The following is a 57,671-nucleotide window of genomic DNA, read 5'->3' on the forward strand; positions in this document are numbered from 1 at the left end:
ATCTTGCCCGCGTCGCCCCTGCCGCTCGATGCGCGCACCCTGGCCGAAACGCGCGCTGGCGTACTGGCCGCAGAGGCCGCCGTCAGCGCCGCCGCTGCGGATGACGACATGGCGCGCCGCGATCAGGCGCGCGCCCAGACCCTTTATGACAAAGGCTATGTCAGTCCCGCCGCGCTCGACGCCGCCAATATGCGTTTGGCCTCGGCCAGCGCCGCCTTGCAGGCGCGGCGCGCCGAACTGCGGCAGGCGCAAGCCGCAGCGGGCGGAGGTCTTAGCTCGGCGCAGGCGGCCATCGTCCTGCGCAGTCCGGTGGCGGGCCGCGTGCTGCAACTGCATCAGAAAAGCGAAGCCGTCCTGCTGGCGGGCGCGCCGGTGCTGGATGTCGGCGATCCGACCGATATGGAAATTGTCGCCGAGTTCCTGTCGCAGGACGCGATGCTGATGAAGCCGGGCGATCCGGCCTTTATCGAGGATTGGGGCGGCTCGGCGCCGATCCCCGCCACGGTGACGCGCATCGAACCGTCCGCCCATACCAAGATTTCCGCGCTCGGCGTCGAGGAGCAAAGGGTCAATGTGATCGCGCGGCTCCAAGATCCGGCGTCGGCGCCCGTGTTCGGCGACGGCTTTCGCGTCAATCTGCGCGTCATCGTGTCGCGCCAGACGGATGTGACGCGCGCGCCCGTGGACGCGCTGGTGCGCGACGGCGCCGGCTGGGCCGTGTTCCGAGTCATGCAGGGCAAGGCCCTGCTGACGCCGGTGCGCGTCGAGGAGGCTGGCGACGCCTATCGCCGGGTGATTTCCGGCCTCACACAGGGCGATGAAGTCGTGCTCTATCCCGGCGACGCGCTGAAATCCGGCGACAGGGTCACATCAAGGCGCGACGGTTGACGGCGGTCAAGGCGCGCGCTGGTCCAAGGCGCTAGGCTCAACATAGCAGAAGCGGAGGCCATTATGGATCGCGTCAAGGGCAAGGTGGCCATCGTCACGGGCGGCGCTAAGGGAATTGGCGCCGCCGCCGCATCAAGACTGGCCGCAGAAGGCGCCAGCGTGGCGATCACCGACATCAGCCGCGACGAGGAGCAGGTCGCCGAGGCCATTCGCAAGGCGGGCGGTCGCTGTCATCTGTGGCATATGGACACGACGAACGAGGACGAGGTGCGCGACACGATCGACGCCATAGCCGCCGCCTTCGGCCATATCGACGTGCTGGTCAACAATGCCGGCATAGCCGGGGTCAACAAGCCGACCGACCAGATCAGCGCCGCCGAATGGGACGAGGTGATGAACGTCAATGTCCGCGGCGTCTTCTTTTGCACCAAGCACGTCATCGCACATATGAAGCGCGCCGGCGGGGGCTCGATCATCAACCTGTCGTCGATCTACGGCCTGGTCGGGGCGGCGGACAATCCGCCCTATCACGCCTCCAAGGGCGCAGTGCGGCTGATGAGCAAGACCGACGCCATGCTGTATGCGCGCGACAGAATCCGGGTGAATTCAATCCATCCGGGCTATATCTGGACGCCGATGGTGCAGGCGGTCGCGCACGACAGCGGCCAGAGCGATGAGGCGTTTCGCGCCGAACTGGCGCACCTGCATCCGCTCGGCCATATCGGCGAGCCCGACGACATCGCCTGGGCGGTCGTCTATCTGGCCTCCGACGAAAGCCGCTTTATGACCGGCGCCGAACTGGTCGTCGACGGCGGCTACACCGCGCGCTAGCGCCTTGTCCGATCCGATGGGATCGGATCGGCGTTCTGAGCTTTACCTTTAGGAGCCTGCCATGCCGTCCGAAGCGCCGTCTCACCTCCCCTTGCCACATGAGCGTCGTCGTCGCTGGGTTCTGGTCGCCGACGCCGCCAGCGCTCAGATCTATCGTCTCACAACGGGCCTCGCCGTGCGCGGCTCGGCGAACCGGCCTGAGGCCGAAGCGGAATGGCGGCTGGAGCCGCTGCCGGACCTGAACCTGACGCCTGAGACGATTGAGGCGTATGAGATGGGCGCGGCCACCGCCATGACCTTTGGCGCGAAGGGGCGCGCGCGTCATGCCACGGAGCCGCGCCCCAACCTGCGTCGCCGCCTCAAGGCCGATCTGGCGCGCGCGGTCGCGGAACGGCTGAACGAAGCCTGTCTGAAGGACCGGTTTGACGACCTGATCGTGGTCGCGCCGCCCGCCTGGCTTGGCGATCTGCGCGCCGGTCTGAGCGACCCGGCCCGCGGGCTGGTCCGGCTGGAGATAGGGCGCGACTACGCCGGTCTCGACCTGCCGGAGCTGACGCGTAAACTGCAGGCGCTTCTGCCCGATCTGGACGGACCGGGCGCGCCCTTTTGATTCAGCTAAATATCTCAGGGCAGGCGCGGCGCAGACTGGCGACAATATCCGTCACGCCGGAGCCTGTCGGCGCCGCTAGCTCGCACAGGATGCTGGCGCGCGTCGTCGCATTGAGATGCCGACGAAGGATGGCGCGGGCGGGCGGATTGGCCAGCACCACCCGATGGTCGAAACGGCCGCCAGCGCGCGCCGCGGTTAACATGCTTGCGATCAGCCGCGCCAGATGCTGTTCGATGATCTGCGCAGAAAGCTGAGCGCCCGGCTCGACGTTCAGCCGCATGCCCGCCTCCGGATCGAGACGCCACAGAGAGCTATCATTCGCCGCACCGTTGGCGGCGATGGACAGGCTCTGCGAGAAAACCGCCGCTTCAAAGGCGGTGACGCTGACGACCCATAGTCTTCGCTGCCAAATCCCCGATCGGCTCTCCGATCCGATGTCCAGTCGGCCATGCGCCTGACTGTGCGACGCATCTGCGTCATTTGCGGCGACGAGCGTGACGGGTGCGGCGTACGACATGATAAAATCCCCTGTGACCCTGCGCCGGACCAAAACCGGCGCCTTCGCCTCACTCTAGTCACAGGGGCCGCGGGCGGTTTGATAAGCGTCAATCCCGGCGTAATACCGTGTTTCCTTACAGGTTTTGACGCCGGTCAAGGACGCGCGGACGACGATCCGTCATGCTGCCGCCATGCCTGATCGCGCTCATTCATCTCCTGATGCTTCGCTTCCTGACCCGGCTGCGGATGCAGCGCCCCATCGTAAGGATGCGCGCCGCTCACCCGCCGTCGCCTTGTCCCGCGATTTAGCCGTCGGCGACATGATCGGGCATGAAATCGACGCCATGTTCACGACGCAGGGCGCGTCGGGCGAGACCGTCCACCAGCTTCGCGTCGCCATCAAAACGATCCGCGCCCTGTTACGGTTGGCGAGGCCGAAACTGACGCGGCGGGACTATCGCAACGCCGATCGCGTCTTCAGGGATCTGGCGGGCCGGTTGCGCAACGATCGCGAGGCGGATGTGCGGCTAGAGACGCTTGACGATCTGGCGCAGCGCAAGGGGACGGGTCTGTCGCCGGACGATGTGGCCGAAACGCGCCGCAGTCTGCTCGCAGCAGCGGCTCAGGACGGCGACGAAGGGCGTCAGCAGCGGTTGGCGCGGCTGCGCAACGATCTCAACGCGCAGCGCGCCCACATGCCGTTGCGGAACCTGAGTCTGAACCGGAATGAGGTCATCAAGGGCCTGCGCCGCGCCTATCGCCGCAGTCGGCGCGCCTATCGCACGGCGCTCGCCCAGCCCTCCGGTCGCAATCTGCACGCCTGGCGCAAGACCTGCAAGGCGCTCATCTATCAGCTCGCCGCGACGCGGGACGAGACGGCGGCGAAGACTTTTGCAGCGGACCTGGCGGCGTTGGGACATCGTCTGGGGCGCATACACGATCTGTCGCGTTTAGCCAGGCATCTGCGCGCTGAACCCGGCGTCGGCGCGGCGGCGCGGGTCGCCTCCTTAGCCAGACGGTTCGTTAAGAAGCAGACGAAAAAAGCGTTGGCGGCGGGCAAGGCGTTGTTTGCGCGTCGCGCGCGCGTCTGGCTGCCCGCATCATGAATGCGCCGCCGCTCTTTCCGAGATCGCCGCGTCAGGGGCGCGCCGACGCCATACGCGCTCTGGGCGAACAGGCCGATCAGATGTTTCAGGGAGGGTTGTCGCGCCTGACCCTCGGGCTGACCCCGGCGGGCCTGACCGAAACCTATATCGCCTGGCTGGCCCATCTGGCCCTGTGCCCCGGACGTCTCGCCGAACTGGCCGCTTTTGGCTGGCTGCACGGGCATGACGATTTCAGCGCGCGCGAGCACGCCCGCGACTCGCGATTTCGATCACCGCTGTGGCGCGGCGCGCCGTGGGGATATTATGTCCACGCCTTCCGCATGGCGGAGGCGTTCTGGGACAGGGCGACGCTCGATATTCCCGGCCTGACGCCGACCCATGAGCGCGGGATCAACTTCACGGCTCATCAGATTCTCAACGCCATCTCGCCAGCGAATTTCTTTGTCAGCAATCCCGAAATCCAGGCCGCCGCCTTGCGCTCGTGCGGGCGTTCGCTGATTCAGGGCGCCCAGCACGCCTATGAAGACTGGCGAAGCCAGATGAACGGCGAGCCGCGCGCCGGACTGGACGCCTTTAAACCGGGCGAGCGCGTCGCCCTGACGCCGGGCAAGGTGGTGCTGCGCAATGATCTGATCGAACTGATTCAGTACGATCCGCAGACGCCGCAGGTTCATAAGGAGCCAATCCTGATCCTGCCCGCCTGGATCATGAAATATTATATTCTCGATTTATCGCCCGATAATTCGCTGGTCGCCTGGCTGGTGCGACAGGGGCATACCGTGTTCATGGCCTCATGGAAGAATCCTGACAGCGCCGACCGCGACAAGGGCATGGACGACTATGTGCGTGAAGGCGCCCTGGCCGCGCTCAACGCCGTGAGCGCCATCCGGCCCAAGGCGAACATCCATCTGGTCGGCTACTGCCTTGGCGGCACGCTGGCCCTGGTCACGGCGGCCTGGCTGGCCCAACATGGCGACGAGCGCCTGCGCAGCCTGTCCCTGTTCGCGGCGCAGGGCGATTTCACCGAGGCGGGCGAGATCATGGTCTTCGTCACCGACAGCGAGGTCGCCTATCTGAAGAATATGATGCGCGCTCAGGGCTATCTCGACACCCGCCAGATGTCCGGCGCCTTTCAGATGCTGCGCTCCAACGACAGCATCTGGTCGCATCTGGTGCGCGACTACTGGGAGGGCGAGCGCGCCGAGATTTTCGACCTCCTGGCCTGGAACGCCGACACCACGCGTCTGCCCTACAGGATGCACAGCGAGTATCTCGAAAAGCTCATTCTCGAAAACCAGTTCGCCAACGGTCATTACCGCGTGCTGGGCACGCCCGTGGCCGCCGAGACGATACGCCAGCCTGTCTTCGCCGTCGGCACGGAAAGCGACCACGTCGCGCCGTGGACCTCGGTGTACAAGATTCACCTGATGGTGTCGGGCAATGTCACCTTCGTCCTGACCAATGGCGGCCATAATGCCGGTATTGTCAGCGAGCCGGGTCACCCCAACCGTCACTACGGGCTCGACAGCCGACGCTCCGGCGCGCCGTATCTGAACGCGCGCGACTGGCAGGCTCAGGCGAGCCTGCACGACGGCTCGTGGTGGCGGGCCTGGGGTCTGTGGCTGCGCCGCGTCGGCGGCAAGGAAATGGTCGCCGCCCCGGCCCGCGCAGGTAACGCCGCCTTCCCGCCGCTGGACGACGCGCCGGGCCGCTACGTTCTCCAGCGCTGATTTTTGCGTTGCGTCAATGCCGGAGGCCGGACGGACGCTTAGACTCTTTGCATGCCCCACATCGTCAATCGGCCAAGGAGTTCATACGATGGATACCGACACCCCCAAGGCGGCCCGCGCAGGCGCCGCGCTTATCGCTGAGAACAAGGCGAAGCTTCAGGATGCGCTCAGCGACACAACGCACCTGTTGAGCGGCGCCAATGAAAGCGTCAACCACATTACCGGCGAGGCGATGAGCTGCCTGTCGGACAATCTGAACGCCGCGATGGAATCGGCCAATCAGGCGTCGCGCTCGGTCAGCGAAATCAGCAAATCCTATCTCGACTCGTTTAACGGCGTGATGAACTCGTGGAACGAGCTGGCGCGCGAGGGCGCGGCCTGTAAGACGCCGGAGGAACTGATCGCCCTGCAAAAAAAGGGCTTCGATCCGTTCAAGACCTTCGTTGAGGCGTCCTTCCGGTTTTATGGCGACCTGTTCTCCGCCTATGTCAGCGCCGTGCAACCCATGCTGACGCGGTCGGCGGAGTCGCCGCAACGTCTTCTCCGCGCCATGGCGGACTGAACAAGGAGGATAAGATGATGAACGATATCGATCTGCGCCAGAAAATTCTGGACGAACTTGAGTTCGATCCCCGTCTGGACGCCGCCGCCATCGGCGTCAGCGTGAAGGACGGCGTCGCGACCTTGAGCGGTCGCGTGGCGTCCTACGCCGAAAAGATCGCTGCGGAACAGGCGACGTTGCGCATCAAGGGCGTACGCGGCGTGGCTCAGGAAATTCACGTCGTCTTTCCCAGCGACAAGAAGACCGGCGACGACGATCTGGCCCGCCGCGCCATCCAGATCATTGACTGGGACGCCACCGTGCCGGACACGATCAAGGTCAAGGTGCAGGACGGCTGGGTCACGCTGAGCGGCCAGGTCAACTGGCAGTTCCAGCGTGTCAACGCCGAGAACGCCGTGCGCAAACTGTCCGGCGTCGCCGGCCTCACCAACCAGATTACGGTCCGTCCCAGCGTCAGCGCCGCGGACATCAAGACCCGCATCGAAGACGCGCTGAAACGCAACGCCGCGCTTGAGGCCGAGAACATCCGGGTCCAGGTCACCGGTGGTCAGGTGTCGCTGGAAGGGCGCGTCCACGCCTGGAGCGAGCGCTACGCCGCCGAACAGGCCGCGTGGTCCGCGCAAGGGGTAACCACGGTGAACGACCGTCTGGTCGTCGCCTGAACCAGGAAAGGAGACAGTCATGAAACCTGTCAAAATCAAAGAGATCATGACCGCGCACCCGACTCTGATCGCGCCGGACGCTTTGGTGGCGGACGCTGCGGGCAAGATGCAGTCGGTCGAGTGCGGCTGCCTGCCCGTTGGTAACGAGGGCGAGGCCATCGGCATGATCACCGATCGCGACATCACGCTGCGCGTCGTCGCCGAAGGCCGCGATCCGGCAAGAACCAAGGTCTCGGAGGTGATGAGCAAGGGGCTTTACACCATAGACGAGAATGACGACCTCGACGACGCCGCTTCGCAGATGCAGGCGCACGGCGTCGGACGGCTTATCGTCACCAGCCGCAAGAAGGTCGTCGGCATCGTCACCATGGCTGAAATCCTGCGCGCGGTCGCCGATAGCGAACGCAGCCCCAAAATCCTGCGCGAACTGGCCAAGACGCGCTTCCCCGCGCACGCCGCCCATTGACGGCTTCAGGATTGGATATCGTTATGAAAAAGCAACTTTGGCAGGACTGGACGATGACGGCGATCGGGATATGGCTGTTCCTGTCGCCATGGGCGCTCGCCATTGCGCGCGCCGATATTTTTCCTGTCGGCGCGGTTCTGTGGAACATGTTGGCGTCCGGCGTCGTGGTCGCCCTTCTGGGCGTCCTGGCTCTGATCGGCAGGGCGGTCTGGGAGGAATGGGTTGAAATGCTGGCGGGCGTCTGGCTGCTGGCTTCGCCGTGGGTGCTGGGGTTCGGCGACCAGGCGATCATGGCGTGGAACGCCGCCCTATGCGGCCTTGCCGTCATCGCGCTATCGGTGTGGAGCATCTCGCGGCGCCAAAGCGAAAGCCACGCCTGAAGCGCCATTTCTGATCTGGATCCCATTTCTGATCCAGATCAATGCGGGTCGGCGACAACGGCCTTAGGGTCAGCCGTCAGCGTTTTCACCTTCCCATAAACTGCCGGGTCCTCGGGCCCGGCTTTTTCTTTTTGGGCTTTCCGTGCGCTTGACCCACATCAAGAGCGCATGAAGGACGCGCGATAGAATAGCGCCGCGCGCGGTTTTGCGCCGCTTTTTTCAGGAGACAGTCATGCCCAATTCCATTAGCTCAGCTTCAAACGCCAATGTTCCGGTCCTGCGCGGCTGGAATCCGCTGCGCAACTTGCAAAGCGGGGTCAACCGCGTCTTCGAGGATTTCTTCGGCGATGTCAGCATGCCCGCCCTTTGGGGACGCACCGATGCGTTCAACGTCGCAGAACCGGCCATCGACATCGTACAGAACGATAAGGCCTATACGATCAACGCCGAGATTCCCGGTCTCAACGCCAAGGACGTCAAGGTGACGGTCGCCGACGGCTATCTGGTGCTCGCTGGCGAAAAAAGCGAGGAGAAAACCACCGAACGCGCGGACTATGTCTGCCAGGAACGCAGCTATGGCAGCTTCCAGCGCGTCGTCGGTCTGCCCGCCGACGCCGATCTCGACAGCGCCAGCGCGCAGATGCGCAACGGCGTCCTCAGCATCAGCGTCAAGCGCCGCGTCGGCGCCGCGGCCAATGAGCGCAGGCTCGACATCCGAGAAGTCGCTTAAGCCGCCCGCGCCGTTCTCAATAGCCTGCCCGTGGCCGTCCCTGACCGGGACGGCCTTTTGCCGCCGGAACGGGCCCTAAGCCTTTATTTTGTCGCTCTTTCCTATCCAAAAAATGGAACCACTTTTTGGGAAAGCGCTCTAAGTAAATATCCCTAGGATAGAACCGGATTCCTGACAGGGTCTGCTTGCGGCATTGGTTAACGCGTCAGGCGAATTCGCCCGGCATCCGCTCCCGAAAATATAAAACGCCGCCAGAACGGCCAGAACCCTTCCCAGAACAGGACGCCACACCTATGCAAGCTTACGAGATCATCCCCGCCCCGTCGCTTTCCCCTTTCGAACGCCCCGCCCTGACCGCCTGTGACGGCGCGCCATGCGACAAACCCGATGCCGGCGATCTGCGCCTTGCGCCGCGTCATCTTTCCGACCCGCGCCCGGTCGTTGACTGCGCCAGCGGCAAACTGGACTGGGACATTTTTTTACGCGAAGACAAAATAGGGCTGATCCGCCTCGATTTTCTGCCGCCGGAGTTCGATCAGGAGCTGTCCCGCCGCTGTCCCGCCGTGCGCGTGTGCATCGCGCCCCAGCATCGCGGCTTCGGTCTCGGCGCCGCCAGCCTCAACCTGTTCATCGGCCTGCTGCAAAGCTACGGCTTTCACCGCCCCTTGCTGGCGGCATTCCGCGAACACGACGAGGCGGCGGAAGCCATGCTGCTGAATGCGGGCTTCATCCCGACCGGTTGCCGTTCGCGCGACGCATCCGGCGCCGTCCAGCGTCATATGGTCGCCCTGCCGACGGACCGGTAGCCGATTTTCATCAATCTTTGCCCCTTGGCGAATATTGACAGCCTCGTCATTTCGATTAATCATGAAATGGGGACTGTTGAGTATATGCTGCGCCTGGTGTGACGCCTGCGGCGACGCCTCCCCGTATTTGGGAGGGCGTATGACAAACTATCCCACCGACCGTAACGCGGCGCGTCTTGCGCCCGGGCTGCCCGAACTGGACGACAGTCTTTACGAAATTCTCGACGCCAGCATCGAGATCACCCAGGCGGATTTTGGCAATATCCAGATCGTCAATGCGAGCGGCGATGCGCTGCTTCTGGCGGCGCAGCGCGGCTTTGCCCAGGCGTTCGTCGAGCATTTCGCTGTTGTTCCCTTGAATGACGCCTCATCCGTCTGCGGGCGCGCCGCGCAGAGCCATCAACGGCTGAAGGTGGTTGACGTCGAAGCGGACGAGAGGTTTGCGCCGCATCGTAAGATCGCGCGCGACGCATCCATTCGCGCCTTTCAATCCACGCCTCTGCTCAGCCGGAACGGCCAGTTGCTCGGCATGCTGTCAACGCATTTCCGCCTGCCGCGCCTGCCCGATGAACAGCACCTTCATATGCTCGACCTCTACGCCGCTCAGGCGGCGCATGTGCTTGAATTGATGCGCGCGCGCGATCCGGTTTCAGCGCCCGCCGCCGCCTCGCCCAATCCTTTGTCGTTGCGTCTGTTGAAGGATCTGCCGTTTTTCGCCGAGCTGACGGATGAGGAGCGCGACGAGCTGTCCAGGGTCGCGCAACTGCGTCATTACCGCTCCGGCGACGCCATTTATCGCGCAGGCGATGTCATGACTCATTATTTCTGGGTCTGCGTCGGGGCGGTGCAGAAGTCGCGACTGACGCCGGAAGGGCGCGAATTCACAGCCGCCATCCGCATCGCCGGCGATATTCTGCTGGAGCATGACGCGTCGCGAACGCCCCGCGTGCGCACCCTGAACGCCAGAGCGGTCGGCGCCACCACGCTGCTGGCTGTGCCCGCCGCCTGGATCGAACAGCGCTTCAGCCAGTGGGATCATTTGTCGAACAAGGTGCTGGAGCTGCTCACCCGCCGCGTTCAGGACGCCCGCATCGAGGTCGAGCACCAGGCAAGCTTCAACGCCACCCAGATCGCCGCCTGTTTTCTGCAACAGCTCTGCGTCTCGCACCGTCTCGATCCGGCGGGATTCCCCCTGCCCTATTCCAAGCAGTTGATCGCCTCGCGGCTCGGCATGGAGCAGGAGAGCCTGTCGCGCATTTTTCCGCGCCTGCGTGACCACGGCGTAAGGATCGAAGGCCGCAAAGCCGTCTTCACCGATCTGGAGGCGGCCCAGGCCTATGCCTGCGACGCCTGCACGGTGTCTGAGGACTGCGCAGTCCGCCGCACGATGCAGCGGCTTGTGGCGCCGCAGGACGCGGCGCGCAAGGCCTGATCCGCCTTTTGACGGCAATCAACGCCCCGCTCCGCTGACCCCGCATAATGACGGCATGTATTTTCATGACCGACACGATGCGGGCCGACAATTGGCCAAAGCCCTGACGCGGTATCGCGACCAGCCCGACGGCCTCGTCCTGGGTCTGCCGCGCGGCGGCGCTCTGGTCGCCTATGAGGTCGCGCGCGCCCTTCGTCTGCCGATGGACCTGATGATCGTGCGCAAGCTGGGCGCGCCGGGCCACGCCGAACTGGCCATCGGCGCTATCGGCGAAGGCGGGCAAAGTATTCTCAATCAGGACGTCATTAAAAGCCTTGGCGTGACGGAAGCGGCCCTACGCCAGATCGTAGCTGCGGAAACCACCGAAATTGCGCGGCGCGTTCAGCTTTATCGGCAGGGCGCGCCGAGGCCGTCCCTGACCGGCAGGACGGTCATCCTGGTCGATGATGGCTGCGCCACCGGCGCCGATATGCGTGCGGCGGTGCTGGCGGCGGCGGCGCACAAACCCAAACGATTGGTGGTCGCCGTCCCCGTCGTCTCCGGTCCGGCGCACAACCTGCTGGTCCAGTCGGCGCCGTTCGCCGCCTATGAGGTGGTCAGCCTCGCTGCGCCGTCCCCCTTTTACAGCGTCGGCCAGTATTACGGCGATTTCCATCAATGCAGCGACCAGGAGGTGCTCGACCTGATGATCGAGGCGCGTAAGGAGCAACATCATGACTGAGACAGCCGAATCCCGCCTGCTGCGCGATCTGCGTCAGGCGATCCAGCCTCTGGACCCTGGCGGCGCCGCGCAGATCGCGCAGCGCATGGCTAAATCCCACATCGTGATGATCGGCGAAGCGACGCATGGCACGGACGAGTTTTACCGGCTGCGCGCCGAGATCACCAAATGCCTGATCCGCGATCATGGCTTCGCCGCCGTTACTGTCGAAGGCGACTGGCCGGACTGTTATCGCGTCAACCGCTATGTGCGCGGCGCAGCCGATATCAGCCGGGCCCTGGGCGCCCTGTCGGACTTCCAGCGCTTTCCGGCCTGGATGTGGCGCAATCCGATCGTCGCCGACTTCATCGACTGGCTACGCGCGCATAACGCCGCCATAGCCGCGCCGCAAGACAAGGCCGGCTTTTATGGACTGGACCTCTACAGCCTCTACGCCTCGATTGAGGGCGTGATCGCCTATCTCGACGCCGTCGACCCTGCGAACGCGGCGCGCGCCCGACGCTACTATGCCTGCTTCGATCACGGTCACAGACTGGCCCAGACGCCGCAGGCCTATGGTCAGCGCGTTCTGTCGGGCGTAAGTCCCGACTGTGAACGCCAGGCGATCGAGCAGCTTGCCGCCTTGCGGCGCAATGCGGCGCTTTATATGCGCCGCGACGGTTTCGCCGCAGGCGAAGCCTATTTCTGCGCCGACCGCAACGCCGAGGTGGCGCTCCGCGCCGAACAGTATTATCGCGCCATGTTTCAGAGCCGCGCGATCTCCTGGAACCTGCGCGACAAGCACATGGCGGACACCCTGTTCGCGCTCAGCGATTATCTCGGCGGCTGGCGCAGGGAGAAGGCGAAGATCGTCGTCTGGGCGCACAATTCGCACATCGGCGATGCGCGCGCCACCGAGATGAGCCAGCTCGGCGAATGGAATCTCGGCCAACTCGTCCGCGAGGCGCGCGGCGACGACGCCTTCCTGCTCGGCATGTCGACCTATGCCGGCGAGGTCACCGCCGCCTCGGCCTGGGACGGCGAGGCCGAACGCAAGCGGTTGCGTCCGGCCCTGCCCGGCAGTTACGAACACCTGTTTCATCTGCTGGGCCAGCCGGACTTCTTCCTGCCGCTTCGCGGCGACGGTCCGCTGCAACATGCGCTCGGCATTCCGCGCCTGCAACGCGCGGTCGGCGTCGTCTACCTGCCGGAGTCCGAACGCACCAGCCACTATGTCCTGTCGCGACTGCCGCGCCAGTTCGACGCCATCGCGCATATCGACGAAACCAGCGCCCTGGCGCCGCTGGAGCCGCGTCGCCGCGCCCCTGTCCGTGATCTCATGGACGCCTATCCGTCGGGGATATGAGCCATGTCCACTCCGGCGCCGCGCTCCAGCTCTGTCCGACCGGTCATTTTCCCGGTGTTTATTCCGGTCGATGGCGTCGAGCTGGAGGGCGATTTTTATCTTCCCGGTCAGGCCAAGGGCGTCGTCATCTTCGCCCATGGCAGTGGGTCGAGCCGATACAGCCCGCGCAACCGTGTCGTCGCCGACATCCTGCACGACCAGGGCGTCGGCACGCTTTTGATGGACCTACTGACCCTCGCCGAGGAAGCCAGCGACCGCGAAACCGGGCGCTATCGCTTCGATATCCCCCAACTGGCCCGGCGCCTGACGGCGATCCGCGACTGGGTGGCGCGCAGCTATGGCGATTTAAATCTCGGCTATTTCGGCGCCAGCACCGGCGGCGCGGCGGCTTTGATCGCCGCCGCCGCCCAGCCGGACCGCATCGCCGCTGTCGTATCGCGCGGCGGGCGGCCCGACCTCGCCAGCGCATTCTTGCCAAAGGTCAAGGCGCCGAGCCTCCTGATCGTCGGAGAGAAGGACACGCTGGTGCTGGCCTGGAACCGTCAGGCCCTGCAACAGCTCAACGCCGCGTCGCAACTGCGCATTGTGCGGGGCGCGACCCATCTGTTTGAGGAGCCGGGGGCGCTGCAACAGGTCGCCACCCTGGCCGCCGACTGGTTCGAGCGGCATTTTGCATCGCCAAACGCGCGTGAAGGCGCGACACGCTGACGCATTTCCCCTCCTCCGCGCAATCAGCATTCGCGCCAAGGCCCCGTATCGCCTATCATCGCGCATCCTCAGACCGCCGCGCGGTCATCATCAAGGAGCCCGTCATGGACGCCGTTACGCCGCCGCCCACCGCAACCGGCGCGCACGCCCATTGCGACGCCCTCCTGGCCCGCTGTCAGGGGCTTGCCCCGGTTCGTACCGCCATCGTCCATCCGGTGCAGGCCAATGTCCTCGAAGCGGCGCGCGACGCGGTCGAGGCCGGTCTGATCGCGCCGACGCTTGTCGGACCGAAGGCGCGCATTCTCGACGCTGCGAAAATGTGCGATGTCGACATATCCGTCTGGCCGCTGATCGACGTCGAACACAGCCACGCCGCGGCGGCCAGGGCGGCGGAGCTTGCGCGCGCGGGGCGCGTGGACGCCATTATGAAGGGCGCGCTGCATTCGGACGAATTGCTGGGCGCGATCGTGCATCCGGACTCCGGGCTGCGCACGGAGCGGCGCATCTCGCACGCCTACCTGATGGACATAGCCAGCTATCCCAAGCCGTTCATCATTACCGATGCGGCGATCAATATCGCCCCGGACCTCGCCGCCAAGGCCGACATCCTGCAAAACGCCATCGACCTGTGGCATGTCCTGTTCGGCCCTTCGCTTCCCAAGGCGGCGATCCTGGCGGCCGTTGAGACGGTCAATCCGAAAATGATCGCGACGCTCGACGCCGCCGCCCTGTGCAAGATGGCTGACCGCCGCCAGATCACCGGCGCCGTAGTCGATGGGCCTTTGGCTCTGGACAACGCCATCGACGCGGAGGCCGCGCGCGAGAAGGGCATCGTGTCCGAGGTCGCCGGACAGGCCGACATCCTGCTCGTTCCCGACATCGAGGCCGGCAACATGCTGGCCAAGCAACTGACCTTTCTGGGCCACGCCGACGCCGCCGGAATCGTGCTGGGCGCGCGCGCGCCGATCATGCTGACCAGCCGCGCCGATTCCTTACGCACCCGCATGTTGTCCTGCGCGCTCGCGGTTTTGCTGGTCGAGGCGCGTCACAAGGGGCAGATCCTGTGATCCAGACCCTTCTGGCGCTCAATGCCGGTTCATCCAGCGTCAAATTCCGTTTGTTCCGCCTGCCGGACCTTGATCTTCTCGCCTCCGGTCAGGTCAGCGGCCTCGGCGCAAAGGCGCGCTTCGTCATCGATGGCGAAGACCGCCCGCCCGCCCTCGCAGAGGACGCGACCGCCGAGGCCGCCCTGACCGCGATCATCGCCTATATTCATGATCATGAGCAGAACTGGAAAGTCGCCGCCGTCGCGCATCGCATTGTGCATGGCGGCGTCGCGTTCACCGGACCGGCGCGCCTGACCGCGCAGACGCTTGACGCGCTGGAGCGGCTCTGTCCTCTGGCGCCCCTGCACCAGCCGCACAATCTGGCCGCCGTGAAGATCGTTGCGTCACTGCTGGGCGAATGCCCGCAGATCGGTTGTTTCGACACCGCCTTCCACGCTGGGCGCGATCCGTTGTTCACGCGCTTCGCGCTCGACGAGGCGCTGACGCAGCAGGGCGTCAGGCGCTACGGCTTTCACGGCCTGTCCTATGCCTGGATCGCCGAGGTTCTGCGCCGCGACCACCCGGAGCTTTACAAGGGCCGCGTCATCGCCGCGCATCTGGGCAATGGCGCCAGTCTGTGCGCCATGCTGGGCGGGCGCAGCCTTGACACCACCATGGGTATGACCGCGCTTGACGGCCTTCCCATGGGGACGCGCTGCGGCGCGCTCGATCCGGGGGCGGTGATCTATATGCTGCGCGATCTGGGTCTGTCGGTAGAGGCGCTGGAGCGGAGGCTTTACGAACAATCGGGTTTGAAGGGCCTGTCCGGCCTCAGCAACGACGTGGCCGAGCTGCTGGCCAGCGATGATCCCAAGGCTCGGTTTGCGCTCGACTATTTCGCGCTGAAGGTCGCGCAATATATCGCCATGCTCAGCGTTTCGCTTGGCGGCCTCGACGCCCTGGTCTTCACCGGCGGCATAGGCGAACACGCCGGTCCCGTGCGCGACGCGATCCTGCAAAGGCTGAACTTCAGTCCGCCGAAGGCCGTGTTCGTCCTGCCCGCCAATGAGGAGCGCATGATGGCGATTGAGGCGCTGTCGCTGCTTGAGGCCTCGTAAAGCGAATAAAATTTGATTGTTTAGGGCCTTGCCTTGAAGGCGGCGTTTCCCGCTTGCGCGGGTGACAGCTTGAGGTTATATACTGAACCAAATGGTTCAGTATATAACCCGCCTTGACGCCGCCTTCTCCGCCCTGTCCGACCCCACCCGTCGCGGGGTTCTGGAGCAGCTTGGCCGGTCTGACGCTTCGATCACGGATCTTGCCGACCGCTTCCACATGAGCCTGACCGGCATGAAAAAGCACGTCGGCGTACTGGAGCAGGCCGGTCTCGTCGCCACCGAGAAGGTCGGGCGGGTGCGGACCTGCCGTCTGGGGCGGCGCGCGCTCGATGAGGAGGCGGCATGGATCGAACGCTATCGCCAGCTCTGGGAGGCGCGCTTCAGCGCCCTGGATCAGATTGTAGAAGACTTGATATCAAAGGAGACTTCCCATGACTGACAAAGCCGACATCCGCACGGAGGTGGACCGGGCGTCCGACCGCGAGTTGGTCGTGACGCGCATGTTTAACGGCCCGGCGCGCATCGTTTTCCGGGCCTGGAGCGAGCCTGCGCTGTTCCAGCGCTGGTGGACGCCTAAATCGCACGACATCGCCTTCGTCGCCTGTGAGATGGACGTGCGCACCGGCGGCGCCTATCGCCTCGTGTTCAGCCACCCCGCCGCCGAGCAGCCGATGGCGTTTTTCGGCCGGTACCTGGAGGTGATCCCCAATGCGCGCATTGTCTGGACCAACGAAGAAGGCGGCGGAGACGGCGCCGTCACCACGGTCACCTTTGAGGAGGTCGGCGGTATGACCAAGGTCGTGCTGCGCGACCTCTATCCCTCAAAAGAGGCGCTCGACGAAACCATCGCTTCGGGCGCCACATGCGGCTTTGAAGAACAGTTCGACCAGTTGGACGGCCTCGTCGGCGAACTGGATGCGGCCTGACCAGAGCGGAGATGGAGCGTGTGGACGGCCCATCTCGACCTTATGAGCAAGTCCGGGATCTGACTCGGGGCTAGGCCCTCCTCCCAACAGGCGCCCTCCTCACGGACCTCTGCGGGTGAGACGATGTCGTGGGCGTCATCTGTGCGCCACGGACCTGACTCGCATGGATCGCAGGTTCCCGTTGGGCATCCGATAACAGGCCTTCCATCTTCCAAATCGCTGACTGACGGACGGTCGCTGGACGCGGGCGGCGCAATAAGCAAGCTGGGCGGGATGGAGCTTTGCGTCGGATAGCGACCTTCTGCAGGGCCTATGGGTCGTAAAACCGCCTTAGAGAGCCGCAGGACGGCCTTGGCGTCTCATCCGACCGCATGGGTCGCAATGCCCCTGGAGCAGGCTCCAAAAGCCCCTGAAGCGGTTAAACGCGCGTGTGGTCCTGGCGAACATGCGACGTTGAGCTTAACATCTCTGCATCGGATCGTTCTCATTGACATAGCTGCCGGCTCAATCAGGTCTTTGAATACGGGTGACGGACCTATTACATCAGGGCCTGGACATTGGCGGTCGTGGCGCGGTGGGGTCGGGATATCAGGGGCGTGACTCTGTAAAAATCGCGCGCAGGGGGTTCGGACCGAGTCGGGACATTAGGGGCGAAGGATTACCCCCCGACCTGTGGGACAGCGTTGGGCGACCTTCATAGGTCGCGCAAACGCTGTCTTTTCCTAGACCTTTCCCCAAACGCCTCACGTTAAAAGGACTCTTGTTAGAAATATAAGTTAGAAGGTTAAGGTTAAAATCAGGGCCAATTTCTATTTAGAAATCAGATAGTTGTGGAATGCGGAAGTCCTTGAAATCCCGATGGATCGCCCTTGATGTCCCGACGCATGCGCCCCCGTAGTCCCGATAGAAAAAGCCCTTAAAATCCCGAGGCTTACGGCAAATTTGTCCACAGGCCGGGAAAACAGCTCCCCGCCCCTAATATCCCGAGAGGCGTCTGAGTCGCAAATGAGTCAAGTCCACCACGATTTTCGCCGAATATGCCGCCTCTACGCCCTTCAGATGGCCATCTGCGCCCCTAAAATCCCGACTCGCAGCCGGAAAATCAGCGACTTAACGACAAAGAGAGAGAATCGAAAGGTTAACGAGTCCCTAATATCCCGATATGGAGGCGCACAAAGTCGCGAAGACAGCGCCATCGGCCCCTAATATCCCGAGGAGGGTGTAGAAAAATGGCTTGAAAATCAAGGAGTCGGTATCTGCGCCCCTAATATCCCGACAGGGGGGCGTACAAAAGGGGCTGAGACCCTGACGGACAAAGGCAGGCGTCGAAACGCCCCTAATATCCCGTGCCTGCAATTAGCTGGCGTCAGCCAGGCGCGGGTTCTTGCCGCTATCGATGAGGCCGCGACGGGCGTCTTCGCGCCCCAGTCGGGCGAGTCGCTCCAGATCCTCAGCGAGACGCGCCTCGTCTTCAGCCGCTTTTACGAAGGCGCGGTCAACGAAGAAGACGGCGGGTTCGCCGTTCGCCAGGTTGGTCAGGGTCATGCTGTAGCGGGGCAATTCGTTCCTTTTCACCGAATTGCGGAGCATTTCCGCGAATTTCTTGGACGAGCTCTCACTACCGCTTTTCTTCTGCAGGGAGGCGAAGCCGCAGCTCCAGCCATTGGCCTGCGAGCCTGCGTGTTTGCGCGCAATCCGGTAAAGGGCGCGATCAAGGCCGCCGGTCAGGAGAAAATATTCGCGATCCAGGGTCAGGACGTTTTCGTTCTTGGTGATGGCGCGGAAAATCCATGGCGGCAGGGTCAGGGACAGACTGGTCACCTTCTCCATCTGGTCGGGGGTTTCAATACGCCCCTCCCCTTCGAATTCCGCCAGCCAGTTGAAGGTGGCGAAATGACCTTTTCTGGCCCGGATATTGGTCTGGATGGACGTGTGGTGCAGGCGGTTCAGGGCGTCGAACAACAGGCGGTATTCGCGACCGCCGGTGTCACGGGCGATGCCCTTCAGCAACTCGTGCGGGGTGGTGTGCACGGTTGCGGACTCCATATTGTTGCCGCGATCGCGTTCATGAACGACGCGGGAGATAAGCCAGATCAGGATGTCGCAATCCCAGATGGTCGCCATGCCGAATTCAGGGTTGGCGCGCACCTTGACGACGATCTCGCCGTCGTCGCTTTCATATTCGATGGGCTTATTGCGCTTCTTCTTGGAAATGGAGAAGAACGGGCGCTCCATCAAGGTGCGCTCGTCCTTGGGGCTGTAGTCGATAATGTCCCGGATGAACAAATCGCGGACAGGATGCGGATCGATGCGCTTGACCATTGGAAGCTGACTTTCGATGTGCGGAAGCGCCGTCCAATAGATCCGGTGGCGACTCACATTAATGAAGCAAAACTAACACGGATGCGGGAATTCCGGAAAAGTTGAAACGCTCTCCCCTCCCCTGCTCAGCCTTTCAGCTGGCGGTAATGCGACATAGCCTCTTCGATGATGTCGGGCAGGCTCAGGCCTGTTTCATTGGCGTGTTCGCGCATCCAGCGCGCCGTTTCGGTCGTGATCTTGATCGTCAGCTGGGCGTCGCGCGGGACCCGACGGCGCACGATACGGCCAGCGTCCTTGAATTGCGAGGACAGACCGCTCTTATCGAAACCGGCGTTGCGGGCGATGGACTGCACGTCCGCGACCGCCGGGGCCGGTTGAGGCGCTTTTGAAACTGGCGGCAAGAGCGTTTTGCGGGCGGAGATAACCTCTTCCATTAGGCGACTTCCTTCTGCTGGGTCTGAACAATGATTTCAGCGACGGCTTCGGCGAAACGGAAGCCTTCTTCGAGCGCCTTGGCGATGCCAGGAACTTCCTTTTTGTCAAGGCGGTTGAGCGTGGTGCTGAAGCTGAAGATCGAGCGATACGCATCGCGTTCGCAGACTTCGAAAACGATGGGGATGCCGGCGTCGATCGCTGTCCGCGCCGTGTTGTCCATTTCCCGGCTTTTCAGCGCCGGGGGCACGCGGTTCCACACGATGCCATAGGCGCGCTGCGTAGCCGAATTGGCGTTATATTGCTGAACTAGCGCGGCGGTCGCCATGGCGTCTTTCAAATCCATGGTCGACTTGTTGGCGGGTATGAGGATGCAGTCGGAATTGTAGACGCCGTTGGCGAGCGTCAAGCTGGCGGAGCCTTCGACGTCCACGATGACGACATCGTAGGCTTCACGACCGCGCGCAATCTTTTCTGCGATCGTCGAATGGGTGGCGGTCGTCACGGAAATGGTGTCGGGCGCCCTGGATGGATCGTACCATTCCGAGGCCAGACGCTGCTGCGCGTCGGCGTCGATGATCAGGACCGAATAGTTGGAGGCGGCGTAAACGCCGGCCAGAACGACCGTGAGCGTGCTCTTGCCCGGCCCGCCCTTGCTGGACGCCATACAGATGACAGTCGACATTCGGAATCTCCTTAGACGTTTAGCAGGGTCCGGCGCGGGGCGAGCGCTTGGCTTGTTAATGCCCCGAAAGCGCCACGCGTATGCCAAATGGTTGATAAGCGCTTAACCTTAACAGGTCGTTAACATGGCGTTGACCGGGCATGCGGCTGGCGGTTCCATAGATGGTGGCTGTCGTGGACATGTCGGGCAAAGAGCGTCCGCTAGACAGTGGCTGGCGGTGCAAACGCCAAGAGCAGGGCGAAGGCGTGTCATGCCTTATGCTGGCTATAAATAGGGCGGGCGCTTGCCCTGCCTTATGCTTGCCCAAAGCATGTGCAGGCGCATAGCATGTAAAAGCCTTGCGCGGGCGGAAGGCGTGCGCGCGGCTGGCGCAAGTCAGGCGCACGAGATTGCCAGTGACATGCCATGCACATGTATATAGCATGTCATTGGCGTGCATAAAAACCTCAACAGATACAACGTAGTAGTCAATGGCAGCCACGCAGATGCAGCCAGGATGACGCCGCATTCGCAGCGGGTCGGCGAATCAGACACATGCCGTAACCGCAGCGTGACGCATTTGCGGCCAACATCAAGCTCCTGCGAAGTCCACGCGCACGCCGCGCCAGAGCGCAGACATCAAGATCTGCGACTTCGGCGCTTTACATCATCCAGCACCGGGGGCTCCGAAGCGCACTGACGGGGCAGGGGAGGGCGCTACAAAATCACAATCCGACTCACGTTCATGGGGCCAGGAGCCCGCGCCGTTTCGGCCGAGACCGTCAGCCTGTCGACCCGCCCGCCATCAAGTGGGATTCTGTCTCTTGACGCCTAAGAGGTCGTGCGCAAGGCGCAATATCGCCATTGTCGGCGATACCGGTTCGGGCAAGACCACCTTGATGAAGAGCCTGCGCCAACATGGTCGGGCAGGAGAACGAATCATAACCATTGAGGAGGTTCGCGAGCTGTTCCTTCCGCGTCACGAGAACTGCGTGCACATGCTCTATTTCAGGGCGGGCAGGGGTGGCGAAGGTGACGCCCGCCGATCTGATCGCGGCCCGTTGTCATGCTGCTGTCCGAAGGTCAGATGAGAGATTATATGTGCGCAGCCTTCATGCTCGACAGCTTCCCGCCCGTTTCAGAACTGTTGGCCGACAAGGGATACGACGCGGACTGGTTTCGAGAGGCGCTCCAACAGCGCGGCATCAAGCCCTAGAGACCGCACAAGGCCAATCGCAAGGTGATGATCCCTACGACAAAATCCCTACAGGTGTCGGCTCAGGATCGAAAATATGTTCGGAAAGCTGAAAGACTGGCGACGCATCCATACCCGCTATGACAGATGCGCACACAGCTTCTTCTCAGCGATGGTGAACCGCGCCGGCTTTACAAGGGCGCACGGCATAGATCAGAGAAATAGTGGGCGCGTCACCTAAACTGTGTCTTCTCAAACACGCTTTAAGGTGGCTCTAAAATGAAGCCGTGGTTGACAGCGCTGACATAAATAATTGTTGTTGACTAAGAAAACGAGCCACGCATTAATGACACCGGTTTCCATCGGGCCGGGGAGATGGCTGGGTGTGACCCACGGGACCAGGACTGCGCCTCACAGAACAACGGAAGGCGCGGCGTTACAGGAAGGAAATTAATCGTGCGTAGAACCTCATCACAGGCAAGCTCTCTTCATTTTTATGCCTCTGCATTAGCTTTGGCCTTGGGCGTCGCCTCACCTTGTGTGGCGCTGGCGCAATCGAACGGCCCTAGCGCACCGCAAAATGACACCGGTAGCAAAACCGATTCGACCGTGGTGGTCGTGACGGGATATAGAGCCTCGCTTCAGTCTTCGTTGAATGCAAAAAAGCATGCTGACGTTATGCTGGACGCGATCACGGCGGACGATATCGCCTCATTCCCAGAAGCAAACCTGGCGGAATCTCTGCAGCGCATACCGGGCATCTCGATCGACCGCGATAACGGCGAAGGCCGTCAGATCAGCGTTCGCGGCCTGGGCGGCGATTTTACGCGCGTCCGCATTAACGACATGGAGGCCTTGTCGACGGCCGGCGCCAACGATTCAGGCTCAAGCCCCAACTCCTCGCGCGCCTTTGATTTCAATACCTTCGCCTCGGAGCTGTTCAGCCGCGTCACCGTGCGCAAGAGCGCCTCCGCAGAAACCGATGAAGGCTCGCTGGGCGCAACGGTTGACCTGACCACCGGGCATCCTTTTGACTACAAGGGTCAGAAATTCGTCCTGTCGGCGGAAGACGCCTATTATGAGAACGGCAAGCACCAAAATCCGCGTCTCGCGGGTCTTTATTCGAACCGCTGGTTCGGAGGTAAGCTTGGCTTTTTGGTCTCCGGCGCCTACCAGCAACGTGACACATCGGTCAGTTCCTATGGGCGCCAACCGGGGTCGTTCGATTACACGTATCGCGGCTCGACCTGGGCGACCTTCCCGACAAAGGGCGCCCCGAAAGTTCAGGGCTTCGCCTTGCCGACCGGAACAAATCTGGCTGCTTACGGGATCACCAATCCAACGGCGATCGCGATGCTGACGGGCTCAGATCCCACCGCCTATGCGGCGCTCTATCCAGATGGTCTCGGCAGCTCGTCACTGGTCCGGATACCGGCCCTGGCGACCATCAATCAACAAGAATTGCACTCAGAGCGACTTGGCATAACTTCGTCCCTGCAGTGGCAGGTCAGCGATAAGACCCGTGTCACGGTCGACTATCTGCACTCGCGTTTTCGTAATGAGAGCGTCAACTATCAGATCCAGAGCGTGGGCCTGAACCGTAACAACACCAACGCCGCCTATTATACGGCCAATGCGAAAACGTCGACCGCGAACAAGCGCAAAATGTATCCCAGCCTTTGCACGCCGCAAGCTGAGACGGATATTACCTACGGGCTTGATTGCGGCGCGCAGCTCTACGGAACAACGCCAGCCTTCGCGACTGGCTCAGATGGCAAGGCGGCGGTGCTGGGCGCTAACATCTTTTCTGTCAATCCCTACAATTTGGACACCTATGATTACTACAACAATCCAAATTCGGTGGGTTACACGCCAAGCGCGGACGGCATCGGCTTTCTACCGTCTCTGATCGGTCGTCCTGCGACCAAGGTTCTTGAGGCGCATGTCACCAATGGCGTCGCCGACTACCTTCAATTGTCGAACGTCGACTGGCGCTCTGGCGCCGACGCGGCCTTCTACACCACCTATTTCGATCAGCTTTCCACCCATCTGGATCAAACCCTGACAGATCGTCTACATCTGACAGCCGATGTGGGCGCATCGCGATCCCTGAACGACCAGGAGGGGCTACTGGTCGAGTTCAACAGCATGGATCGGCCGGAGACCATGACCTATGACACGCGCAATGGCGGGTCCATGCCCATGCTCGACCCGGGTTTCAACGTATCCGACCCAACCAACTGGGGCATCGTCAAGGGCTTCTCGGCGATGCGCCACTATCGCACCTTGATCGAGAACAAATATTATGGCGCGAAGTTCGATCTGGCCTGGGACTTCACCGATCACGACACTCTGAAGTTTGGCATGACGGGGCGCAAGTATGACTTCTCGAGCCATCAGTGGCAGCGACCGATCGATACGCTTAATCCAACAGAAAAAGAGGCGGGCGTGTCGGTTGCGTCGCTCGGCTCGGTGCATCAGTGGGGGCAGGGCCTGAACGTACCCTCCGGCATGCCGACGAGCTTCTTTGCGCCGGACCTGAATGCGTTTTCCAAGGTGTTCGGCTATGATTGCAACTGCGTCAATAAGTATGGCGACTTCACCATCTCGGACAAAAGAAATAACACAGCGCAGTTTTCCGTACAGGAAGAAGACCGTGCAGCCTATGTTCAATGGGACTTCGACTATGGGATGCCAGTGGGCGACCTGACCGGCAATCTAGGCATGCGTCAGGTCGTGACGGATGTTCTTTCGACCGGTCGCGACAATAAGGGGCGTCCGCTGATCGGCACGAACCATTATACCGACGCTTTGCCCTCTTTGAACCTGAACTACAAGCTGACCGAGCAACTCTACTTCCGTTTCGCGGCCGCCAAGGTTATGGCGCGTCCACTGCTTGGCAATCTGTCGCCGGCGGTCACCTCGATCGGAGTTCCGAGCACCGGGGACACGACCGGCGGCACGTTGACAATCGGCAATCCCAAGCTCAGCCCCTTCCGCGCCGATAATTTCGACGCCGACGTGGAGTGGTACTTTAAGAAGAACGCACTCCTGTCGTTTGCAGTCTTCACAAAGAAGATCAATTCTTACCCGCAAACGGTGATCTACTCCGCGCCGCTTTCGACCTTCCTGAGCGCCGACAATATCGCCGCCCTGCGCCAGCAATTCACCAACGCCAACCAGTTAGCCTATATCGACAACGACTACACCTTTGACGCGCGCCAATATCGCGACGCGCCGGGGGGCTCGCTTTCGGGTTGGGAGTTCAACTATCAGGAGGATCTGGACTTCCTGCCTGGCGCGCTGAAGAATCTTGGTGTGCAGTTCAACGCCACGCACATTATCTCCAAACTGACCTACATACTCGATCCGGGTAGCAAGACGGTGGCGCCGACCTACGGGTCCGGCCCTTGGCTTGGGGCCTCTCCAAACGCGCAAAACCTGACCGTCTATTATGAGGTTCCGCAGTTCAGCGTTCGTGTCTCGGTCGCCAAGCGCGACGGCTATTACACCAACTACCCGATCGCGGCTGGCGCCTGCGCGCCTGGCGCCTGTGATTCGCCGCTGATCAATGATTTCGCAGGCTCCAAGGGCACCACCAATGTCGACGCGGTCGCCGATTGGAATTTCAACAGTCACCTCAGCCTGCGTCTGGAGGGCCTTAATCTGACCAACCAAACCACAAATCGGTACGCCTATACGGCGAACCCGGTTGTGACCCAGTATGCTTCGACCGGGCGCCAAATCACACTGGGCGTTCGGTTCAAGTATTAGGTTGTTCCGCCGACGTTTTCTTCCCCGTCGGTGGACAAGATCCAGCTCCCCGTTTTGCGCTGAGTATCAGCGCACGACAGCTGGCCTCCTGGCGCCGGTTTGCAAAAAATCGGCGCCCTTTTTATTCTTATCGTTACACGCCAGAGCCGCTTCATGATCTTGACCCGCCGTTACGCCTTGCAACTCGCAACCGCAGGTATGGGCGCGGCGCTGGTTCCTGTCGCCCGGGCTCAGGATGACGCATCAGGCTCTTTGAGCCTATGGTACAAACAGCCCGCCAGCGTCTGGACCGAGGCCCTGCCGATCGGCAACGGGCGGCTGGGCGCCATGGTCTATGGCGGGGTCGGGCGCGAGGAAATGCAGCTCAATGAGGATACGCTCTGGGCGGGCGGCCCTTACGATCCCGTGCATAAGGGCGCGGTCAAGAACCTCGCCGAGGTGCGCCGCCTGATCTTCGCCGGCAAGTTTAAGGACGCCGAGGCGCTGATCGAGCAGGGCATGATGGCCCAGCCGGAAAAGCAGATGTCCTACCAGACGATCGGCAGCCTGTTCCTGACATCGGGACCATCCTCCATGGCGTCTGATTACCGGCGCGAACTGGACCTTGACCGTGCGCTGAGCCGGGTCAGCTTCGTTCAGGATGGGACGCGCTATATCCGTGAGACCTTCGTCTCGCCGGTCGATCAGCTCATCGTCATGCGTATCCGCTCGGATCAACCGGGCAGGGTGCGCCTGCGCCTCGATTACGGCACACCGCAGACGGCGCAAGTTCGCATTGACGGCGCCGATCTGATTCTGTCGGGCGTCAACACCAGCCAGCAGGGCGTGCACGCCGCCCTGAGCTTCGAGGCGCGCGCCCGCGTGCGCGTCAAGGGCGGGCAGATCGCGCCGGACGAAGACGGGCTGATCCTTGCGGGCGCCGATGAGGCGCTGATCCTGATCGCCGCCGCGACCAGCTTCAAGTCGTGGAGCGACGTCTCAGGCGATCCGGGCGCGCTCAACAAGGCCGTGCTGGCCAATGCCGAAGGTAAGACGTTCGACGACATGCTGGCCGCGCATGTCGCCGCCCACCAGCGCCTGTTCCGTCGCGTTTCGCTTGATCTCGGGCAAGGCGACGCAGCGTCCCTGCCGACCGATCAGCGCATCAGCCGCGCCGATCTGGCCGCCGATCCGGGGCTGGCCGCGCTCTATTACCAGTTCGGGCGTTATCTGATGATCGCCTGCTCGCGGCCCGGAACGCAGGCGGCGGGCCTGCAAGGGCTTTGGAACGACAAGCTGAACGCGCCTTGGGGCGGCAAATACACGATTAATATCAATACCGAGATGAACTACTGGCCCGCCGAGCGCGGCGCCTTGCCCGAATGCGTCGGGCCGCTGGTCGATCTGGTGCGCGATATCGCCCGGCGCGGCGAGGAGACGGCGCGAGAGCATTACGGGGCGCGCGGCTGGGTCTGCCACCACAATACCGACATCTGGCGCGCCACCGCTCCGATTGATGCGGCCAAATACGGCACATGGCCGATGGGCGGCGCGTGGTTGTGCCAGCATCTGTGGGCGCATTACGAATTTTCGCGGGATAGAGCGTTTTTAGCCGAAATATACCCGATTTTTAAGGGCGCTTCGCAGTTTTATCTCGATTTTCTCACCCCGGAACCCACCCACGGCTGGCTGGTCACCTGTCCATCCATGTCGCCGGAGCATACCCACCCCTTTGGTACGATGATCTGCGCCGGGCCGACCATGGACGTGCAGATCCTCAACGACCTGTTCGACGTCACGGTTAAATCCGCCGCCCTCCTGAACACCGACGCCGATTTCATCGCCCAAGTGCGGGCGACCAAGGCGAAGATGCCGCCGATGCAGATCGGCAAGGCCGGTCAGTTGCAGGAATGGCTCGAAGACTGGGACATGCAGGCGCCCGACCTGCATCATCGCCACGTCTCGCATCTCTACGGTCTGTTCCCCAGCCACCAGATCAATATCTACGACACGCCGGAACTGGCGAAGGCGGCGCGGCGCTCTCTTGAAATCAGGGGCGATGAGGCGACGGGCTGGGGCACGGCGTGGCGCATCAATCTTTGGGCCAGGCTGGCGCAGGGCGACCACGCCTTCTCGATCCTGAAATTCCTGCTGGGGCCTGAGCGCACCTATCCCAATATGTTTGACGCCCATCCGCCGTTCCAGATCGACGGTAATTTCGGCGGCGCCAACGCCATTATGGAAATGCTGATCCAGGCGTGGGACGACCAGATCATCGTCCTGCCCGCCCTGCCATCCGCCTGGCCGTCCGGCGCGTTCTCAGGCATGCGTCTGCCCGGAGCCATCGGCGCGGACCTGACGTGGAAGAATGGACGGCTGGACACTTTAAGCCTGATCAGCGCGACGGATCAAACCGTGCGCATCCGTTATGCTAACAAGATAACGCCGCTGAACCTGACCGCTGGGAAGACGATCCGGTTCAGCGCATAAGGAGGAACCCATGAAAGCCCTTTATCTGGCCGCGGCGGCCCTTATCCTGCCTGGCTTCGCCCAAGCGCAAACCGTTACGATCTCAGCGGACGGGAAGGGGGTCTATCCCACCTTGCAGGCCGCGATTGACGCTTTGCATGACACCGGTGGCGAGATCGACCTGCAACCGGGCGTCTATCGCGAGAAGGTCAACATTACCGGCAATGACGTGCATCTGAGAGGGCTAGGCGTCAGGCCTGACGATGTCGTCATCGTCTGGGGCGACAGCGCCGCCAATACCGGCTCGACCTTCAAGTCGCAGACCGTGCTGGTCACCGGCGACGGCTTTCACGCCGACAATCTCACCATCCAGAACGACTATGCCAAACATAGCGATGTCGGCTCGCAGGCCGTGGCCCTCTCATTGACCGGGGACAAGGACGTCTTGACCCATGTGCGCCTTCTGGGCGCGCAGGATACGCTTTACGTCAATAAGGGGCCGCAGGGCCGCATGAGCCGCGACTATTTTTCCGACTGCTATATCGAAGGCCATGTCGATTTCATCTTCGGCAACGCCAAGGCCTATTTTCAGGGCTGCGAAATCCACGGCATCCCGCATTCCGAGGTCATGTACACGGCGCAAAGCAAGAACGCGCCGGACGAGGACAGCGGCTTTGTCTTCGATGATTGCGCCTTTACGGCGGAGCCGGGCGCGCAGGGCGTCAGTCTCGGCCGCGCCTGGCGCGCCTATGCCACGGTCGTGTTGCTGAACGCGAAGATCGAGACGCCGCTCATCAAGGGCGGCTGGCGCGAATGGCATCCGGGGCAGACCGAGACGCTGAAGACCGCCTATTACGCCGAATATAAATCGACCGGCGTTGGCGCCGATCCGACGGGCCGCGAACCGTACAGCCATCAGCTCACCGACGCCCAGGCCGCGCAATGGAAGCTTGCCGCCTTCTTCAAGGGCGATACGGGCTGGCTGCCGCAAGACGCCCGCTAAGCCCCTCATAACAAAAAAGGAAACGCCACATGAAAACGCTTTTTTTGACGACCTTATGCGCCGCCGCCCTGATGGCGGCCCCGGCGCTGGCGCAGATCCAGCCGACCTATATTCCTGCGCCGCCTCGTCTGGCGCCCGATCAGTTGCCCGCCGTCGTGGACGCCGCCAAACGCGCGGCCACAAAGCATATCGAACCGGATAAGATCATTCTGGTCGGGGATTCCACCACCCAGGTCGGCAGCGGCTGGGGGGGCGCCTTTTGCGACAACCACGTCACCTCGTTCCTATCCTGCGTCAATCTGGCTCGCGGCGGTCGCGGCACCTTCGATTACCGCGCAGAGGGCTCGTGGGACATCGCGCTCGGCGAAATGAAGGTTCCAGGCTACCGCCACGTCTATGTGCTGATCCAGTTCGGCCATAATGACCAGCCGGGGAAGCCGGGCCGCACGACCGATCTTTACAGCGAATATCCGGCCAATCTGGCGCGCTATGTGACCGAGGCGCGCGCCGCAGGCGCCGTTCCGGTGCTGGTGACGCCGTTGACGCGGCGCTCGTTCAAGGACGACTCCTTGCAGGCCGATCTGAACGCCTGGGCCGAGGCCGTGCGCAAGGTGGCCGCCGACATGAACGTCCCCTTGGTCGATCTCAACAAGGTTTCGACTGACGCCGTACAGGCCATGGGCCCGGTGGCGGCGATCTCTCTGTCCGAAACCCCGCCGCCGCAGTTTGTGATCGACGCGGCCAAAACCGGCACGACGGTCGGCGCGCCGAAGAATGGCAAGCCCGCGCCGGAAATGGCCAATGAAACGCTGGACACGCCGCAGGGCCATCCGACGGTCGTGTTCGACTACACCCATCTCGGCCCCAAGGGGGCGGAGTATTTCGCCCATATGGTGACGGTGCAACTGGCCAAGGCCGTGCCGGACCTGCGCCATGAACTGGTCGACAAGCTCTATCCAACCCCTTACGACATGCCGGCGGGGTATTGAGGATGACGCTCGACCGCCGCCGCCTGCTCGGCCTTGCCGCCGCAGCGCCCGTCGCCCTGTCCGCCGCTAAGGGGCTGGCGCAGACGCCCGTGTCCGATACGCTTGTCTCCGGCCATCTCGGCCAGCCCGTTATCATTCCCGACGAAGGCTGGCGGCTATGGCTGGACCCCAGGGCGACGTGGCGGGACGATGTCATCTACCTGCCCGACGATGTGCCGCCGATGGCGCAACTGCCGCTGCATCCGCCCAGCGGCGGCTGGGGAGCGTTGACGAAGGCGGCCTCGCGCGAGGTGACCCTGCCCGCCACGGTCGAGCAGTTCGATTGGGGCAAGTTCGGCGAGCGCCCCTATACGCCGGACGAATACCGCTACGCCGCCGACGATCCCGTGCCGCAGAACGGCGCCTATGTCGGTGTGTCGTGGTGGTGCCGCGATATCGCCATTCCCGCCGAGGCGAAGGATAAACAGGTCTGGCTGCATATCCGCGGCGCACGCATGCGGGCCGAGGTCTTTCTCAATGAAAAGCTGGTCGGCTATTCGATCATGTCGGAGTTGCCGATCGCCTGCGACCTGACGGGTGCGATGCGACCGGGCGGCGCCAACCGTCTGGCCATCCGCATCACCAATCCGGGCGGGCGCTATGACTGGAAGGATTCCAACACTCTGAACTGGGGGCATGTGAAGCTCTATGAGTCGCATGGCTTCGGCGGGCTGGATCGCGGGCTTATGCTCAGCCTGCATCCGAAGTCGGGCCGCATCCGCGACGCCTGGGTGCTGAATACGCCGCAGCCGCGCGCCGTGACCGCGCATCTCGAACTGGAACTGGCGAAACCGGCCTCTGTCGCGGCGCTGAAAACGCAACTGAGCGCCGCGCTGCTCGACGATGAGGGCCAGCCGGTCGCCGCTGACGTGGTGTTAGAAGATGTGGCGCTGGACGGCGCGGTCGCCACGGCGAGGTTTGCGGTGTCGGCGCCGTCGGCGAAGCTGTGGGATCTCGACGCGCCCCATCTCTATCGCGTGCGCTTAAGCTGGCGCGACGGCGCGGCGTCGGACAGCGCCGAGGCGCGTTTCGGTTTTCGCTGGTACAGCCCCGAAGGCATAGGCAAGAACGCCATGCTGCGGCTCAACGGGCGGCGCATCAAGGCCTATTCGGCGATCTCCTGGGGCTATTGGGGCTATAACGGGCTGTGGCCGACCCCGGAACTGGCTGTGCGCGAGGTGAAAGCGGCCAGGACGTTGGGCCTCAATTCCCTGAGCTTTCACCGCAATGTCGGCAAGCGCGAAGTGCTGAACCGGCAGGATGAGATGGGTCTGTTGCGCAGCATGGAGCCGGGCGCGGGCCGTCAGGCCATTGGCCGCGACTTAAAGCCAGGCGAAAGCCTGTCGCCCGCCGACCGCTTCAGCCGCGACTTTATGCTGGCCAAGTGCCGGGCGATGGTGCGCGCCTTCCGTTCGCACCCCAGCCTCGTGCATTACACCTTGCAGAATGAAGTCTCGGCCAATCTGGCCAACCCCGATGTCGAGGCGGTGTTGCGCGCCATGCGCGATCTCGACCCCAGCCGCACCATCATCCTCAATGACGGCTTTGTCGGACGCGGCGCAGCCCAGGCCATGTTCTTACCCTATAACGATCATCTCTACCGGTCCGATGTCGAGCCGGCGGGCGGCTGGTGGGTCAATCACCAAGGCGCGGGCGATCAGTGGTACGACAAATTCTATGTCGACAAGGATGACTTCGTGCATCGTCAGGTCATGTCCGAAGCCATTGTCGAATTCGGCGAGATGGAGGGCTGCGCGGTCTGCGACGACCATGTGAAGATGGTGGCCGACATTCTGCAACATGGCGGCCAGTCCTACGATCTTGAGGACCACAAGGCGATCATCAAGGGGGCCGGGGCCTTCCTCGACCAGTGGGGTTTTCGCACGGCCTTCCCGACGACCGAAAGCTATTTCCTCGCTGTCGGGCAGAAGCAATACGATTCCTGGCAGAACTATCTGGAAAACATCCGCATCTGCAACTCGGTCGATATGGCGGCGATCAGCGGCTGGGAATCGACCGCCATCGAGAACCATTCCGGCATTGTCGATAATCTGCGCTATTTCCATTCCGAGCCGGAGCGTATCTCGGTCAGTCTGAAGCCGGTGCGACCGGTCGCCAAGCAAAGACATATGACCTATGCCGAGGGCGAGGCGGCGGAACTGGATCTGTGGCTGCTGAATGACACCGGCCAGCCGGTGACGGGCAAGCTGACGCTTAAGCTGATCGATCCATCGGGCAAGGAGACGCCGGTGGGCCGTTATGACATTCCGGCGCAGACGCCGGATGTCTTCAGCTATCTCGTGGCCGAAAAGGTCATGACGCCGCCTATGACCGGCGAGGGCGCGCACACGGTGCAGTTTGAACTGGACGGTTATCCCGACGCGACCTTCCGCCGCCAGCTCTGGGTGGTCAGGACGGACATCAAGCCCAAGCGATCCTTGCGCGTGGCGCTGTCGGGTGTCGCCAAATCCTTCCGCGAGCAACTGACGATCCTGCCCGGTGTGACCTTTGAGGACTTTGCCGCGGGAGGACATTATGACGCTGTCATCGCCTCCGGCCTCAAGGCGGACGAGATCGAACGCCGCCAGATCGGCGACCAGACCGGCAATGAAGCGGCGCCGAAAAAGGGCGAGGCGCCGAAACTGGTGCTGGGCGAACTGCCGGACGAGGTGCTGGACGCCGTGCAAAATGGCCTGCCCCTGTTCGTCATGGCCCCGGAAGACGGTCTGGCCGACGGCATGGCGACGCAGTTAGCGAAGCTTGGCCTGTTCGGCTATGACGGTCAGGTCGGCGACCTGCGCGCGCCGTGGATGGGCAACTGGAACGTCTTGCGCGCCCATCCGGTGTTCGACGGCGTTCCCGCCGATTGTTGCGCGGGCCTGTGGCATCAGGTCGATGGTCACGCCTCCAACGGGCTGAAAGTGACGGGCGCGGGGGCCGACATCATCGCCGCCTATTCGCGCGACCACGACCGCTTCATGGGCGCGTCCTGCTTCACCGTACGTAAGGACAAGGCAAGGCTCCTGTTCCACCGGATGCCGGATATGGTCGCCCCGCTGCAAAGCCGCTTCCTGATCAACGCTCTGAACTGGCTGACGACATGAAACCTTTGCTCGCTTGCGCCGCCTTGATGACAGCGCTGCTCGCCCCCGGCGCGGGGCAGGCCCAGAACCAAGCCCAGGACCACGCCCAGATTGATGCGACACCGACCACTGTGGTGGTGCAGGGGCAGAAGGGGGCTCGCCGTCCGGCGGTCTGGTTTCGGGCCGAAAGCCAGCATTTCGTCGTCTATAGCGATACGCGCCGCGAGGACGTGACAACGCTTTTGAATGCGCTGGAAAAGTTTCGCTACGTGCTGCGCAGCTATCTGCGCGAGGACACGACCCATGACGACGCCGAGCCGAAGACCGAGATCACCTATCTGGCGCATGAGCAGGATCTGGCGCTGATCCGGCCAGATGGACCTGACTATGCGATCGGTCTTTATTCGGCGTGCGCGGATGCCGATATCGGGGTTGGCGTTTACATGTACGCCGACCAGTCCAGAAGCCTGCCGCTGGAGAAACAGCCGGACAATGAGGGGCTTGGCTATATGCTCGAAGCCTATGCGCGCCATTACAGCTATCAACACAGCGCTATGCGCCAGCCGACCTGGTTCATCGACGGCTTTGCGCATTATTTTTCGACCGCGCGCTTTGACGGCAATGAAGCCATTGTCGGCATGGCGCCGACGGCGTTTGCGCGCTATCTCAACCTGATCGGCAATGTGACCACCTACAGCCTCGATTATAGCGACATACTGCAACAGAAGGAGGATAACGGCCACAACGCCGCCGGACCTTCGGGGGTGCGCAACGAATATCAGGCGCGCGCCTGGCTTTTGACCCATTATATCCTGTCGTCGCCGGACAATCGGCGCAGGTTCGAGGCCTATCTGTCCGAAACCGCCGCCGGGCAGTCGCCTGTTGCGGCGTGGAAGGCCGCCTTCGTTATGACGCCGGGCCAGCTTGACAATACGCTCTGGCGTTATCGCCTGAATGATCTTAAGGCCCTTAAACTGGTCTTCAAGGCGCTGCCCGATGCCGATATCAGCTTTCAATCGCTGCCCGCCTCCGCCCAGTCGGTCGAACTGTGGCGCACGGCGTTGCGCACCTGCCCGTCCGCCGCCTATGGCCGCGTTCTGCTGACGCGGCTGCGCGCCGAGGCGCCCAAATTCCCCGACAGCGATCTGGCGCAACTCAGCCTTGCCCGCGCCGAAATCGAATGGGGCGATCCGAACGCCGCCCTGCCATATCTGACCAAGGCCACGGCGGGCGCCTCCAGCGACGCCGAGGCCTTCACCCTTCTGGGGCGCGCCCATCTGGCGCTGGCGATGGCGCTGGACGGCCCGGCGCGCAAGAACCAGCTTGAGCAGGCCATGCTGGCGCTTGGCCGCGCTTCGGTGCTTGATCCAGGCTCGTCCGAAACCGGCTGGTGGTTCTACCGCGCCGCCGCCTTGAGCGGCCAGATGAGCGATGACGGCGCGGCGGCGATCCTGACGGCGTGGAAAGCCGCGCCGGATGTCGATCTATATGCGCTGCACGCTGGTCTGGCGCTTGCCTGGCTTGGACGCAAGGACGAGGCGATGGACGCGCTGCGCACCGTCGCGGATAATCCGCGTGACCCGGCGCTGGCGGCGGCGGCGCAGGTCTGGATTGATCGTCTGGGCGCAGGCGTGGACAAGGCCGCCTTGGTCGCCGCAATGGGGACGCAGGCGCCCGACGCCTCCCAGACGCAATGGACACTGGCCAGCGGCGATATTGTCGCCGCCGTCAAGGCCGCCGCTGACGCGCAGGACGCCAATGACGCCATGAGTACAGCCGACCCGCAAAGCGATCAGGACAGCCAGTTGCCGGGCAACTGACGAACGAAAGGATGAACATATGCACGAGCGGACAAGCGCAAGGCGCATGGCTGTTATGATGGCCAGCAGCCTATTTCTGGCTTTGGGCGCGCTTACGGCCGCCGCCGCGCCGCCGCCGGGCGTCTGGACGCCCGATCAGGGGAATGGAAGCTATCTCAATCCAGTTCTGCAGGGCGATTATTCCGATCCGGACGCAATCCGGGTCGGGAAGGATTTTTATCTGACCTCGTCCTCCTTCGCCAATATTCCCGGCCTGCCGGTGCTGCATTCAAAGGATCTGGTCAACTGGAAGATTATCGGCCACGCCCTGCCGCGCCTCTCGCCCGTCGGTCACTACCGCACGCCACGGCGGGGCGGGGGCGTCTGGGCGCCCGCCATCCGCTATCACGCCGGGCGTTTCTACATCTATTACCCAGATCCCGACTTCGGCATCTATATGGTCAGCGCCCGAAATCCCGCCGGGCCGTGGAGCAAGCCGGTTCTGGTCGATGACGCGAAAGGGGCGATCGACCCGTGTCCGTTCTGGGACGAGGACGGCAAGGCTTATCTTATCCACGCCTTCGCCAAATCGCGGGCGGGGAAGAACAATATGCTGATCTTAAAGCCCATGAGCGCAGACGGGACGCATACGCTGGGAGAAGGCCGCGTCGTGATCGACGGCGCGGCGCTGCCGCAGGTTGCGACCTCGCTCGGCATGGCCGACTGGTCGGTGATCGAGGGGCCGAAACTCTATAAGCGCGACGGCTGGTACTATATTTTCGCGCCCGCCGATGGCGTCAAGAATGGCTGGCAGGCGGTGTTTCGTTCGCGCCGTATCGAAGGGCCTTATGAGGCGCGCGATGTGATGGATCAGGGGCCGCTGGACGATCTGGGCCCCGCCAACGGGCCGCATCAGGGCGCTCTGGTCGATACGCCGGATGGGAAAAGCTGGTTCCTGCATTTTCAGGATACGGACAGCTATGGACGCCGCGTCTGGCTGGAGCCGGTGACGTGGAAGGACGGCTGGCCGGTCATCGGACGCGAAGGCGTCAACGGCATTGGCCGCCCTGTGGCGGGCGGTGAGAAGCCGATACAGGGCCAGCCCGAAATGGTCCCGGTCGCGGGCGATGATTTCGCGCACGGTCTGAACCTCGGCTGGCAGTGGAATTCCAATCCGGGCAAGGACTGGGCCGATGCGTCCACGCCGGGGGAGTTGCGTCTGAAAGCCGTTCCTTCCTCCGCCAATCTGTGGGAGGCGGGCAATGTGCTGACGCAGAAACTGCCGGGTATGACGTTCAGCGTGACGACGAAGGTGATGCTGGAGCCGCGCAATGTCGGCGAGCGCGCAGGGCTTGTTCTGATGGGACGCGCCTATGGTTTTATCGGGGTTGTCAGCACAAGGAACGGCGTGCGCATCGAGCAAGTCGTGCGCGACAGCGCCAAAAACGGCGATCCTGAGACGCAGGTTGTGGCGGACGCGCCCGTCACCGGACCGGTGTGGCTTAAGATGACGCTTGCGCCCTATATACATCCGACCGGCCCTTCGCAGTACAGCCCGCAATGGCCCGCCATGGAACGCCTGACCGACGCGCAGGTCAGTTTCAGCTATAGCCGCGACGGCGTGACCTACGCGCCCCTGGGCGAAGGCTTCGTCAGCCAGCCCGGCGAATGGGTCGGCGCCCAGCTCGGCATTTTCTCCCAGGCGCCAATGGGAACGCCGGGCGCTGCCGCCGTTAGAAACGGATCGGCGGTGTTCGGACCCGTGCGGATAATGCGCTAAGTTCAACGACACATGTGGACTACCGCGCAAAGGTTGGAGGTTGATCATCATCCTGATGCAATGCCGCCACCAACATCCTGTCAAATTGGAAAAGGACGATGCGCCGCCATAGACAGCGTCAAATTATTTTTCATGACTGGTCTCCAGGAGCGGCTTGAACTAGCTTCCGTATCATCTGCTCACGGGCGCGCATCCAGGCGCTGACGAAAGACGGGGGACGGAACTTGGCTGACAAAGCAACTACACCGCCAAAGCCCCAGCGGCCGCGCATGCCCAGTCTGTTGCCGCTGCTCAGGCCCTATAAGGGACAGATGATCCTGCTTGTCGTCCTGACCGTGGCCGGCAATGCGCTGAACCTGATCATGCCGAAAGTGGTCGCCGACGCGATCGACGCCTTCACCTCAGGTCATCTTGATCTCACGGGCTCGCTGATCGCGCTGGCGGCGCTGGCGGTGGGCACGTTTGTGTTCGGCAATCTGCAGAACATTGCGCAGACCGTCGCCTCCGAGCGGGTCGCGCGCGATCTGCGCACACGTCTGGCCGGCGTCGTCTCGCAGCAGACCTATGCGGCCATCGAAGCGATGACGCCATCGAAGCTTCTGACCAATTTCACCTCCGACGTCGATGCGATCAAGACCTTTGTCGCCCAGGGGGCGCCGACCCTGATCTCGTCCGTCTTCGTGATCATCGCGGCCAGCAGCCTGCTGATATGGCTGAACTGGCGGCTGGCCCTGCCGGTGCTGGCGACCCTACCGCTGATCGCCCTGAGCTTTTTCGTGGTCATGAGCCGGGTGCGCAAGCTGTTTGGCCAGATTCAGGGCGTCCTCGATACGATGAACCGCGTGCTGAGCGAATCCATAGTCGGCGCGCCGCTGATCCGTCTTGTCCATACCGAGGCGCGCGAGACGGCCCGCTTTACCGAGGCCGCGCAGGCGTCGCGTGCGATCGGGTTGAAAATCTTGCGCCAGTTCGCCGCCATGATCCCGATGATTACCTTTCTGACCAATGTGGCCGTGCTGATCATTCTGAGCCTCGGCGGGCATTTCGTCATCAGAGGTACGATGAGCATCGGTCAGTTGTCGGCCTTTCTGGCCTATCTGACCATACTGGTCTTTCCGATCATCATTATCGGCTTCACCTCGATGTCGATCAGTCAGGCGCAGGCCTCCTATCAGCGCATCAGCGCGGTGCTGAACGCCCCGCCGCCGCCTGCGCGCGGGACAACCCAGCAGGCCCTGACCGGCGCGATCAGGGTGCAGGATCTTGTCCTCAGCCACGGCGAGCGCAAGGTGCTGAAAGGCGTGTCGTTCGAGATCGCGCCGCGCACGCGCACGGCGATTCTGGGGCCCACGGCGGCGGGCAAGTCGCAACTGCTCTATGCGATGACGGGGCTTCTGGCGCCGACCTCAGGTCAGGTGTTTTATGACGGACACGCCATCGACGACTATACGCGTGACAGCCTTTATGCGCAGATCGCCTTCGTGTTTCAGGATTCCAATCTGTTCAACCTGACTTTGCGCGAAAACATAGCCTTCAATGCGAAGGTCGATGAGGCGCAGCTCAACAAGGCGATCGAGACGGCGGAACTGAGCGCCTTTATCGCCGGTCTGCCGCAAGGGCTGGACACGGTCGCCGCCGAGCGCGGCCTGTCCCTGTCGGGCGGGCAGAAGCAGAGACTGATGCTGACGCGCGCGCTGGCGACGGACCCTAAAATCCTGTTTCTCGACGATTTTACCGCACGGGTCGACCTGCAGACCGAAACCCGCATCCTGGCCAATGTCCGACGGAACTATCCTGACCTGACCCTGATTTCGATCACCCAGAAGATAGATCCGATAAAGGATTTCGATCAGATCATCCTCCTGATGGAGGGCGAGGTTCTGGCGGTCGGCACGCACGAAGACCTGGCGCGCACCAGCCCCGAATACGGCCAGATCCTGCGTTCGCAACGCTCAACCGAAGCCTATGAGATCGCCTGATGGACTACGCTCTCAAACCCGCCGAGGCCGGTGACAAGCGCCAGAGTCTGGCTCCGGCCTGGCGCGCGCTCAAGCCCCTGCTGGGCGATGAGCGCAGCCATATCATCGCCGCCGTGGCCTGCGTGATCGTCAGCACGGCCGCCAGCCTGCTGGGGCCGGTCATCACCGCGCGCATCATCGACACGGCGATAAAGCATAGCGATTACGGACTTCTGCTGCGTTACGCAGGCGGGCTGGCGCTTGTCTATCTGGTCGGGCTGGCGGCCCAGTACGCACAGACCCTGCGCATGGGCACGGTCGGGCGCAATCTTCTGTTCAAGCTGCGCGCCCGCCTGTTCGAGCAGCTCTCGGGCCTGCCGGTCGCGTTTTTCGCGCAGAACCGCGCGGGCGATCTGATCTCACGCGTCAACAGCGACACCGACAAGATCAACCAGTTCTTTTCTCAGGCGCTGATGCAGATGTTCGACAGCCTGTTCCGCGTCATCGGCGCGGGCGTCTTCCTTCTGGCGCTGAACTGGGAACTGGGTCTGATCGCCCTGACGCCGGCGCTGGTCATGCTGATCATCACCCTCATCCTGTCGCCCTGGGTCAAGGCCGCCAATCGCAAAAGCCTGGAAAGCCTGGGCGCCCTGTCCGGCGATGTCTCCGAAAGTCTGAGCAATTTTCAGGTGATTGTGGCCTTTAACCGCGTCGATTATTTCCGCGAAACCTTCGAGGCGGCCAATCAGCGCAATTACCGCGCCTCGGTAAAGTCCGATGTGGCGTCGGGCCTTTTCGCGCCGCTTTACACCCTGGCCGGCAGCGCAGGCTCGATCCTGGTCCTCGGTCTGGGCGTCTGGCTGATTGTGCACGCCCAGCTCAGCGTCGGGCTGCTGGTTGGCTATCTTTTGTATGTGTCGGCCTTTTACGATCCGCTGCGGCAACTGGCGACGGTGTGGTCCAGCCTGCAGACCATGATGGCGGCCATGGAGCGGGTCTCGGAGGTTTTACGGCTTGAGACCAACCTCGTGGAGCTGCCGCAGGCCGGAAAGCCCGCGCGCAGCCCGGAGGCGTTGCTGGCCTTTGAAGAGGTCGGCTTCGCCTATGCCGGCGGCAAGCCCGTGCTGGACAAGGTCAATCTGACGCTGGAGCGCGGGCGCACCTATGCGCTGGTCGGGCCGACCGGCGGCGGCAAGACGACGACCGCCATGCTGATGGCGCGGCTTTACGATCCGACCGCGGGCGCCGTCTATCTTGAAGGGCGCGATATCCGCACCTTCACCGCCGCCGAGCGCGCGGCGAAGATCGGTTATATCCTGCAGGACCCCTTCCTTCTGGCCGGAACGGTGCGCGACAATATCGTCTATGGCCACCCCAGCCTCGGCGATCTTGATGGCGAGGCGCTGATCGAGCGGATGAAGGCCATGGGCCTGGCGGGCTTTCTGGCGCGGTTTGGCGAGAGCGGCCTTGAAACACCGGTCAGGTCGGCGGGCGAGGGGCTGTCCCTGGGGCAGAAGCAACTGGTCGCCTTCCTGCGGGCCGTGATGCGCGAACCGGAGATTCTGATTCTGGACGAGGCGACGGCCAATATCGACACCGTCACCGAGCAGATGCTGGAGGAGGTGCTGACGCGGCTGCCCGCCGCCACCACAAGGGTCATCATCGCCCACCGGCTGAACACCATTCAGAACGCCGACGAAATCTTCTTCGTCGGGGGCGGCGCCGTGACGGCCGCCGGGTCCATGCAGCACGCTATGGACATGCTGCTGGGCTATGAGCGGACCTCATAACCGTCCGGCGCAGCGTTCAGCGCAAGGCAAGTTAGGGCGCTCCGCGAAGATGGAGGGCGAGGCATTGCCTTAACCCTTGAGTTCATCTGAGCGCCCTGTCTCCTTACGGGTACATCGGCTTCGCTATGAGAGGGGGTTGGCGCAGAGGCGATCTATACGGGTCGGGCGCGACGGAAAAATTATCGAAATACGGACGGCTTTCGTGTGCGCCGGCGCGCCCCGCGAGCAACCCCGCCATGCCGGTCGCATAGGCGCCGTCCGTTGCGGTAATCGCAGCTCTGCCGTCAATAATGGCTGTGATCTGGTCGCCTTTAAAACGCAGTTTAACCGTATGCCATTTGCCTGAGGCGTGGGACACCTTGGCCGTTCCCAGCAACTTCTCCCCACCTTCGCCGCTGTCGACCCCGGCGCGGATCATGGCCTGCTGTTCAGCGTCTCCGACCAGCGCTTTCTTATCGAGTTTGCCCCGGATGACGGACAGAACGAGCTTGCCGTCGCCCGTCAGTCGAAGGATGTAGCCTTTCGGAATAATGCCATAGCCGTAACCGACATTGTTGATCCGGCCGAGCAGCGCGGCGGTTTCAGTCTTATCCAGAAACACGTCGCTGCTGACGGTGTAATCGCCCCAGGTTCCGGCGCCGACTGCCGCAGGCAAAGGCCTGAACGGCGGGGGCATGCGCTCAGCTCAAAGGCGCCGGATATATCTGCGAAATAGCGGGGCAGATAACCCCACTTTTCAGGTTGCTCATATTCATCGAAGCTGTCGCGATAAGGGAAGGGGAAAGGCTGTGCGTTGAGGCGGGTCGGCAAATCCGCCCTTTTGCTGCCGGCGCGTCGTCGACAAGGTGTAAACCGCATGCGGTTCGAGTGTCACGGAGGTGACGCCATCCTTGGCGACCAGATCGGCCTGACGGACAAATTGTTCCGTCGCGGTGCTTCGCCACACGCTCAACGGCGCCGTGGACAGGCCGCCGCTGACCCTGAGGCGGATGGTTTGCGGCGCTGAAGCGTTCTTCGTCTCGATAATGACACTATAGTCGTTCTGCGGAGACACCAAGGTGACATAGCTGCCGCCCTGGCTCAATTCGCCGCTGGCATAGTTCAAATAGGTCCAGCCGATCGCGCTGAACTGACCATAGTGCGCATACGCCCAGAGCTTGGGATTCACCTCGTAATGTCCGCTCCACGGCCAGCTCGCCCGGACCGTGGCTTCCTTCTCGCCGCTGTAAGGCTCCATGTGTTGCGGCTTGTCATTATGCCTTCGCTCCCGAAGTTTCTTTTATTGTAATATAATAATCCAATGGGGGCTTCAATGTCGTTCGACATCCGCTGCAATCGCGTCCGCGTCGGGCCGAGGCGACGACCGCTTTCGCGAATGAAAGCCAAACGACGCCCTGCACCTGACATGACATGTACATGGCATGTGGTGTGCATGTATCAAGCATGTTGGCGGCGCCTAAGCGATCAGGTTCGATGGGGTGTGGGCGGTATGCTGCCAGGAGAGATGCCTTGTAACGGCGCCTTACAGTCGAAATGCCGCACAAGCGGCTTGAGGCGCGTCCCGGCCACAGCCGCCAGCCGCGTCCTTTATTACGGCGACCGACGAGGCGTGTGCGCAGATTTGGCCCCATAATTGTCTGCGTATATAAGACGCCAAACATATAATATATACTATATGATATTTTTTAACACTCTCAGAGTTCCCTGTCGTCCTGCTTGCCTACGATCCTGCGATTTCCGCACTGGCCGGTGACGGAAAGGGCGTAGACCTGCCGCTCGACGCCGGTCCAACCCAGATCCAGCGCGTTCCCAAACGCTAAAATCAGGCCGCCCGGACTTCCGGCGCGGCCTTTTTCATGTTTCACATGGCAAAACACGTTTCAAAGGACACCACATGGCGCTCTTTCGTCTCAAACCGCTGGGGCAGGCCCCGCACGAATACAAGACTCTGGCCAAGACATTGAGCTGGCCGCATCTGATGGCGCTCGGCATCGGCGGTATTATCGGCACTGGCATCTATACGCTGACCGGCGTAGGGGCGGGGCTGGCCGGGCCGGGCGTCATCCTGGCCTTCGCGCTCTGCGGCGTCGTCTGCGCCTGCGCGGCCCTAGCCTATACCGAAATGTCGACCATGATCCCTCAGGCGGGTTCGGCCTACACCTATACCTATTCGGCCCTGGGCGAGCTACCGGCCTGGATCGTCGGCTGGGCTTTGATCCTCGAATACAGCCTGGCCTGTTCGACCGTGGCTGTCGGCTGGTCGGCGCACCTCGTCGGCTGGCTGGAGGACGGCATAGGTCTGCATCTGCCCGCAGCCCTGCTCAATGGCCCCTATGCGGGCGGGATTATGAACCTGCCCGCCGTTCTGGTGTCGCTGGCCGTGATGGGACTGCTGCTGATCGGCGCGCGCGAAAGCGCCACGCTCAACATCATCCTCGTCTTCATCAAGATCATCGCCCTGGGCGCCTTCATTGTCATGGGGCTGCCCGCCATCAGGGCCGGGCATTACGATCCCTTCCTGCCGTTCGGCTTCCTGGCCCACGAGGTCGTCGGCGAAAAATACGGCGTCATGGCCGCGACCGCCGTGGTCTTCTTCGCCTTCTTCGGCTTCGACGCGGTTTCGACCTCGGCGGAGGAGGCGAAGAATCCCAGCCGCGACCTCAGCATCGGCATTATTGGCTCGATGCTGGTTTCGACCCTCATCTACATGCTGGTGGCGGCTGTCGCAGTCGGCGCCGCGCCGTTTCAGGAGATCGCCAATAGCGGCGAGCCTCTGCCGCATGTGCTGCGCAGCCTGAACCATCCGCTGATGGCCGCTCTGGTCGGCGGGGCGGCCATTGTTGCCCTGCCGTCGGTCATCCTCGTCATGATGTACGGTCAGAGCCGCATCTTTTTCGTCATGGCGCGCGACGGGCTTTTGCCGTCCATCGTCGCCAAGGTCAACGCCAAGGGCTCGCCGGCCCTGATCACCCTGCTGACCGGCATTTTCGTTGCGGTGTTCGCCGGTTTCGTGCCGCTGAAGAAGATCGCCGAACTGTCCAACGCCGGCACGCTGATCGCCTTCGTTGCGGTGAGCGTGTCGATGATCGTGCTGCGCCATAAACGCCCGGACCTGCCGCGCCCGTTCAAGACGCCGGTATACTGGCTGACAGGTCTTGTGGCCATTGGCGGCTGCGGTTTCATCTTCTCAAGCCTGCCGGTGCAGAGCCAGGTCTTCACCCTGATCTGGATGATGATCGGACTGACGCTGTATTTCAGCTACGGCTACTGGAACAGCCGGATTCGCAAGCGCGCCGGGGAATAACAAAAAAGACCGGAGGGACTGCCTCCGGTCTTTTTTACGCATGGAGGGCGAAATCGCTCATGCCGCTTTTTCGGCCTCGAACTGGCGGCGCAGATCGGCGAGGGTGGAGGAGATATGGTCGTGCATCATGGCGGCGGCCTCCTTGTCCTTGCCCTCGGACCACAGATTCAGCATGGCCAGATGCTCATGATGGGCGCGGTCGTCGCGACCGGCGGGCTCTAAATGCTTGCCGACATAGCGCTCGCAGATGATGTGCAGGCGCTCGATGATCTGGAGCGTGACCGGGCGCTTGATCGGGCGGATCAGCGACATGTGAAAGGCGCGGTTCAGCTTGCCGACCTCGGCCTTGTCATGCACGGACGCCGCATCCAGCGCCGCCAGCGCGTCGCGCGCCGTCTTGCGATCGGCGTCCGTGGCGACCTTCGAGGCCATGCCGACCGCCTCCGGCTCCAGCTTCAGCCGCAGCGCATAGACCTCCTCGGCCTCGTCGGCGCTCAAGGGGCGCACGAAGAAGCCGCGATTGGCCTGCGACACCAGAAGGCCGTCCTGCTCCAGACGCGCCAGCGCCTCGCGCAAGGGAATTTTGCTGACGCCGAACTCGGCGGCCAGAGCATCCTGACGGATCGCCACATCGGCGGGAATTTTACCGGAAATGATCCGTTCGCGGATCAGGCTGAAAATCTGTTCTGAGAGGGTCTGAACCACCAGACTCATGGCGCGGCTCCGAATCACGATGGCTCACAATAAAACATCGCTATTTATATAAAGTATACCTGATGTAATCCGCTGGCGCATGCACTTGCAAGCGCAATTGTGCGTATGCACCAGAATTACGCAGACCTTTGCTGCGTCATTGCGCAATGCGCGGCGATCCAGGCCTCGTGCGGCGGCATGGCGGCGGCGCGGCCCTGCGTGCCTTCCCTTATGCGGTCCATGCGCCAGCGAAATTCGTCTGAAGGCATCCGGTCGGCGGCGGGGTGATAGCTGGCGGGGATAAGTCCCTGGCCCGCTAGCACCGCAAACCAGCTCGCTTCCTTGAACAACTCCTCAGCCTTGACCTGAGTGATGTTGCGCGCGGCGAAGACGTCGAGCCGGTTTTTCAGGCTGTCAGGAACAGCCATGTCGCGGCAGGCGCGCCAGAACGGCGTATCGTCGCGGCGGGTGATCTTGTAGTGCGCGATCAGGAAATCCTTGACGTTATCGTACTCGGCCAGAATCTCGGTGTTGAAGCCGTCGCGCAGGGCAGGGACGATCGGACCATTCGGGAAATATTTGAGCAGGCGAAAGATCGCCGTCTGCGCCAGATGGATGGCGGTCGATTCCAGCGGCTCCAGAAAGCCGGACGACAGGCCGATGGCGACGACATTGTTCACCCACATACGCTTGCGGTGGCCGGTGGTGAATTTAAGGACGCGCGGGTCGCTGCGGGATGGCCCGTCCAGACGCGACAACAGCTTCGCGCAGGCCTCGTCCTCGGACAGATAGGCGTCGCAGAAGACATAGCCATTGCCGGTGCGGTGCTGCAACGGAATGCGCCATTGCCAGCCCGCCTCCTGAGCGGTGGAGCGCGTAAAGGGCAGGGCGGGACCGGTCTTGTCGCACGCTACGGCGGCGGCGCGGTTGCACGGCAGCCAATGGCTCCAGTCGACAAAATCGACCTTGAGCGTCTCTGAAATCAGCAGGCCGCGAAACCCGGAGCAGTCGATAAAAAGATCGCCCTCGACGCGCCGTCCGTCGGTGAGGGCGACGGCGGTCACATCGCCCGTTTGCGCGTCCTGTTCAGCCCGTTCGATACGGCCCTCGATGCGGGTCACCCCCATACCTTCGGCGAGCTTGCGCAGAAAGCGGCCATAAAGCCCGGCGTCGAAATGAAAGGCGTAATTGACCGGCGGAATGTTCGGATTGATCTCTTGCAACCGGCCAAACCGGCCTTGCCGCGCAGAGAGGGTCTGGGCGTTGAACAGGCCGAAATCGGACGCGCCGCCGCAGCGCAGGTAACGCAGCCAGTAGTGGGTGAAGGCGACGCCGTTCATCTCGACGCCGTAATCGCCGAACGGATGGAAATAGCGGCTGTTCGGTCTGCTCCAGTTCACGAATTCGATGCCGAGCTTGTAGGTCGCCGCCGTCTCGCGCATGAAGGCGTTTTCGTCGACGCCGAGAAAGGCGTTGAAATCCAGCAAGGTTGGGATCGTCGCTTCGCCGACGCCGACCGTGCCGATCTCCTCGGATTCGATGAGCGTAACGGAGAGGGCAGGGCCGCCGAGGGCGCGCGCGAAAGCGGCGGCGCACATCCATCCGGCTGCGCCGCCCCCTATGATCACCAGTTTGCGAACGCCCGCCATCTTCCCCTTACAAAACCTGGAAACCCTGCCAGAACTGATCCTCGCGGTCGATCCAGAGGGTGTTGAAGCCGGTCGCGATCGCCGAGCCTTCGATGGAGGGGATGATGCCCGGTTGCCCGTCCACGTCCACCTCGTCCTCGATCCGACCGGTGAAACGGCTGGTGATATAGCTTTCATGCACGAAGCGGTCGCCCTTTTTCAGCCGTCCCAGCGCATGCAGATGCGCCATCCGCGCCGAAGTGCCTGTGCCGCAGGGCGAGCGATCGATGGCGCGCTCGCCGTAGAAGACGGCGTTGCGGCCATCCGCGCCGTCGTGTTTCGGCCTGTCGGCCCACAGGACATGCGACACGCCCCGAATGGTGGAATCCAGTGGATGGACAGGCTCGTAGACCGCCTGGACAAGCTTGCGGACCGTGCGCGACAAGTCGATGAGGCGCGCCGCGCCCAGATCGTCGAGGCCGGTATAGGCGCCTTGCGGCTCGATTATGGCGTAATAATTGCCGCCATAGGCGACATCGAGCGTCAGCGGGCCGAATTCCGGGACGTCAATCATGAGGCCGCGTCTGGCCAGATAGGCGGGGACATTGACGATCTTCACCGAGGTCACGCGCGCGCCTTCGCTCTGATAGGCGATGTCGATCACGCCCGCCGGGACTTCCAGCTTCAATTTTCCGGGCGCGCGCGGCGTGATCAGACCGTTCTCCAGCGCGAAGGTCACCATGCCGATCGTGCCGTGGCCGCACATGGGCAGGCAGCCGGAGGTTTCGATGAACAGGATCCCCGCATCCGTATCGTCTCGCGTCGGCGGATAGAGAAACCCTCCCGACATCATGTCATGACCGCGCGGCTCAAAGCACAGGCCGGTGCGGATCCAGTCGAAACGGTTCAAAAAGTCCTGCCGCCGTTCGGACATCGTCCCGCCCGCCAGCAAGGGCGCCCCGCCCGCGACGAGGCGGACGGGGTTGCCGGCGGTGTGGCCGTCGATGCAGAAGAAGGTGTGACGCATATTACGCCGCCTGAGTGATCTTCAGGCTGGGGCGCGTGGCGGCGGCCGTTTCGACCAGGGCGGTGACTTCCGCGCGTCGCGCGCCGGTCAGCGGCATACGCGGCATGCGCACCCGCTCCGAGCCGCGGCCCATAATCTGTTCGGCCAGCTTGATCGACTGGACGAGGTCGTGCTCGGCGTCGAGATGCAGAACGGTTCAGGTAACAGAGATGAGCATAGGCGGATCAAGCATAGAGGCGGAACTGGCGAAGCTGACGCCGCCATCCAACCCGGTGCCGATGATCGGCCTGGCCGAACGGCTGGCGCGGCTGGACAAGGCCCGCCGCCTGACGCGCGATCTGGGCGCGGACGCCTTGCTGGTCGGGGCGGGCGCCAGCCTCAACTATTTCGCGGGCGTGCCCTGGGGCGCGTCGGAGCGTCTGGTCGCCATGCTGCTGCCGGTGACGGGCGAGCCGATCTTCATCTGTCCCTTCTTCGAGCGCGGCTCTTTAGAGGCCGACCTGAACATCACCGGCGATTTGCGGCTGTGGCAGGAAGATGAAAGCCCGTACGCCCTGATCAAGCAGGCGATGGCGGACCGGGGGCTATCGAAAATCGCCGTCGACCCGGCCATGAGCTTTGAGATGGTTCATCGCCTCGGTCGCGAAACGGGGCTTGAGATTAGGGAAGCGTCACCCGTGATCCATGGCTGCCGCATGTACAAGTCGCCTGCCGAAATCGCCCTGATGCAGCAGGCCAAGTCGATGACGCTTCAGGTCCATCAGGCGACGGCGCGCATTGTCCGCGAGGGGATCACCACGACCGAGGTGATCAACTTCATCGAAGCGGCGCATCGCAAGCTGGGCGCCGCGGGCAACAGCTTCGTCATCGTGCAGTTCGGGCGCGCCACCGCCTATCCGCACGGCCTGCCCGGCGTACAGACCCTGCGCGAGAACGAACTCATTCTGGTCGACACCGGCTGCTATGTGCAAGGCTACACCTCCGACATCACACGCACCTACAGTTTCGGCGAGCCGACGCCGGAGCAGCGCCGCATCTGGGATATTGAAAAAGAGGCGCAGGCCGCCGCCTTCGCCGCCGTCGAAGTCGGAAAGCCGTGTGAAGACGTCGACTATGCGGCGCGCGCCGTGTTGGAAAAGCACGGTCTTGGCCCGGATTACAACCTGCCCGGCACGCCGCACCGCACCGGCCACGGCATCGGCCTCAGCATCCATGAACCGGCCTATCTGGTGCGCGGCGACCGAACCCCGCTGGCCCCCGGCATGTGTTTCTCGAACGAGCCGATGATCGTCATGCCCGACGCCTTCGGCGTGCGGCTCGAAGACCATATGTACGTCACCGACAACGGCGCGACCTGGTTCACCGAGCCGCAACCCGCCATCGACCGGCTCATAACCTGAAGGTCGTCAGTTCAAATCTGGCCCCCGCAACCAAACATTCAACGAAATCAACACGTTCTAAGCCTCCCTTGGGAGGCTTTCTGCATTTTAGGCCTAGCACCGGTCTAGCACACCGATTTGACAATCTCTCGCAGGAGTCGCATGATGGCTTTGCACACGCAAAAGCTAGGGATTTGCGATGACACGGCACGAGATTTTAAGCGGCAAGGTCCAGCTCTATCGGCGCACGACGCGGGTCTGGCACTGTTCGGCCTCCATCAACGGCGTGCAGCACCGCGCCTCGACTAAGGAAGACGATCTGGCTCTGGCCAAGGTGGCGGCGGAGGACTGGTATCTGAACCTGCGCGGCATGGCGCGCGCGGGACTGATCCAAAAGAAGGAGATCAGCTTCGATAAGGTCGCCGATCAGTTCGAGCGCGAATATGTTGCGATCACCGAGGGGCAGCGCAGCGAGCGGTGGGTGGAAGGTCATCGCATGCGGTTACGGCTGCACCTGCGGCCTTTCTTCGGCAATCTCGGCATCTCCGAGGTGACGGCGGGCAAGGTGCAGGATTATCGCGTGCATCGCGCCGGTCAAAGCGGAAGGAAACCCGCAAGGGCGAAGGACGGGGAGGCGCAGAAGCCGATCCGTCCCCCCTCTCGCTCCACCCTCCATGATGAAATCGTCACCCTGCGCCAGGTGCTGAAGACCGCGCTGCGCCATGGCTGGCTGACCGCGTTGCCGGACCTGTCGGCGCCCTATCGCACCCAGGGCAAGGTCGTGCATCGTCCGTGGTTCTCACCGGCGGAATATAAGGCCCTCTATCAGGCGACGCGCGAGCATGCGCAAGGCGCTGGTCCTCGCCATCGCTGGAGCGCCGAGCAGTTGCATGACTTCGTTTTGTTCATGGGCAATACGGGGCTTCGTCCGGACGAGGCCAAGAACCTCCAGCATCGCGACGTCACCATTGTGCGCGATGCCGCCACCGGCGAGGAGATTTTAGAGATCGAGGTGCGTGGCAAGCGCGGCGTCGGTTACTGCAAATCCATGCCGGGGGCGGTCTTCCCGTACAAGCGTCTGCTCTCCCGGCCCAAGCCCGTCGTCACCGGGCGGCAGGTTGAGCGCTTACGTAAAGAGCGGAGAGGGGAGACGGTCGATCCCATTGTTGAAGCCTATCCCGAGCCGCAGGATCCGCTCTTCCCTGGTGATCAGGTCAAGATGTTCAATCGCGTCCTTGACGCCTACAAGCTCAGATATGACCGCGACGGTCAGGCGCGGACCGCCTATTCCTTACGGCACACCTATATCTGCATGCGCCTCATGGAAGGGGCCGACATTTATCAGATCGCCAAGAACTGTCGCACCTCCGTTGAAATGATCGAGCGATTCTACGCCGCTCATATCAAGAACACCCTGGACGCTTCCGCCATCAATGTGCGTCGCGCCCGCCACGCGCAGAACGAAATCATTGAAAAGGTTTTCCACGGTGAGGCTGGCAAGCACGACGGAACCGGAGGCCAGCAGAACGCCGAATGGGATTAAGGCCCGTGGACACGGGCGGACTTGAAGGAGCCGAACGGCGATAACTAATCAAGCTCGAACGAGCGAAACTGAGGTGATGCTTCTGGCTGGGAGTTGGCTGGAGTTGGCCCATACCGGACCTTCGTATCGTGCCACTTTTGCCGAAGAGGAGACATTCGACATCATATCTATGGCCGACATCGGTGCCGTTCCTGATCATTTTCGGATTTCCCGGAACGCCAGGCGGTTCAGTTTAGCTGAGCGAACCTTTGTTGCAATAAAATCCAGCAAGTCGCCTTCACGCTCAAGGAGCAGGACGACCTCTTCCAGCGTGCAAAGTACCAGCAGCCGATGGTTCAAAACATCATTCGCCAGTTCCAAAGCGGCAGGCGTGTATCCCGAGTTCGAAATGAACAGACCGCTCACACCGGCGCGCATCATCAATCTGTTCACGTGCTGACTTATTTCACCGGGACCAAGCTTTTCCGCCCACCATTTCATCTCGACTAGAAAGAGCTCATTGGAAATTTCTATAACTCCATCAATTTGTTCAAGAACGCCTTCCGCATTGGCACCGATACGTCTAAAATCCTCTGCGACGAGAATGTTGTAGGCGGCGAACAGTGCGTTTAGCGCCCCTTCCAGGCTCTTTCCACGCTTATGGGCATCTGGATCGGCGAAAAGGGCAAATAGCCGTTCCTTGGCGGTGGCGATCTTGTCGCGCGTTTCTCGTGCAAGCTTGGCGGCGGACGAAAGCTCATTCTCACGCTGGTTTTGGCGGGCCTGTGTCGCCTGCTCCTTCGCCTGCGCCATGCGTGTGAAGCTATCTTTGACATTTATTACGCGCTGGATTTCGGCGACGAGACCTTTCGCCGGAAGCACGTCGCTTTCCCAACAACGCGTGAAGTCTTCAAACTCGACGACCCGCCGCAAAAGCTGCCGGCGTACGGTTAGGCTGTCATCCCCGTCTTCATTCAAAATCGTTAAAAGGCGGCGCGCCATTTCGTATTTGTTGATGGACTTGCGATCGTTCGTAAACGCCTCCTCCACGTCAATCATCTGTGACGGCTTCATGCCGGCGCCACGAAAAAATGCGAGTACATCTTTTTTCGAACGCGCAAGTAAGGGGATTGCGTCGATCAGAAGGGAGAAGAGCTCAGGCGGATAATGATAAATGGTTCCTACGGTCATGGCGGACCTTGCGTTTTAGGTTTAGACGGGTGCCAAAGTGACCTGAACCTTGGCCACGGTCCTGACGTTAACCGCGCCTGGCGCGGCGCGGTTGGGGTTGAATAGAGCGAGATTCATGCCATCACTCACTGAACTTCGGTATATGACGCCGTCATATCCTGCTTTTTTTATAAGCTCACACAGATACTGACTGGGCACATAATCGATGGCTGCACCTTGGGGTAATACAGGTCGCGTCAGTTCTTCGCCGAGGCGGTGAAGGAAGGGCAGATCGGTTCGCAGAGCGCCAATCTGATCCTCGTCGCCATACATGAAAGGCGACAAGAGCGATCGTGGATCTCTCAGGTCGACCATTTTTAGACCTTCACCAAGGGTGAAGTCTGCAATTGAGGCAATCTCCCCAGTATGGGGGCGGACCTCCGAAATTGAGGTTTCTTCGGTAGAGCCGAGATATAGATATGGAATACCTGGTGGGTTTGCCCTTCCATGAGATGCAATGCGCTTAGGGGGCGGGCCCATCTGTTCAATCGTATATCCGGCACCGCCCTGGTGTAGGCGTGCGCGATACCATTGGTCCGGCAGGTCTTCGGCAACTAATCCGGGAAGAAGGGATGTCATTCGGTCTGTATCGATCTTCTTGTCTGGAAAGAAGCGGTTCGTATACATGAGCTCATTTCGAAGCTCTTCCCATTGCTGTAAACCGTCACCGAGGTACCTCGGCGAGGGGCTAAAATTCTTTTTGGTGATGTCATAATTGGCGAGCACTTCTGCCAGCAGATGTATCGCCCGAGCATCATCGATATTTGGATGTGTGAAAATGCCCCAGTCGTCGCGGAGCCACTGAACCAGAGATGCACCGGCCTCGTCTTCGACATAGATGGATATCAACGGTGCAAACAGATCTTCCAATTCGTTGGGACGAATAAGCGCCGTATTTTCCGTTTGGCAAAAGTGACACTTCCCGCTTTCCTTGCTCAAGGCGGGAATGGTGTTCTTTTTCAACTGGCGATCGTTAAAACACTCGCCGCAACATTTGAAAACGGTGGTTATCATTTGAAATAGTCGGCAAGCGTCTCGATATGATGCTGCATGGAGAGCTTTTTTACATATCCCAGCCCAGGGAAATGCTGGTTCTCGAAGATTTCTTTAAACTCTAGAGCGGCGTTCGTTTTTAGTATCTTCGAATTTGGCGCATCCAGTTGTGCGACCAACTTGGCTAAGGCTTCCGCAAACTTACCCGCCGGGTCCGTGGGGGTATCAACCCGGTCAGAAACGAAATGATAGACGTACATGGCGTCGTCTTGATCAGGATCGATGAATGTCAGGTGTATGGCAATGGCGTAGGCCGGACCACCGCCCTCAAGAAACTCATCGCCGACGGTCAGGAAATCGCCGAAGCCATTCATGCCCTCGTCGGCATAGGTGATGTGCAGGTTAGAGAAGAACTCTACCGGCTCGTAGTCGCGGTTGCGCTGTTTTTTGAAGCCATCCCGGATCAGAACGCGGGTCGCGTTCTTGAAGTGGCGTTGGTACAGTTTGTTTTCTTCGGTAAAGACGTGTCGTATTTTGGGCAGTTCAGCGCCCAATGCTTCAGCGAGGCCTTTCCCATCGATAAACCCAGCGTGGACCAAGGTGCAGGGATGGTCTTTGTGCCCATTGAAAAATGTCATGACGTCGGCGGTCGTCATGCTCTTTTTTAAAAGAATGCCTGCTTCGATACCGGCTTTGCCGACATATTCGTCTTTTAACATCGAAGAGATTTCGGCGCCGTCACTTGAATGATCGCCGTGGTGCGGATTGATCAAAACGACGGCTTGGCCGTTCGCTTGGCAAACGGCTTTCAAGGCTTTCGTCAGGCCCCCCAATGATTCCTTGACCGGCTCAATAATAGGTATGAACTTGGCCTTGGCTAGGATCGAGGCATTTTCTCGTATTGTTATCAGTTCGTTCTGCTTACCGCGGAAGTAGGGGTGATACATATTGATCCTATGCCCAAGCCATAGCTTCTTGAAGATTGGTGGTCAGCGACGAGACTAAACGATGATGATCGGAACGGCGGATTGTCGTTGAGAGCGCGGCTGGCTGCAGGGATAGTGGCAGGTTCTCCACCAGTTCGGAGAGGGGAGCCAGGTTTCGCGTGCACTTGAGGATTTTGACCATAGCCACGTGTACGTCTCGCGCAGGCAGGCCTTCAAAGCGTTTCCTTAGTTCGGCGTGCATGACGGTGTTGGGAACTCTCGGCACTTCTATATTGAGGTAAGTCAGGATCGCCTTTGCCTCATTTGTACGGACAGATTCAAAAATCGTGGTGGGGCAAACGCGGTCTGGTCTGTCGACGGCTTTTCTGACCTCGCTGATCTGATGACGCTTCGAGAGCTGGAGCACGCCAATTTCGTTTGGCGTCGAGGCGAGCACGGAATCAATGTGGTTTTCGCCAGCGATGACGATGACGCTGGGAAACACTTTTTCATAAGCGAGGATTTGGCGCTCCAAGCGAGAAAGGGAGTCCCGTTCGGATTTAATCTCGTAAACCGTAGCGGTGCCGTTGAGAATCGCGAGATCTGCCTTGCATGGGCCTACCCTGAATTCATTCAACATCGACGCGGTTTTAAGCGAATGCTTTCCCAGCAATATTTTATGGGTAAGGGCGGCTTTGTAGACATATTCGTCGCGGCGCTCACCGAACCGAAGTAAACTGAAGGCCGTCTCGAATAGATCGGCGACACAATCGGACGATGAGTGTCGTTCAAGCAGCAGCGACTCTTTCACCAATCTGGTGAAGAGCGCTGATTTGCCTTTTGACGCGAGTTCCCGAAAAACAGTTGACGAAAATAAACGCGAAATGGCTGGAAGTGTTGATGAGTTGACCGACAATATAAACTATTAACGCACGACAATTTGGAAGTGCACTCCCCTCAGGGATTCTAAGCTAATTCGCTGTTGAATGATACCCGCTTTTTCTGATCGGTGCTTTCGCTGGGCTGAGGACGCGCATCTGATGATGCTCATTAGTGCCATGTCTATCACACCAAGACTCTTGCTATCAGACCGGCGTGATATGGCCATGGGATAAGGTTTTGAAAAGACAACCGTAGCTTGATGTTAGCGTGACGGTCGTTTAGACGTCTTGTGAATATCAATGGATTGACAGGGGGTCGATCCACAGGGCTTAGGCTTGTCAATAATGGCTGACCGCAACGCAATTCCAGCGGCAACAAAGCTTCGACTTTTCTCGGACGCGGCGGGGCACTGCCAGCGACCGGAATGCCTGGCCCTGCTTTTTCCGGTCGAGATGGGGGGAGACAAGCATATTGCTGAAATGGCGCATGTCATCCCACATGGGGAAAAAGGCCCACGTCACGCCGACAGGCCTGCAGAGAATTTTGATGTCGATTCCAGCGAGAATTTGCTGCTCCTCTGTCCGACCTGCCATACCAAAATTGACAAAGATCCGGATGCTTTCCCTCGGGCATTGCTTCTGGACTGGAAACAAAATCATTTGGCACATCTGGCCCTTCATCAGGGGATCAAGGCCTATGCCGAGCGTCACGAGGCAAGGGCCGCGGTTCAGGCACGGATGGAAGAGAATGGAGCGATCTGGAAGAGGTTTGCTCCGAGTGAGGGGAGCGATTTCGAATACGATCCTGAATCAGAAAGTGCGCGCCTTTGGACTGCCCGAATGAGGAGTGTCATTCTGCCCAACCACTATCAAATTCAAGCAATCATCGCGGCCAACCTGCATCATGCTAACCCCGGCGAACGTGCAATATTCGCGGAATACCGGGAGCATGTGCGTGGGCTTGTGGAGCGGCATGTCTGTGGTGTCGCCGGCAATGCAATTCGCTTTCCTAAAGAAATGGCAGGTATCTTCTCGTGAACTGGCAGGTCAAATACGCACTTGATTACCTTAACGATGTTGGAAATCTAAGCGCGGTCCACGTCGATGGCGATGTCATCAAGATCGAGGCGCCGAAACAGCCCAATGTCGTCGCAGCGATTTCGGCTGAATATACTGTAGATATAGGATTAGCGAAGTCGTACGTGGACAGTGTACCCGGTCTTGATTTCCTCTGCGGGTATCGTGCGGAATGTGTCTGGGAGGGGGCTACAATCGAGTACCTGGAAGACGCTGGCATAGGATGGGGAAATATTGGCACCCTCGCGTCCGCGGCAATAAAGGGAGATGCCAATTCTGTTGGCCATAAGACCTTTCGCTTCGCCGATAGACTTCTGCGTCAATTCGGTCTGATTAAAAGCATCGAACGTGAATTCGACCGGATTTACCGGGTGACACTCAAGACGGGCAAGGTACTGAGGATCGGGATGCTCATGGAATACGAACCTACGGCAGCGGGTGTTCGCAGCCTTTGGGATCGGTTCGGCCGCGTCGATGTGATCTGGTGCATAAATCCAAATGGAGGGCCGACCACCAGGGCGATAGAAGCAGCAGACAATCTGGGATGCGAAGTGGTGAAATGGGAAGACTTAAAAGCGCTAATGAAGGCGCGCCGCTAACGGCATGTAGGGTGGCCGATCACTTGCTAAGGTCTTGTGCGGCGCTATACGGGTTCGAGGCTTATATGTTCGGATCATGGGTCACTGGTACCGGAAGCGACATAGATATCCTGATCATTGGAACGGATGGTCCCGCCTTAAGTCGGCTTCAGAAGGAGATACGGCTCGCGGGCGAAACCCTTCCGTTGGACGTTCTGTACATGTTGCCAGCCGAGGCAATGGAAACGTCCTTCGTCCGTGCGCAGAAATGCATTCCCTTGGAGACGCTTGCTGCCGGCTATCAAGCCTCACTGCGCGGTGAGCCCTAGGTTCGAGGGCGATCCTCACTTTAATTGAGGCAATTTTTGAAGCCGGCCAATCTTTAGGTCAAAGTTTTAGGTCTGCAACTGCCGACCATTGTACCGTCCGCTTTTGGGCACGAAAGTTCGGTGCAACGAGGATGTCTCCTTTGGGGCGCGAAGGCGACCTGCCGGATTTGGTCCTTACCGGAAATATGGCCAATCCACGCATTAATAAAACGGAAGTGAAATCGAATTTCATGGAAAATCTGACGCAATCATTTTATTCAGGCGTTCGCCTTTTCCTGATTGAGTCGAAAAAGGCGGGCGAGCACTTCGTTGTCGGTTAGCGGGCCGTTACGGAAATCATTGCCCCAGCCGTATGCATCGGCCACCGCTTCATCAAGCGCGCGGTGGGCATGGTCGAGCTAAGCGGGGCGGGCGTTGTAGAGGTTGGTGAGGGTGCGTTTCGCCAGTTCCTTCACCGCCACGTCGTCCTTGGGCAGGATGCGGTCGGGATAGCCGGGCACCACTTCCGGTTCGCGAACCACCAGGTCGGGGGGGCAGACATCGGCCAGACATCGCCGCCAGTGGTCTTAGCAGCACCTGTCTAGAATACGAACCATTTCCCCCCTTGGGATCGGCGGAAATGGGATCGAGAACTCCCAGTAATGCGCATAGATCATTGAAATGGCTTTGCGACGCTGAACGCTCCTTGAGCTCGATGTTGCGCCATTTGTTGAGAAATTCTTGCGGCGTCACGCAATGCCTTGGTGATCGACGTAGGGAAGAACGGTCTGGTTTGGGCCTCACGCGGCTTCTTCCATCTCCTCCTCGCCGTAGTACTCGTCTTCTTCGTCCGCGGGCAGAATACTTTCGCGAACGGCCTCCTTGCCCATCGCAGTTTCGATCAATGACAACAGTCTGGAACGACGCATATCCATGAAACCGTCGAAATCGTCTGCAGCCAGCAGTGCTTCCTCGATCTCGTGGCTTTTCAGAATGGCAGACAGGCGATCTGCCGCAATGGGCGGGTTGTTGTCGTTCCCCTTCGTCAATCGGCCAATATACGCCGACGGAGCGACGCCGCCCAGCATGCGGTTAGTGGCGGACGTCAGCGGAGTCTTGTTCACGATGCTGTTGTAGATCGCGGGCTCGATCTTCTGGTTTTTGCACCAAGCTTCCGGGAAGATATGGTGGATGTCCACGTTCTCATCAAAGAACACGGTCTGGTCATAGGACTGACCTGATTTGAAATCCTCGGCCCCGGACTTCATCAGTAGGGCGTGAACGCCCTTGTACGCAGCAGACAAGCGCGAACGTAGAGTGCGAAGACGCTTTTCCTCGAAACTTGAGCGCTGCACCGTCTGCGGCTCGGCACCGCCGTTGATCCAAGGCGAGAAGTCGCGGATGTCGAGCGCAAAGCGGCTTTCAACCGCTGAACCGTAGAGTTCTCCGAAAACACCGCACCAGTACCATTTGGCCAGCTTCTGTCGCACGGCGTCGTTTTCCCAAGCCGAATTAAGCTCAGCAAAGATCGCGGCCAACGGCACCAATTGCGTCTGGTATGGCAGATCGCGCGAATTGAAGATCTTCAGTGAATGAAGGAACTTTGCCGCGGACACATATCCGGCCTCAACTTTATCCGCCCATTTGCGGTAGGCAGCCAGTGGCACTTGTAGCAAGCTGTTGCGAGTGGCGCTGATCGCAGGCGGCTCTAATCCTGCGGAAATCGCATCGTCGCGACTCTCCTTGGTATAGAGGAGGGAGACGGCCTGCAAAAACTCAACTGGCTCAATCTTCGCTAGCACCTTCTGGTTAATCAAGCGCTCGCGGCGGGCCTTCCAGTCGTCGCGGAGATGGAACTTTTCCGAAGCATACATTGCCGTAACCAGTTCGAAGGCATCAAGGGGCTTGCCACCCGTGTTGACCTTCTCGAACACTAGGCACACGGCGGCACGCGACGTATCCTTGCCAAGCTTGATGACAGGTACGTGGTAGGACGTGAAGTTATTCACGACCTCCTGGGCGAAGCGATTGATAAGTTCCCATTTCTCCTGCCGAGCCATGGGATCCTTCGCCATCCATTGTGCTGCTGAAATCTGCCACCGGTTTTCATCGAAAATCCGATCGATGGGAAAATAAAGCGCCTCAAATTCGTGCTCTTCGCATGACAGGTCGAGCTTTACGTCCCGGCCGAAATTTTGCCGGATGATTCGGTCCTCCGGCGCGGCAATCACGGCATCAGAACGCGCCACATTTGGATCCAGAGCAGCGCGGATATCGAAATAGA

At 61.3% G+C, this 57,671-nt stretch carries 51 protein-coding genes and 1 pseudogene (1 of these 52 running past the window's edge); 36 read left to right on the top strand and 16 right to left on the bottom strand.

Annotation, left to right across the window (positions count from 1 at the left end):
• From ACTHLA_RS07865 to ACTHLA_RS07875, 3 genes are all read left to right on the top strand, one after another.
• Positions 1 to 888: efflux RND transporter periplasmic adaptor subunit (locus ACTHLA_RS07865; RefSeq protein ID WP_440186957.1), on the top strand; the 888-nt coding region annotated here is incomplete at its 5' end.
• Between the two features lie 63 nt (positions 889 to 951).
• Positions 952 to 1,719, top strand: coding sequence for an SDR family NAD(P)-dependent oxidoreductase (locus ACTHLA_RS07870; protein ID WP_440186960.1), 768 nt, complete (start codon positions 952 to 954; stop codon positions 1,717 to 1,719).
• Positions 1,720 to 1,780: 61 nt separating this feature from the next.
• Positions 1,781 to 2,329, top strand: a complete 549-nt coding sequence (locus tag ACTHLA_RS07875; RefSeq protein ID WP_440186963.1) for a host attachment protein — start codon at positions 1,781 to 1,783, stop codon at positions 2,327 to 2,329.
• 1 nt (position 2,330) lies between these two features.
• Here the strand turns inward: ACTHLA_RS07875 and ACTHLA_RS07880 are convergent, their stop codons facing one another.
• Both ACTHLA_RS07880 and ACTHLA_RS07885 read right to left on the bottom strand, forming a co-directional pair.
• Positions 2,331 to 2,846: a host attachment protein gene (locus ACTHLA_RS07880; protein WP_440186966.1), complete on the bottom strand. Its 516-nt coding sequence runs from the start codon at positions 2,844 to 2,846 to the stop codon at positions 2,331 to 2,333.
• Between the two features lie 134 nt (positions 2,847 to 2,980).
• Positions 2,981 to 3,109 (bottom strand): hypothetical protein, encoded by a 129-nt coding sequence (locus ACTHLA_RS07885; protein WP_440186969.1) that lies wholly within the window; start codon positions 3,107 to 3,109, stop codon positions 2,981 to 2,983.
• An 11-nt stretch (positions 3,110 to 3,120) separates the two neighbouring features.
• On the opposite strand from ACTHLA_RS07885, the gene ACTHLA_RS07890 reads away from it, so the two are divergent.
• The 16 genes from ACTHLA_RS07890 (at position 3,121) to ACTHLA_RS07965 (ending at position 16,565) form a co-directional block, all read left to right on the top strand.
• Positions 3,121 to 3,933 (top strand): CHAD domain-containing protein, encoded by an 813-nt coding sequence (locus tag ACTHLA_RS07890; RefSeq protein ID WP_440186972.1) that lies wholly within the window; start codon positions 3,121 to 3,123, stop codon positions 3,931 to 3,933.
• The gene (locus ACTHLA_RS07895; RefSeq protein ID WP_440186975.1) at positions 3,930 to 5,663 is read left to right on the top strand and encodes a PHA/PHB synthase family protein; all 1,734 of its coding nucleotides are present in this window, start codon (positions 3,930 to 3,932) and stop codon (positions 5,661 to 5,663) included. Before ACTHLA_RS07890 ends, ACTHLA_RS07895 begins: the two co-directional genes overlap by 4 nt.
• A gap of 88 nt (positions 5,664 to 5,751) precedes the next feature.
• Complete coding sequence (locus tag ACTHLA_RS07900; RefSeq protein WP_440186978.1) at positions 5,752 to 6,225, top strand: hypothetical protein; 474 nt, start codon at positions 5,752 to 5,754, stop codon at positions 6,223 to 6,225.
• Between the two features lie 14 nt (positions 6,226 to 6,239).
• Positions 6,240 to 6,887, top strand: a complete 648-nt coding sequence (locus ACTHLA_RS07905; protein ID WP_440186981.1) for a BON domain-containing protein — start codon at positions 6,240 to 6,242, stop codon at positions 6,885 to 6,887.
• A gap of 19 nt (positions 6,888 to 6,906) precedes the next feature.
• On the top strand, positions 6,907 to 7,353 hold the full coding sequence (locus ACTHLA_RS07910; protein ID WP_440186984.1) for a CBS domain-containing protein: 447 nt from the start codon (positions 6,907 to 6,909) through the stop codon (positions 7,351 to 7,353).
• A 23-nt stretch (positions 7,354 to 7,376) separates the two neighbouring features.
• Positions 7,377 to 7,733, top strand: a complete 357-nt coding sequence (locus tag ACTHLA_RS07915; RefSeq protein ID WP_440186987.1) for an SPW repeat protein — start codon at positions 7,377 to 7,379, stop codon at positions 7,731 to 7,733.
• Positions 7,734 to 7,965: 232 nt separating this feature from the next.
• Positions 7,966 to 8,463 carry an Hsp20/alpha crystallin family protein gene (locus tag ACTHLA_RS07920; RefSeq protein ID WP_440186990.1) on the top strand — a complete coding sequence of 166 codons (498 nt, stop codon included), beginning with the start codon at positions 7,966 to 7,968 and terminating at the stop codon, positions 8,461 to 8,463.
• Between the two features lie 293 nt (positions 8,464 to 8,756).
• On the top strand, positions 8,757 to 9,269 hold the full coding sequence (locus ACTHLA_RS07925) for a hypothetical protein (protein WP_440186993.1): 513 nt from the start codon (positions 8,757 to 8,759) through the stop codon (positions 9,267 to 9,269).
• A 139-nt stretch (positions 9,270 to 9,408) separates the two neighbouring features.
• The gene (locus ACTHLA_RS07930; protein ID WP_440186996.1) at positions 9,409 to 10,701 is read left to right on the top strand and encodes a GAF domain-containing protein; all 1,293 of its coding nucleotides are present in this window, start codon (positions 9,409 to 9,411) and stop codon (positions 10,699 to 10,701) included.
• A 55-nt stretch (positions 10,702 to 10,756) separates the two neighbouring features.
• A complete protein-coding gene (locus ACTHLA_RS07935; RefSeq protein WP_440186999.1) occupies positions 10,757 to 11,422 on the top strand; it encodes a phosphoribosyltransferase in 666 nt (221 codons plus the stop codon).
• Entirely contained in the window at positions 11,415 to 12,767 is a 1,353-nt protein-coding gene (locus tag ACTHLA_RS07940) for an erythromycin esterase family protein (protein ID WP_440187002.1), read from the top strand. The genes ACTHLA_RS07935 and ACTHLA_RS07940 overlap by 8 nt, the downstream gene beginning before the upstream one ends.
• A 3-nt stretch (positions 12,768 to 12,770) precedes the next feature.
• Positions 12,771 to 13,475 (top strand): dienelactone hydrolase family protein, encoded by a 705-nt coding sequence (locus tag ACTHLA_RS07945; protein WP_440187005.1) that lies wholly within the window; start codon positions 12,771 to 12,773, stop codon positions 13,473 to 13,475.
• A gap of 104 nt (positions 13,476 to 13,579) precedes the next feature.
• Complete coding sequence (locus tag ACTHLA_RS07950; RefSeq protein ID WP_440187008.1) at positions 13,580 to 14,542, top strand: bifunctional enoyl-CoA hydratase/phosphate acetyltransferase; 963 nt, start codon at positions 13,580 to 13,582, stop codon at positions 14,540 to 14,542.
• A complete protein-coding gene (locus ACTHLA_RS07955; protein ID WP_440187011.1) occupies positions 14,539 to 15,639 on the top strand; it encodes an acetate/propionate family kinase in 1,101 nt (366 codons plus the stop codon). The genes ACTHLA_RS07950 and ACTHLA_RS07955 overlap by 4 nt, the downstream gene beginning before the upstream one ends.
• A gap of 91 nt (positions 15,640 to 15,730) precedes the next feature.
• Positions 15,731 to 16,078 carry an ArsR/SmtB family transcription factor gene (locus ACTHLA_RS07960; protein WP_440187014.1) on the top strand — a complete coding sequence of 116 codons (348 nt, stop codon included), beginning with the start codon at positions 15,731 to 15,733 and terminating at the stop codon, positions 16,076 to 16,078.
• Positions 16,071 to 16,565 (top strand): SRPBCC family protein, encoded by a 495-nt coding sequence (locus ACTHLA_RS07965; protein WP_440187017.1) that lies wholly within the window; start codon positions 16,071 to 16,073, stop codon positions 16,563 to 16,565. Before ACTHLA_RS07960 ends, ACTHLA_RS07965 begins: the two co-directional genes overlap by 8 nt.
• A 1,356-nt stretch (positions 16,566 to 17,921) precedes the next feature.
• Here ACTHLA_RS07965 and ACTHLA_RS07970 read toward each other — a convergent pair.
• The 3 genes from ACTHLA_RS07970 to ACTHLA_RS07980 form a co-directional block, all read right to left on the bottom strand.
• On the bottom strand, positions 17,922 to 18,887 hold the full coding sequence (locus tag ACTHLA_RS07970; protein WP_440187020.1) for a replication initiator protein A: 966 nt from the start codon (positions 18,885 to 18,887) through the stop codon (positions 17,922 to 17,924).
• A gap of 125 nt (positions 18,888 to 19,012) precedes the next feature.
• Positions 19,013 to 19,321, bottom strand: a complete 309-nt coding sequence (locus ACTHLA_RS07975; RefSeq protein ID WP_440187023.1) for a hypothetical protein — start codon at positions 19,319 to 19,321, stop codon at positions 19,013 to 19,015.
• Positions 19,321 to 20,004, bottom strand: a complete 684-nt coding sequence (locus tag ACTHLA_RS07980; protein WP_440187026.1) for a ParA family protein — start codon at positions 20,002 to 20,004, stop codon at positions 19,321 to 19,323. The genes ACTHLA_RS07975 and ACTHLA_RS07980 overlap by 1 nt, the downstream gene beginning before the upstream one ends.
• A gap of 1,045 nt (positions 20,005 to 21,049) precedes the next feature.
• Here ACTHLA_RS07980 and ACTHLA_RS07985 point away from each other — a divergent pair.
• The 10 genes from ACTHLA_RS07985 (at position 21,050) to ACTHLA_RS08030 (ending at position 39,841) form a co-directional block, all read left to right on the top strand.
• A complete protein-coding gene (locus ACTHLA_RS07985; protein WP_440187029.1) occupies positions 21,050 to 21,199 on the top strand; it encodes a hypothetical protein in 150 nt (49 codons plus the stop codon).
• 435 nt (positions 21,200 to 21,634) lie between these two features.
• A complete protein-coding gene (locus tag ACTHLA_RS07990; protein WP_440187032.1) occupies positions 21,635 to 24,952 on the top strand; it encodes a TonB-dependent receptor in 3,318 nt (1,105 codons plus the stop codon).
• A gap of 153 nt (positions 24,953 to 25,105) precedes the next feature.
• Entirely contained in the window at positions 25,106 to 27,421 is a 2,316-nt protein-coding gene (locus ACTHLA_RS07995; RefSeq protein ID WP_440187035.1) for a glycoside hydrolase family 95 protein, read from the top strand.
• 10 nt (positions 27,422 to 27,431) lie between these two features.
• Positions 27,432 to 28,403 (top strand): pectinesterase family protein, encoded by a 972-nt coding sequence (locus ACTHLA_RS08000; protein ID WP_440187038.1) that lies wholly within the window; start codon positions 27,432 to 27,434, stop codon positions 28,401 to 28,403.
• Positions 28,404 to 28,432: 29 nt separating this feature from the next.
• The gene (locus ACTHLA_RS08005; protein ID WP_440187041.1) at positions 28,433 to 29,392 is read left to right on the top strand and encodes a rhamnogalacturonan acetylesterase; all 960 of its coding nucleotides are present in this window, start codon (positions 28,433 to 28,435) and stop codon (positions 29,390 to 29,392) included.
• Between the two features lie 2 nt (positions 29,393 to 29,394).
• A complete protein-coding gene (locus tag ACTHLA_RS08010) occupies positions 29,395 to 32,535 on the top strand; it encodes a sugar-binding domain-containing protein (RefSeq protein ID WP_440187044.1) in 3,141 nt (1,046 codons plus the stop codon).
• A complete protein-coding gene (locus tag ACTHLA_RS08015) occupies positions 32,532 to 34,334 on the top strand; it encodes a tetratricopeptide repeat protein (RefSeq protein WP_440187047.1) in 1,803 nt (600 codons plus the stop codon). Before ACTHLA_RS08010 ends, ACTHLA_RS08015 begins: the two co-directional genes overlap by 4 nt.
• Before the next feature lie 46 nt (positions 34,335 to 34,380).
• Positions 34,381 to 36,093, top strand: coding sequence for a glycoside hydrolase family 43 protein (locus tag ACTHLA_RS08020; protein WP_440187050.1), 1,713 nt, complete (start codon positions 34,381 to 34,383; stop codon positions 36,091 to 36,093).
• Positions 36,094 to 36,362: 269 nt separating this feature from the next.
• A complete protein-coding gene (locus ACTHLA_RS08025) occupies positions 36,363 to 38,072 on the top strand; it encodes an ABC transporter ATP-binding protein (RefSeq protein WP_440187053.1) in 1,710 nt (569 codons plus the stop codon).
• Positions 38,072 to 39,841 carry an ABC transporter ATP-binding protein gene (locus tag ACTHLA_RS08030; RefSeq protein WP_440187056.1) on the top strand — a complete coding sequence of 590 codons (1,770 nt, stop codon included), beginning with the start codon at positions 38,072 to 38,074 and terminating at the stop codon, positions 39,839 to 39,841. The genes ACTHLA_RS08025 and ACTHLA_RS08030 overlap by 1 nt, the downstream gene beginning before the upstream one ends.
• Positions 39,842 to 39,944: 103 nt before the next feature.
• Here the strand turns inward: ACTHLA_RS08030 and ACTHLA_RS08035 are convergent, their stop codons facing one another.
• The gene (locus ACTHLA_RS08035) at positions 39,945 to 40,517 is read right to left on the bottom strand and encodes a hypothetical protein (protein ID WP_440187060.1); all 573 of its coding nucleotides are present in this window, start codon (positions 40,515 to 40,517) and stop codon (positions 39,945 to 39,947) included.
• Between the two features lie 75 nt (positions 40,518 to 40,592).
• Entirely contained in the window at positions 40,593 to 41,078 is a 486-nt protein-coding gene (locus ACTHLA_RS08040; protein WP_440187063.1) for a hypothetical protein, read from the bottom strand.
• A gap of 657 nt (positions 41,079 to 41,735) precedes the next feature.
• Between ACTHLA_RS08040 and ACTHLA_RS08045 the strand changes: the two genes are divergently transcribed.
• A complete protein-coding gene (locus ACTHLA_RS08045) occupies positions 41,736 to 43,145 on the top strand; it encodes an amino acid permease (protein WP_440187066.1) in 1,410 nt (469 codons plus the stop codon).
• 57 nt (positions 43,146 to 43,202) lie between these two features.
• Here the strand turns inward: ACTHLA_RS08045 and ACTHLA_RS08050 are convergent, their stop codons facing one another.
• From ACTHLA_RS08050 to ACTHLA_RS08065, 4 genes and pseudogenes are all read right to left on the bottom strand, one after another.
• A complete protein-coding gene (locus tag ACTHLA_RS08050; RefSeq protein WP_440187069.1) occupies positions 43,203 to 43,859 on the bottom strand; it encodes a GntR family transcriptional regulator in 657 nt (218 codons plus the stop codon).
• A gap of 116 nt (positions 43,860 to 43,975) precedes the next feature.
• Positions 43,976 to 45,487 (bottom strand): tryptophan halogenase family protein, encoded by a 1,512-nt coding sequence (locus ACTHLA_RS08055; protein WP_440187072.1) that lies wholly within the window; start codon positions 45,485 to 45,487, stop codon positions 43,976 to 43,978.
• 7 nt (positions 45,488 to 45,494) lie between these two features.
• Positions 45,495 to 46,493, bottom strand: a complete 999-nt coding sequence (locus ACTHLA_RS08060; protein WP_440187075.1) for a 4-hydroxyproline epimerase — start codon at positions 46,491 to 46,493, stop codon at positions 45,495 to 45,497.
• A gap of 1 nt (position 46,494) precedes the next feature.
• A pseudogene (locus ACTHLA_RS08065) lies at positions 46,495 to 46,686 on the bottom strand (dihydrodipicolinate synthase family protein); the annotation flags it as partial.
• Between the two features lie 16 nt (positions 46,687 to 46,702).
• Between ACTHLA_RS08065 and ACTHLA_RS08070 the strand changes: the two are divergent.
• Positions 46,703 to 47,893 carry a M24 family metallopeptidase gene (locus ACTHLA_RS08070; protein WP_440187078.1) on the top strand — a complete coding sequence of 397 codons (1,191 nt, stop codon included), beginning with the start codon at positions 46,703 to 46,705 and terminating at the stop codon, positions 47,891 to 47,893.
• Between the two features lie 178 nt (positions 47,894 to 48,071).
• Positions 48,072 to 49,415, top strand: a complete 1,344-nt coding sequence (locus ACTHLA_RS08075) for a tyrosine-type recombinase/integrase (RefSeq protein WP_440187081.1) — start codon at positions 48,072 to 48,074, stop codon at positions 49,413 to 49,415.
• A 195-nt stretch (positions 49,416 to 49,610) separates the two neighbouring features.
• Here the strand turns inward: ACTHLA_RS08075 and ACTHLA_RS08080 are convergent, their stop codons facing one another.
• The 4 genes from ACTHLA_RS08080 to ACTHLA_RS08095 are packed head-to-tail and all read right to left on the bottom strand — an operon-like array spanning position 49,611 to position 53,459.
• Positions 49,611 to 50,585: a restriction endonuclease gene (locus tag ACTHLA_RS08080; protein WP_440187084.1), complete on the bottom strand. Its 975-nt coding sequence runs from the start codon at positions 50,583 to 50,585 to the stop codon at positions 49,611 to 49,613.
• A 21-nt stretch (positions 50,586 to 50,606) separates the two neighbouring features.
• A complete protein-coding gene (locus ACTHLA_RS08085) occupies positions 50,607 to 51,587 on the bottom strand; it encodes an RES family NAD+ phosphorylase (protein ID WP_440187087.1) in 981 nt (326 codons plus the stop codon).
• 47 nt (positions 51,588 to 51,634) lie between these two features.
• Positions 51,635 to 52,564, bottom strand: a complete 930-nt coding sequence (locus ACTHLA_RS08090; protein WP_440187090.1) for a sce7725 family protein — start codon at positions 52,562 to 52,564, stop codon at positions 51,635 to 51,637.
• Positions 52,565 to 52,571: 7 nt separating this feature from the next.
• A complete protein-coding gene (locus tag ACTHLA_RS08095; RefSeq protein WP_440187093.1) occupies positions 52,572 to 53,459 on the bottom strand; it encodes a sce7726 family protein in 888 nt (295 codons plus the stop codon).
• A 310-nt stretch (positions 53,460 to 53,769) separates the two neighbouring features.
• On the opposite strand from ACTHLA_RS08095, the gene ACTHLA_RS08100 reads away from it, so the two are divergent.
• The 4 genes from ACTHLA_RS08100 (at position 53,770) to ACTHLA_RS08115 (ending at position 55,728) form a co-directional block, all read left to right on the top strand.
• Positions 53,770 to 54,462, top strand: a complete 693-nt coding sequence (locus tag ACTHLA_RS08100) for an HNH endonuclease signature motif containing protein (RefSeq protein ID WP_440187096.1) — start codon at positions 53,770 to 53,772, stop codon at positions 54,460 to 54,462.
• The gene (locus tag ACTHLA_RS08105) at positions 54,459 to 55,100 is read left to right on the top strand and encodes a hypothetical protein (RefSeq protein ID WP_440187099.1); all 642 of its coding nucleotides are present in this window, start codon (positions 54,459 to 54,461) and stop codon (positions 55,098 to 55,100) included. The genes ACTHLA_RS08100 and ACTHLA_RS08105 overlap by 4 nt, the downstream gene beginning before the upstream one ends.
• A complete protein-coding gene (locus ACTHLA_RS08110; protein ID WP_440187102.1) occupies positions 55,061 to 55,408 on the top strand; it encodes a nucleotidyltransferase domain-containing protein in 348 nt (115 codons plus the stop codon). Before ACTHLA_RS08105 ends, ACTHLA_RS08110 begins: the two co-directional genes overlap by 40 nt.
• A 140-nt stretch (positions 55,409 to 55,548) precedes the next feature.
• A complete protein-coding gene (locus ACTHLA_RS08115) occupies positions 55,549 to 55,728 on the top strand; it encodes a hypothetical protein (protein ID WP_440187105.1) in 180 nt (59 codons plus the stop codon).
• Positions 55,729 to 56,187: 459 nt separating this feature from the next.
• Here ACTHLA_RS08115 and ACTHLA_RS08120 read toward each other — a convergent pair whose 3' ends face one another.
• Positions 56,188 to 57,671 carry the 3' portion of a GmrSD restriction endonuclease domain-containing protein gene (locus ACTHLA_RS08120; RefSeq protein WP_440187107.1) on the bottom strand. Its footprint extends 409 nt past the window's final position, so the window shows 1,484 of its 1,893 coding nt (coding positions 410–1,893); its start codon lies beyond the right edge, outside the window — the gene reads right to left on this strand; the stop codon is at positions 56,188 to 56,190.

It is taken from the genome of Asticcacaulis sp. (assembly GCF_051956075.1).
GTDB lineage: Bacteria > Pseudomonadota > Alphaproteobacteria > Caulobacterales > Caulobacteraceae > Asticcacaulis.

Coding starts and splice junctions, on each gene's coding strand:
- ACTHLA_RS07870 (WP_440186960.1), top strand. CDS start 952: ATGGATCGCGTCAAGGGCAAGGTGGCCATCGTCACGGGCGGCGCTAAG.
- ACTHLA_RS07875 (WP_440186963.1), top strand. CDS start 1,781: ATGCCGTCCGAAGCGCCGTCTCACCTCCCCTTGCCACATGAGCGTCGT.
- ACTHLA_RS07880 (WP_440186966.1), bottom strand. CDS start 2,846: ATGTCGTACGCCGCACCCGTCACGCTCGTCGCCGCAAATGACGCAGAT.
- ACTHLA_RS07895 (WP_440186975.1), top strand. CDS start 3,930: ATGAATGCGCCGCCGCTCTTTCCGAGATCGCCGCGTCAGGGGCGCGCC.
- ACTHLA_RS07900 (WP_440186978.1), top strand. CDS start 5,752: ATGGATACCGACACCCCCAAGGCGGCCCGCGCAGGCGCCGCGCTTATC.
- ACTHLA_RS07905 (WP_440186981.1), top strand. CDS start 6,240: ATGATGAACGATATCGATCTGCGCCAGAAAATTCTGGACGAACTTGAG.
- ACTHLA_RS07910 (WP_440186984.1), top strand. CDS start 6,907: ATGAAACCTGTCAAAATCAAAGAGATCATGACCGCGCACCCGACTCTG.
- ACTHLA_RS07915 (WP_440186987.1), top strand. CDS start 7,377: ATGAAAAAGCAACTTTGGCAGGACTGGACGATGACGGCGATCGGGATA.
- ACTHLA_RS07920 (WP_440186990.1), top strand. CDS start 7,966: ATGCCCAATTCCATTAGCTCAGCTTCAAACGCCAATGTTCCGGTCCTG.
- ACTHLA_RS07925 (WP_440186993.1), top strand. CDS start 8,757: ATGCAAGCTTACGAGATCATCCCCGCCCCGTCGCTTTCCCCTTTCGAA.
- ACTHLA_RS07930 (WP_440186996.1), top strand. CDS start 9,409: ATGACAAACTATCCCACCGACCGTAACGCGGCGCGTCTTGCGCCCGGG.
- ACTHLA_RS07935 (WP_440186999.1), top strand. CDS start 10,757: ATGTATTTTCATGACCGACACGATGCGGGCCGACAATTGGCCAAAGCC.
- ACTHLA_RS07940 (WP_440187002.1), top strand. CDS start 11,415: ATGACTGAGACAGCCGAATCCCGCCTGCTGCGCGATCTGCGTCAGGCG.
- ACTHLA_RS07945 (WP_440187005.1), top strand. CDS start 12,771: ATGTCCACTCCGGCGCCGCGCTCCAGCTCTGTCCGACCGGTCATTTTC.
- ACTHLA_RS07950 (WP_440187008.1), top strand. CDS start 13,580: ATGGACGCCGTTACGCCGCCGCCCACCGCAACCGGCGCGCACGCCCAT.
- ACTHLA_RS07960 (WP_440187014.1), top strand. CDS start 15,731: ATGGTTCAGTATATAACCCGCCTTGACGCCGCCTTCTCCGCCCTGTCC.
- ACTHLA_RS07965 (WP_440187017.1), top strand. CDS start 16,071: ATGACTGACAAAGCCGACATCCGCACGGAGGTGGACCGGGCGTCCGAC.
- ACTHLA_RS07970 (WP_440187020.1), bottom strand. CDS start 18,887: ATGGTCAAGCGCATCGATCCGCATCCTGTCCGCGATTTGTTCATCCGG.
- ACTHLA_RS07975 (WP_440187023.1), bottom strand. CDS start 19,321: ATGGAAGAGGTTATCTCCGCCCGCAAAACGCTCTTGCCGCCAGTTTCA.
- ACTHLA_RS07980 (WP_440187026.1), bottom strand. CDS start 20,004: ATGTCGACTGTCATCTGTATGGCGTCCAGCAAGGGCGGGCCGGGCAAG.
- ACTHLA_RS07985 (WP_440187029.1), top strand. CDS start 21,050: ATGCTGCTGTCCGAAGGTCAGATGAGAGATTATATGTGCGCAGCCTTC.
- ACTHLA_RS07995 (WP_440187035.1), top strand. CDS start 25,106: ATGATCTTGACCCGCCGTTACGCCTTGCAACTCGCAACCGCAGGTATG.
- ACTHLA_RS08000 (WP_440187038.1), top strand. CDS start 27,432: ATGAAAGCCCTTTATCTGGCCGCGGCGGCCCTTATCCTGCCTGGCTTC.
- ACTHLA_RS08005 (WP_440187041.1), top strand. CDS start 28,433: ATGAAAACGCTTTTTTTGACGACCTTATGCGCCGCCGCCCTGATGGCG.
- ACTHLA_RS08010 (WP_440187044.1), top strand. CDS start 29,395: ATGACGCTCGACCGCCGCCGCCTGCTCGGCCTTGCCGCCGCAGCGCCC.
- ACTHLA_RS08015 (WP_440187047.1), top strand. CDS start 32,532: ATGAAACCTTTGCTCGCTTGCGCCGCCTTGATGACAGCGCTGCTCGCC.
- ACTHLA_RS08020 (WP_440187050.1), top strand. CDS start 34,381: ATGGCTGTTATGATGGCCAGCAGCCTATTTCTGGCTTTGGGCGCGCTT.
- ACTHLA_RS08025 (WP_440187053.1), top strand. CDS start 36,363: ATGCCCAGTCTGTTGCCGCTGCTCAGGCCCTATAAGGGACAGATGATC.
- ACTHLA_RS08030 (WP_440187056.1), top strand. CDS start 38,072: ATGGACTACGCTCTCAAACCCGCCGAGGCCGGTGACAAGCGCCAGAGT.
- ACTHLA_RS08035 (WP_440187060.1), bottom strand. CDS start 40,517: ATGCCCCCGCCGTTCAGGCCTTTGCCTGCGGCAGTCGGCGCCGGAACC.
- ACTHLA_RS08040 (WP_440187063.1), bottom strand. CDS start 41,078: ATGGAGCCTTACAGCGGCGAGAAGGAAGCCACGGTCCGGGCGAGCTGG.
- ACTHLA_RS08045 (WP_440187066.1), top strand. CDS start 41,736: ATGGCGCTCTTTCGTCTCAAACCGCTGGGGCAGGCCCCGCACGAATAC.
- ACTHLA_RS08050 (WP_440187069.1), bottom strand. CDS start 43,859: ATGAGTCTGGTGGTTCAGACCCTCTCAGAACAGATTTTCAGCCTGATC.
- ACTHLA_RS08055 (WP_440187072.1), bottom strand. CDS start 45,487: ATGGCGGGCGTTCGCAAACTGGTGATCATAGGGGGCGGCGCAGCCGGA.
- ACTHLA_RS08060 (WP_440187075.1), bottom strand. CDS start 46,493: ATGCGTCACACCTTCTTCTGCATCGACGGCCACACCGCCGGCAACCCC.
- ACTHLA_RS08070 (WP_440187078.1), top strand. CDS start 46,703: ATGAGCATAGGCGGATCAAGCATAGAGGCGGAACTGGCGAAGCTGACG.
- ACTHLA_RS08075 (WP_440187081.1), top strand. CDS start 48,072: ATGACACGGCACGAGATTTTAAGCGGCAAGGTCCAGCTCTATCGGCGC.
- ACTHLA_RS08080 (WP_440187084.1), bottom strand. CDS start 50,585: ATGACCGTAGGAACCATTTATCATTATCCGCCTGAGCTCTTCTCCCTT.
- ACTHLA_RS08090 (WP_440187090.1), bottom strand. CDS start 52,564: ATGTATCACCCCTACTTCCGCGGTAAGCAGAACGAACTGATAACAATA.
- ACTHLA_RS08100 (WP_440187096.1), top strand. CDS start 53,770: ATGGCTGACCGCAACGCAATTCCAGCGGCAACAAAGCTTCGACTTTTC.
- ACTHLA_RS08110 (WP_440187102.1), top strand. CDS start 55,061: ATGGGAAGACTTAAAAGCGCTAATGAAGGCGCGCCGCTAACGGCATGT.